The following is a 57,671-nucleotide window of genomic DNA, read 5'->3' as shown; positions in this document are numbered from 1 at the left end:
AATAAGAGGCCGCATCGTTATATCGATATGAAAATAAAAACCTGTGATGCACCAAACCAGGGAATTAAACTTTGCAACAGCCCGGCCCCACCGCCGGAAGTCATCTCCTCTCTTTGAAAGACACATTGCAATGCTGAAGAAAGCCCTTTCCGCACTGGCCATCGCCACCCTGGCGCTGAGCGCTCAGGCCGCTGACGTGGTCCTGAAGGTGGCCGCGTCCTCCGTGCCGCACGCCGAGATCCTGAACTTCGTGAAGCCCCAGCTCAAGGCCGAAGGCATCGACCTGCAGGTGCGTGAATTCAGCGACTACATCCAGCCGAACGCGGCCGTGGAAGACAAGCAGCTCGACGCCAACTACTTCCAGCACCAGCCCTACCTGGACAGCTACAACAAAGACCGCAAGAGCAGCATCGTCGCCGTGCCGAATGGCAAAGTGCACATTGAGCCCTTCGGCGCCTACTCCAAGAGGATCAAGGCCGTGAGCGAGCTCAAGGAGGGCGCTCTCATCGCCATCCCGAACGACCCCTCCAACACCGGCCGCGCATTGCTGCTGCTGCAGTCCCAGGGCCTGATCGAGCTGAAGGATCCCAAGAACATCACAGCCACGCCGATCGACATCGTCAAGAACCCCAGAAACCTGAAGTTCCGCCAGCTCGAAGCCGCCTTGCTGCCCCGTGCGCTGGACGATGTGGACCTGTCCCTCATCAACACCAACTACGCCATCGAAGCCAAGCTGAACCCCTCAAAGGACGCGCTGTTCCTGGAGTCCGGCGATTCGCACTACGCCAACTTCATCGCCGCCCGCAAGGACCGTGCGAACGATGCCAGCATCCAGAAGCTGGTGAAAGCACTGCACACGCCTGAAGTGAAGAAGTTCATCCAGGACAAGTACAAGGGCGCGATCATCCCCGCCTTCTGAGGATCAGGGCAGGTGGCCTTGCGGCCCCTCCTCCCCCCGCAAAAAGCGCTGCCTCGGCAGCGCTTTTTTCTTGGCGGCACATCGCCCACAAACAATCGACCAGCCGCGTCGCCACCGGCATCGCCCACTGCCCCTGCAATGTGACAAGGCCCACGGGCGGCCAACCCACCGCCGACGCCCGCCGCACGGGTGTCGCGGCCACCATGGCCCCCTCACCCCCCACCCGGTGGCACCCGAAATTGCGCGGTGACACGTTGCTCTGCCCGGGCCAAGGCGGCCGCAGCGCGTGCCAGCCAACCCCGCCATGTGGCGCCTGCAGGCCAATGCCTGCGCGGCGCCAGGGCTTGGCCTGAGGAGGGTGCCGACGGCGGGGCCTGTTCGGCGGGATCGGCGGAAGACGTCAAAGGAAGTGGCTTCATGGAGCAGCATGCTCACGCTGCGCAAAACATCTGTAAAGTTGAATTAACTGACAATTCAATTCACAAATACTGATGTCACGCCCATGCGCAACCTGAACCTCGACCAACTGCAAACCCTGATTGCCATTGCCGACCTGGGTACCTTTGCGGCGGCCGCCCAGGCGCTGCACCTGGCGCCACCCACCGTAAGCCTGCACATCAAGGAGCTGGAGTCGCGGCTGGAGGCAGAGCTGGTGGTGCGTGGCCGCCGCCAGGCGGAGTTAACGCCCGCCGGGGAGGTGCTGGTGCAAGAAGGCCGCCAGTTGCTGCAGGCCGCAGACGACCTGGTGGAGCGGGTGCGCCGCCGCGCCTGCGGGCGCGAGGGCGTGGTGCGGGTGGGCGTGTCGGCCGGGGTCAGCACCCGGCTGCTGCCGCGCATGCTCGAAGCCCTGGCCCAACGCAGCCCGGGCGTGGAAATCCGGCTCGAAGCCGTGGGTTCGGCCGAGTCGATGCAGCGGCTCAAGGCGGGCTCGCTCGATATAGGCATCGTTGCCAGCCCGCAGCCCCCCGTGCCCGAGGTGCGCCAGATGCCTTGGCGCACCGACCCCATGGTGGCCCTGCTGCCCGCCGCATGGGACGCCCCCGAGTTCGTCACGCCCGACTGGCTTGCCACGCGCCGATGGGCATCGTTTGCCCCAGCCACGCAGATGCACGGGCTCATTGCCAGCTGGTTTGGCCAGGCGGGGCACCACCCTCGCCCGTTCCTCGCACTGAGCTACCCCGGCGCGCTCAAAAGCCTGGCCGCCGCGAGCCAGTGCGCAGCGCTGTTGCCCATGGAAGAAGTGCAGGACCAGCAAGACGCGCCAGACGTGCACGTGCGCCACCTGCGGCCCCAGCTCATGCGCCCTATGGCCATCGCGCACCGCCACCAGGCATCAGCCGCCGTGCAGAGCGTGTTGGGCTTGCTGGCGGAGTTTTCGGGTTAAGTGCCTCGCGCCACCTCGCGCAAGCACTCCACCAACTGCGTGGTCACCGGCGTCACGCGCTGCCCGCGCAGCGTGATCAGGCCCACGGGCGGCAAATCCACCGGCACGGGCAGCTTGAGCACCGCCACCATGCCCTGCTGCGCAAAGTGCGCCGCCACGCTGCGCGCCATGAAGGCCACGGCGCCACGCTGCTGCAAGAAGGTGATCTGCGACAGAAACGACGCCGACTCGACCACATCTGCCGGGGGCAGCAGGCCGTGGGCAAAAAACTGCTGCTCCAGCTTGACCCGCAGGGACGCCCAGGGCGGCGGCATCACACAAGGCTGTGCGGCAATGTCGGCCCACTGCACCTTGCGTTTGCCCGCCAGGGGGTGGCTGGGGTGCGCCACGGCGGCCATGGGGTCGTCGTACAGCGCCTCGGTCTCCAGGTCGGGCGAGGCGTAGCCGGGCTCCAGGCGGCCCACAAACAGGTCCAGCTCGCCCAGGCGCAGCTTGGGCAGCAGGCGGGTCAGGTCGCCCTCGTCAATCAACACCGTGGTGCGGCTGGAGCGGGCCTTGAGCCGCTCTACCGCCGGCGCCAGCAACACGGGCGTGGCGGCCACCATGGCGCCCACGCTGGTGCGGCCGATGGCGCCGCTGGCTTCGGCCGCAATCTCGTCGCGCGTGCGGTCAAACCCCGCCAGCACCGATCGGGCAAAGCGCACCACACTGGCACCCGCCGCCGTGGGCTCGGTGCCCCGGGTCGATCGCTCAAACAGCGGCAAGCCAAACATGGACTCGATCTCGGCCAGGGTTTTGGAGACCGCAGGCTGCGTGATCGACAGGAATTCGGCCGCCCGGCCCAGGTGCCGGAACTGGTCCAGTGCCACCAGCATTTGCAGGTGGCGCAGCTTGAGGTTGCTGCGCAGTACGCGGTCGATCTGTGCCATGGCGTGACTCCCTTTTTACAGTTTTTTGCCCAGTTTTCTTCATAACCTAAATGCAATGAAGACAGTCTATATTTTCATTAGATTGTTATGCAGCATTTCTCAACAATGGGTACCAACAACATAAAAACCCACGGAGACAAGCATGCAGACCCCACGCATTGCACGGCGGCGCTTCGTGCTCGGCGCCTTGAGCGCCAGCGCACTGGCCACCACATCGGGCAACCTCTTCTCGCAAGCCTGGCCTGAGCGCCCCATCACCTTCATCTGCCCCTGGCCCGCAGGCGGCACGGCCGACCAGTCCATGCGCGCACTGTGCACCGTGGCCGGGCGCATCCTGGGACAAAGCATTGCGGTCGAGAACAAGGTGGGTGCCTCTGGCATGATCGGCTCCAAGGCGCTGGCATCGGCCAAGGGCGATGGCTACACCATCGGGCAAATCCCGATCTCGGTCACGCGCTTCTCGCAGCTGGGCACATTGCAGGCAGACCCCCGCAAAGACTTCACCTACATCGCGCGCACCTCGGGCCAGACCTTCGGCATTGCGGTGCCTGCCAACTCGCCCTTCAAGACACTCAAGGACTTCGTGGCCTACGCCAAGGCCAACCCCGGCAAAGTGAGCTACGCCCACGCGGGCGTGGGCGGCGCCACACATGTGGGCATGGAAGAGTTCGCCAGCGTGGCGGGCATCCAGCTCAACCACGTGCCCTACAAGGGTGGCGCAGAGGCGCTGCAGGGCGTGCTGGGCGGCCATGTGGATGCGCTGGCCGACTCCAGCTCGTGGGCGCCGCATGTCGAAGCGGGCAAGCTGCGCCTGCTGGCCACCTGGGGCGAGCTGCGCACGGCCCGCTTCAAGGACGTGCCCACCCTGCGCGAGCTGGGCTACGACGTGGTGGTGGACGCCCCCAACGGCATTGGCGCCCCCAAGGGCCTGGACCCCGCCATCGTGGCCAAGCTGCGCGATGCCTTCAAGCAAGCGGTGGCCAGCCCCGAGTTCAAGTCGGTGATCGACAAGCTCGATGCGCCGCTGCTCTATCTGGACGGGCCCGACTACGAAAAATACGTCAACACCGTCTACCAAAAAGAGACCGTGTTGATCGACAAGCTGAAGCTGCGCGAGCTGATGAAGAGCTGAGCGCAAGGTGACGCACGAAGCCCCAGCGCCCAACGCGGGGCGCTGCCACGTTCAGGCCCCCATTGATGAAAGCCTCCATGTCCCGCACCGATAGCACCCTGCTGCACCTGCACCCCAACGACAACGTGCTGGTTGCCAAAACCGCCCTGGCCCTGGGCCAGGACATTCCGGAGCTGGGCCTGCGCACCCGCGCCCAGGTGCCCGCCGGGCACAAGATTGCCGCGCGCCGCATTGCGGCAGGCGAGCAAGTCAAGAAGTACGACACGGTGATCGGCGTGGCCACCCGCGACCTGGAGCCCGGCGACTACGTGCACAGCCACAACCTGCAGCTGGTGGACTACTACCGTGACCCCGCCTTCGGGGCCGATGTGCAACCCGTTCAGTATGTGCCCGAGGCCGAACGCGCCACCTTCCAGGGCTTTGTGCGGCCGGGCGGCGGCGTGGGCACACGCAACTTCATCGGCATCCTGTCGTCGGTGAACTGCTCGGCCACCGTCATCAAGCGCATTGCCGCGCACTTCACACCCGAGCGGCTGGCCGCCTACCCCAATGTGGATGGCGTGGCAGCCTTTGCCCAGACCAGCGGCTGCGGCATGTCCTCGCCCAGCGAGCACTTTGATGTGCTGCGCCGCACCCTGGCGGGTTACGCGCGCCACCCCAACCTGGCGGGCGTGCTCATCGTGGGCCTGGGGTGCGAGCGCAACCAGGTCGATTCGCTGGTCGATTCGCAGGGGCTGAAAGAAGGCAAGCTCATGCGCACCATGGTGATGCAGGACGTGGGCGGCACCCGCGTGACCATCGAGACAGGCATCCGCGCCATTGAAGAAATGCTGCCCATCGCCAACGAAGCACGGCGCACCACCGTGAGCGCCAGCCACCTCAAGATTGGGCTGGAGTGCGGCGGCTCGGACGGTTTCTCGGGCATCACCGCCAACCCCGGCCTGGGCGCGGCCATGGACATCCTGGTGCGCCACGGCGGCACCGCCATCCTGAGCGAGACGCCCGAAATCCACGGCGTGGAGTTCATGCTCACCCGCCGCGCCATCACCCCCGAAGTCGGCCAGAAGCTGCTGGACCGCTTGGCCTGGTGGGAGAAGTACACCGCAGGCCAGAACGCCCAGTTCAACGGCGTGGTGGGCCACGGCAACCAAGCGGGCGGCCTGGCCAACATCTTTGAAAAATCGCTGGGCAGCGCGATGAAGGGCGGCACCACTCCGCTGCGCGCCGTGTACGAATACGCCGAGCCCATCACCGAAAACGGCTTTGTGTTCATGGACTCGCCGGGCTATGACCCTGTGGCCTCCACCGGCCAGATCGCCAGCGGTGCGCAGCTCATCTGCTTTACCACCGGCCGTGGCTCCATGTTTGGCAGCAAGCCCGCGCCCACCATCAAGCTGGCCAGCAACACGCCCATGTTCACGCGGCTGGAGGAGGACATGGACATCAACTGCGGCGTGGTGATTGACGGCGAGTGCACCGTGGCCGAGCTGGGCCAGCGCATCTTTGACCAGATCCTGCGCCATGCCAGCGGCGAGGAAACGAAGAGCGAATTGCTGGGTTTGGGTGATCACGAATTTGTGCCGTGGCACATGGGGATTGTCAGCTAACGCCACGCCCATTCACTATCAAAACAATAGCTGCTAGCGCTTATTAGATAAGCGCCAGAGCCCCATTTCACTCAAACCCATGTCCGCCACTCCTTCCCCGTCTCTGCCCCTGGCCTTCACGCGCACCGACCTGATCCGCAGCGCCAACTTCATCGCCGGCCAGTGGACTGCCTTCACTGGCCCCCGCCTGGATGTCACCAACCCCGCCACCGGCGCCGTCATCACCTCCGTGCCCGACTCCGGTGCGCCTGAAGCCCTGGCCGCCCTGAATGCCGCCCATGCTGCCTTTCCCACCTGGCGCAAAGTCCCCGCCAAGCAGCGCGCAGCCATCATCAAGCGCTGGAACGATCTGGTGCTGGCCCACCAGGATGATCTGGGTGCGTTGATTTCGCTGGAGCAAGGTAAGCCTTTGGCCGAAGGCAAGGGCGAGGTGGCCTATGCCGCCAGCTACATCGAGTGGTTTGGTGAAGAAGCCACGCGCATGAATGGCGAGGTCATTCCGGCCCCGGTGCCCGGTCGGCGCATGTTTGCTTTGAAGGAGCCTGTGGGCGTGGTCGCTGCCATCACCCCCTGGAACTTCCCCGCCGCCATGATCGCCCGCAAGATCGCCCCGGCCCTGGCAGCAGGGTGCACGGTGGTGTGCAAGCCTGCCGAGGACACGCCGCTGACGTCTTTGGCTTTGGTGCAGTTGGCCCATGAGGCAGGCGTGCCTGCGGGTGTGCTCAACATCGTTACCGCCTCACGCCAGAACACCCCTGCGGTGGTGGATGTGTGGCTGGACGATAGCCGGGTGCGCAAGATCACCTTCACCGGCTCTACTCCTGTGGGCAAGCACCTGGCCCGGCGCAGTGCCGACACGCTCAAGAAGCTGTCTCTGGAGCTGGGGGGCAATGCACCTTTCATCGTGTTTGACGATGCCGACCTGGATGCGGCCGTGGACGGCCTGATGGCGGCCAAGTTCCGAAACGGTGGCCAGACCTGTGTCTGCCCGAACCGGGTGTTTGTGCACCGCAGCGTGTTTGACACCTTTGCCGCCAAGCTGGCGGCCAAGGTGGCTGCCCTCAAGGTCGGCCCGGCCAGCGACCCGGCTTCGCAGATCGGCCCCATGATCAATGACCGGGCGGTGGAGAAGATCGAGCGGCATGTGCAGGACGCTGTGGCCAAGGGGGCCAAGGTGCTCACCGGGGGCCAACGCCTGGCCCACCTGGGGCCCAACTACTACGCCCCCACGGTGCTCAGCGGAGCGGATGCCAGCATGGCCTGTGCGTGTGAGGAGACCTTTGGGCCGGTGGCGCCGCTCACGGTGTTTGACGATGAGGCCGAAGTGGTGGCCCAGGCCAATGACACACCGTTTGGGCTGGCGGGGTACTTCTACAGCCAGAACGTCAAGCGCATCTGGCGGGTGGCCGAAGCCCTGGAGACGGGCATCGTCGGCATCAACGAAGGGGCGATTGCGGCGGAGGCTGCGCCGTTTGGGGGGGTGAAGGAGTCAGGCTACGGCCGCGAGGGCTCGACCCATGGGCTCGACGATTACCTGCACACCAAGTATGTTTGTCAGGGGCTGCTGGACTGAGACATCGCAGCCCCCAAAACAATCCGTCTGATAACCCACAGGGCAGACGGCAAAAAAGGTCACTAGAACCGTTCACAACCAAAGGAGACAAGACCATGAGCATTCAACAACACGCCAAACACATCACCCGCAGACCCCTGCTGGCCGCCCTGGCAGGCATGGCACTGGCGGGCGCCATGCCCCTGGCGCACGCGCAGCCAGCGGCCTTCCCGAGCAAGCCCATCACCATGGTGGTGCCCTACCCTGCCGGGGGTGCCAACGACATGCTGGGCCGCCTGATCGGGCAGAAGATGGGCGATGCCCTGGGCACGGCGACCGTGGTGGACAACAAGCCCGGCGCGGGGGCCCTGCTGGGCGCCGGCATTGTGGCGCGCGCCCCGGCCGACGGCTACACCCTGCTGGTGGGCGGCCTGGCCACCCACGCGGCCAGCCCCAACTTGCTCAAGGCCGACTACGACCCGCTCAAGGACTTCGAGCCCATCGGCATGATCGGCAGCGCGCCCATCATCGTGATCACCGCCACCGACTCGCCCTACAAGACGCTCAAAGACGTGGTGGATGCCGCCCGCAAAGACCCACAGGCCATCATGTATGGCTCGTCGGGCAATGGCTCGCCCCTGCATTTGGCAGGCGAGCTGTTCCTGTCGATTGCCAAGGTCAACATGACCCACATCCCCTACAAGGGTGGTAACGCACACATCATCGATTTGATCGGTGGCCGCGTGCCGGTGATTTTCGACACCGCCACCAACTCCATGCCCCTGCTGCGCGGCGGCAAGGTGCGTGCGCTGGCCGTGGGCAGTGCCAAGCGCCTGCCCGATCTGCCGGATGTGCCCACCCTGGCCGAGCTGGGCTACCCACAGTTCGAGTTCTCGGCCTGGTACGCCCTGTTTGCGCCCGCCAAGACCCCTGCCGACGTGAGCGCCAAGCTCTCTGCCGCGCTGGCCAAAACCCTCAAGCTGCCTGAAGTGGCCAGCAAGCTGGGCGAGCTGGGTGTGTCGGTGGGCAATGGCAACGCCAACGAGCTGCGCTCCTTCTTGCCCGCGGAATACCAGCGCGTGGGCAACCTGATCAAGACCGCCAAGATCAAGGCCGACTGACGACCACGCCCTCCCGGCCCCTCAACACCGGGAGGGACCGCCTGCGGCAACGCAGGCCATCAAGACACCCCCTTGCCCCTTTGGAGACCCCCATGCCCGACGGCCTGCTGCAACAGCACCCCGATGACGCCACCCGCCAGGTGGCCGACCTGCCCTCTCCCCGCGTTCAGGCCCACGCTGCCAATTTGATGGTGCTGGGCGATGGCGCCCTGGCCTGCGTGTGGTTTGGCGGCTCGATGGAGGGGCGCTCGGACATTTCGGTCTTCATGTCGCGCCTAGCACCCGGCGCCCAGCAATGGTCCGAGCCCGTGCAGCTGTCGCACGACACGGAGCGGTCTGAGCAAAACCCCATCCTCTTCCCAGCGCCCGATGGCACGCTGTGGCTGCTGCACACCGCCCAGCTCTCGGGCCACCAGAACACTGCCGTGGTGCGCGTGCGCCGCTCTGCCGACCACGGCCAGACCTGGTCGGCCACCGAGACCCTGGCCGATGCTCCCGCAGGCACTTTTGTGCGCCAGCCCATCCATGTGCACCACGATGGCAGCTGGCTGCTGCCCGTGTTTTATTGCCGCGCTGAAGCAGGCCAGCCCTGGGATGGCAGCCATGACGACAGCGGCGTGCTGCGCTCCACCGACCAGGGCCGCACCTGGCAGCGCATCAGCGTGCCCGGCAGCCTGGGCTGTGTGCACATGAACATCGTGCCTTCGGCCAATGGCCAAAGCCTGCTGGCGTTCTTTCGTAGCCGCTGGGCCGACCACATCTACCGCACCCAAAGCGACGATGGCGGCCTGACCTGGCAAACGCCCCAGCCCACCGTGCTGCCCAACAACAACTCGTCGGTGCAGGCGCTGCGCCTGGCCGACGGGCGCCTGGTCATGATCTTCAACGCCAGCAGCGCCGCCAACGCCACCGAGCGACGCGAGTCGCTGTACGACGAGCTGGAAGACACCGGCGAAGGCGCCCAGGGTGCCACCGTGGCCGCCCCCGCTGCCCGCAAGGCCTTCTGGGGCGCACCGCGCGCACCCATGACGCTGGCGCTGTCGGCCGACGACGGCCTGACCTGGCCCTGGCAGCGCAACCTGGAAGTGGGCGACGGCTGGTGCATGAGCAACGACTCCGAGCAAGACCGCAACCGCGAGTACTCCTACCCCTCGCTGCGCCAGGACGCCGATGGCACGCTGCACCTGGCCTACACCGTGTTCCGTCAGCACATCCGCCACGTGCGCCTGCAGCCCGACTGGGCTACACAACAACCCTGAAACTGTTGCTTGGGCTTGAACTCACTTGAACCGTTCACGCTGAGCTTGTCGAAGCACTGCGCAAGGCCTCGACAAGCTCAGCCTGAACGGATATTTCAAGCGCAAAGAGGCCGAATCGACAGCATGAACCCAACACCCACCACATGAGCCCAAACCCCTTTCACGTCCTCGTTACCGCCGCGCACTGGGCGGCTGAAGCCCAGGCGCTGGTGCATGCCGCAGGCGGCCAGATCCACTTCATGGCCGAACCCATCACCGAAGACCACCTGATCGCACGGCTGGCCGAGACCGGCGCCCAGGTGCTGTTGGTGCGTGGCATCAAGCCCGTGAGCGAGCGGGTGCTGCAGGCATCCCCCGCCCTGCGCCTGGTGGCCAAGAACGGCGCCGGGGTGGATGGCATTGACCTGGACGCCGCCCGCGCACGCGGCGTGGCCGTGGCCGTGGCCCCTGGTGCCAACGCCCGCGCCGTGGCCGAGCATGCGGTGGCGCTGATGCTGGCCCTGACGCGCCAGCTGCCGCTGCTGGACCGCATGGTGCGCGCGGGCCAGTGGGCCCCCAGCACCTGGCAGGGGCGCGATTTTCGCGATGCCACGGTGGGCATCATTGGCTACGGCGCCATTGGCAAAGGCACGGCGCAACTGGCCGCCGCGCTGGGTGCGCGCGTGCTGGTGCTGCGCCCCCACGGCCAGGCCGATGGCTTTGCAACCGAGCCCGACCTGCACCAGTTTCTGCCCCAGGTGAACATCCTGAGCCTGCACTGCCCGCTGACCGACAGCACACGCAACCTGATAGGCGCTGCAGAGCTTGCATTGCTGCCCGAGGGCAGCATCCTCATCAACACGGCGCGCGGCCCGGTGGTGAACGAAGCCGCGTTGATCAATGCCCTGCAAACCGGCCACCTCGAAGGCGCAGGCCTAGACACGTTCGACACCGAGCCCCTGCCCGCTGGCCACCCGCTGGCCCAATTGCCCAACGCCTTGCTAACGCCGCATGTGGCCGGCGTGACCCAAGGGGCATCGCTGAGGGTGTCCACCATCACCGCCCAAAACATCGTGGACCACCTCACCGGCCCAGGCGCGCCCGCGCAGCACCGGGTGGCGTGACAATCCCAAGAGCAAAGACCCAACCCCTTCCGAGCCACCCGCACTGACTGCACAGGCTCCAAGCCCCTTTCATCCCACGCACCATGCCAGCCCACAACCCCTTCAAAACCGCCCTGGCCGAGCGCCGCCCGCAAATTGGCCTGTGGCTGTCGATGGCCGACCCGTACCTGGCCGAAGCCGCTGCCACCACGGGCTACGACTGGCTGTTGATTGACGGCGAGCACGCCCCCAACGACCTGCGCAGCACCATGGGAGCGCTGCAGGCGGTGGCCTCGCACCCCTCGCACCCCATCGTGCGGCTGGTGGAAGGCAACACCGCGCTCATCAAGCAAATGCTGGACATCGGCGTCAAAACCCTGCTGGTGCCCATGGTGGACACGGCAGAGCAAGCGCGCGGCATTGTGGCCGCCACGCAGTACCCGCCGCTGGGCATTCGCGGCGTGGGTAGTGCGGTGGGGCGCTCGTCGATGTGGAGCAGCCGCAGCGACTACCTCTCGATTGCCGACGACGAAGTCTGCCTGCTGGTGCAGGCCGAAACCGTGACCGCCCTCACCAACCTGCAGGCCATTTGCGCGGTGGACGGGGTGCACGGCGTATTCATCGGCCCGGCCGACCTGGCTGCATCGATGGGCCACCGAGGCAACCCTGGCCACCCCGAGGTGCAGGCCGCCATCGAGGGCGCCATGAAGACCATCATCGCCAGCGGCAAGGCCGCCGGCACCCTCACCTCGGACCCCGTGCTGGCCCAGCGCTACCTGGACCTGGGCTGCACCTTTGTGGCCGTGGGGGTGGATGTGCTGATGTTTGCCAATGCAGCACGCAAGCTGCGCGGGCAGTTTGCTGGGGCCCAGGCTGCGGCAGCACCGGCCAAGCCCAGCGCAGGGTATTGAAGGATTGGCAAGCCCTCAGGCGAGTCATTAGAAGAAAATGGCCTCTAGCGCTTATTCAGCAAGCGCAAGCAGCTATCAAAATATGAGCAATTAGCTGCACACAAGGCACATCGGGCCTCCACAAGCGGCTCACACAAGAAAAAAGGCTCCTGGAACCCAGGAGCCTTTTTACGTGGGGCGTGAACGCCCGTATCAGCTGCCAGCCACCTTCATGCGGTTGACCAGGATGGAGCCCACCGTCTTGGCGCCGTAGTTGTAGGCATCGGCGCCCACGGCTTCAATGCCCTTGAGCATGTCCTTGAGGTTGCCTGCAATGGTGATCTCGTGCACGGGGAAGGCGATCTTGCCGTTTTCCACCCAAAAGCCGCTCGCGCCGCGTGAATAGTCGCCCGTCACGTAGTTGACGCCCTGGCCCATCAGCTCGACCACAAACAGGCCCGTGCCCAGTTTTTGCAGCATGGCGTCAAGGTTGTCGCTGGCTTGCGTGAGGCGCGAGGTCATCAGCAGGTTGTGCGAGCCACCGGCGTTGCCCGTGGTCTTCATGCCCAGCTTGCGGGCCGAATAGCTGGAGAGGAAATAGCCCTCCACCCGCCCGCCCTTGACCACCTTGCGCGGAGCCACGCGCACGCCCTCTTCGTCAAACGGCGAGCTGCCCTTGCCGCCCATCACAAACGGGTCTTCCAGGATGTCGATATGCTTGGGGAAGACCATCTTGCCCAGCGAGTCGAGCAAGAAACTGCTCTTGCGGTACAGCGAGCCACCGCTGACAGCTTGCACAAACCCGCCCAGCAGGCCTGCGGCCAGGGTTGATTCAAACAGCACGGGGCATTGGGTGGTGGGGATCTTGCGGCTGCCCAGGCGGCTCAGGGCGCGCTGCGCGGCGTAGCGGCCCACGGCCTCGGGCGAGGCCAGGTCGGCCGCGTTGCGCATGGAGCTGTACCAGGCATCGCGCTGCATCTCGCCGTTCTTGCCTGGCAGCGATGCGATGGGAGCGACCGAGAAGCTGTGGCGTGAGCTGGCATAGCCACCACGAAAACCGCGCGTGTGGGCGCTGAAGAAATGGCTTTGCTGGGCCGACACGCCCGCGCCTTCGCTGTTGGTGATGCGGCGGTGCGTCTTGAGCGCGGCAGCCTCGCAGGCCTTGGCCATCTCGGCGGCGGCTTCGCTGGTGATGGCCCAAGGGTGGAACAAATCCAGGTCACGATGCGTATCGGGCGGGGCGATGTCTGCCGCATCGGGCAAACCAGCCACAGGGTCTTCGGCCGTGAAGCGGGCGATGTCATAAGCGGCCTGCACGGTCTGCTCGATCGCCTTGGTCGAAAAATCGGAGGTGCTGGCGTTGCCACGGCGGTGGCCGAGGTAGACCGTCACGCCCAGTGACTTGTCGCGGTTGCGCTCCACGTTCTCCAGCTCGCCCTTGCGCACGCTGACCGAGAGGCCGCAGCCTTCAGACGCCTCGGCCCCCGCATCGGTGGCGCCCAGCTTCTTGGCGTGGGCCAGGGCCCGGTCTACCAGCTCTTCAAAAAACGGGCGGCTGTAGCTGAAACCGCTGGCGGGTGCGTGGGAGGAGGCGGAAGCCTTGGCAACGGCCGGGGCGCTTTTCGCGCGGGTAGAAGGTTTATTCATAGCGGCGGCTATGATACTTGCCACTGTGGCGCACTCGCTGCCACCTCTCTCTTTGCCCCCACCCATGTCACGCAAACCCAAAAAAGGCTACTTTGTGCGAGGTCAATTCGTTGCCGAAGGCAGCGAAATGGACATCCAGCTCAAGGCCGAACTCAAAGGCACGCCCGATGCCAGCCGCACCGATCTCAAACGCGAAAGCGACGAACTGCAAGACCTGGGCAAAGAACTGCTGAGCCTGCGCTCGGACCTGTTTGATGCTGTGGGCCTGCCCGACAAGCTGGTGGATGCCCTGGCCGAGGCCAAGCGCATCACCAACTTTGAAGGCAAGCGCCGCCAGATGCAGTACGTGGGCAAGCTCATGCGCAAGCTGGAGCCCGAGGTGGTGCAGGCCGCGCGCACCGCGCTGGAAGAACAGCACAAGGGTTCGGCCTCAGAAAAACTGCAGCTGCACCTGGCCGAGCAGTGGCGCGACCGCCTAATTGTTGACGACGCCACCCTGCCCCTGTGGATGGACGAACACCCCACCACCGACACGCAGCAGCTGCGCGCCCTGATCCGCCAGGCCCGCAAGGATGCACCGCCCGCCGACAAGGCCGCGGTGTCGCAAGGCCTGGCGCCGCGCAAGGGCCGAGCCTACCGCGAGCTGTTCCAGCTGGTGCGCGAGCACCTGGGCGGCACCGGGCTGGAGCGCGAAGATGCGGCCGACACCGGGGCTGACGGCGATGAGTGAAGCAGCGAACCCTGGCCATGACGCCGTAAAAATCGGCATCGTCTCCATCAGCGACCGTGCCAGCACGGGTGTGTATGAAGACAAGGGCCTGCCCACCTTGCAAGACTGGCTGGGGCGCGCACTGCGCAACCCCGTCCACTTCGAGGCCCGCCTTATCCCCGACGAGCAGGACACCATCAGCGCCACGCTGATCGAACTGGTGGATGCCGGCTGCAGCCTGGTGCTGACCACCGGCGGCACGGGCCCTGCGCTGCGCGATGTGACCCCTGAGGCCACCCTGGCCGTGGCCCACAAGGAAATGCCGGGCTTTGGTGAGCAGATGCGCCAGATCAGCCTGAAATTTGTGCCCACGGCCATCCTCTCGCGCCAGGTGGCGGTGGTGCGGGGCCAAAGCCTCATCATCAACCTGCCCGGCCAGCCCAAGGCGATTGCCGAGACACTGGAAGGCCTCAAGGACGCCGACGGCCAACAGATCGTGCCGGGCATCTTTGCCGCCGTTCCGTACTGCATTGACCTGATTGGCGGCCCCTACATGGAAACGCGGGACGAAGTCTGCAAAGCCTTTCGCCCTAAAAACGCCCAACGCCCCCAGACTGCCTGAAGGGCCGCAGCCCGGCGCACTGCAAGCCCGGGCATGCGCCTTGAGTACCTGTTGACCGAATGACCGCCGCCCTCCCCCTTCCCTCGAACGACGAACGCCGCAATCACGAACGGCGCATCCTGCGGGTGCAGGCCGAGTTGCTCATCGCAGGCCGCGCACCCATGGCCGTGCGAACCATGGACATCAGCGAAGGTGGGATCAGCGTGCTCTGCCCCGTCAACCTGCCTGCGCGCACCGAGTGCACGGTGCGGGTGTCGCTGCCCATCCCACCCACAGGCCGCAAACCCGTAGAGTTGCGCGCCGTGGTGCGCTACAGCATATTGAGCAGCAGCGGTGGAGGGTTTCAGCTGGGGATGAGCGTGCCCATGACCGATGAATCCACCCGCGCGGCCATCACGCTGTACATCAAGAACTGAAGCAGCGGCCCTGGCCTGGCACTGCAGGGCCATCCGCTGCGCGGGCACGGGGTAGCACCCCGGCAGCGTTACTTGCCCACCAGCTCGGTAAGCTTGCCCGCCTCAAACTGCTCTTTGAGGGCCGCATCGCAAGGCACGCAGTCTTGCGTCTTCTGCATGGCCGACAGCTTCTCAATCGCCTGCCAAAGCAAGGCGATCTGGTGCTCTTGTGACGACGCGTTGTCGATCAGCCCACGCATGGCCTGCGACAGCGGGTCGTCCTCCTGCGTGATGCCGTAGGCCGTGAACTTGCGCTGCTGCTGAGGTTCGGTCACATCGGCGCTTTGGCCTTCTTTGGACGGGATGATGCGCGCCGGAATACCCACCGCCGTGGCGCCAGCAGGCACGGGCTTGATGACCACGGCGTTGCTGCCGATCTTGGCGCCATCGCCCACCTCAAAGCCACCCAGCACCTTGGCCCCCGCGCTCACCACCACGTCTTTGCCCAGCGTGGGGTGGCGCTTGGCGCCTTTGTACAGCGAGGTACCACCCAGCGTCACACCCTGGTAGATGGTGCAGCCGTCGCCAATCTCGGCCGTCTCACCCACCACCACACCCATGGCATGGTCGAAGAACACGCGCTCGCCAAGCTTGGCGCCGGGGTGGATCTCAATGCCCGTGAACCAGCGCGCAAAGTGCGAGATGAAACGCCCCAGCCACTTGAGCCCGTGCCCCCAGCACCAGTGCGCAGGCCGGTGCAACCACACGGCGTGCAGGCCGGGGTAACAGGTGATGACCTCCCAGGTACTGCGCGCTGCAGGGTCACGGTCAAGGATGCACTGGATGTCGGAGCGCAGGCGGGCAAACATGTTGGGCTTGTTTTTGGAATATGGAAATGCAGTCTAGCGCTTTGCCTGGGCGGCTTCGAGCATGGCTTTGGCGACACCACGCAGGATGTGGATTTCTTCGGGGCTGAGTTGCGCACGGTTGAAAAGCTGGTTCAGGCGGGGCATGAGCTTCTTGGGCGCAGCGGGGTCCAGAAAGCCGATGCCCGTCAGTGCCTGCTCCCAGTGGGCCAGCATGCCCGCCACCTGGGCCGCGTCGGCTTGCACGCGGGCAGGCGTCGCGTCTTGCACCGCAAAGCCGCCCAGCGCCTGGCGCCAATCGTAGGCAATGACCTGGATGGCTGCGCCCAGATTGAGCGAGCCAAAGCCCGGATTGGTGGGGATGGAGAGCGCCGCATGGCAGCGGTACACGTCTTCGTTGGTCATGCCAAAGCGCTCGGAGCCAAACAGGAACGCCACGCCGGTGTGCCCACCCGCTGGCGCCGGGCTGCCGCCGTCGGCCTCACCAGCCACTGCGCTTGAAGCATTTTCAGGCTGCAAGGCTTGTGCATCCAGCGCAAGGCGCTCTTGTTTCAATAGCATCTCAAAGTGCGCACGGGGCTCCACCGTGGGGGGGCCAAAGTCGCGCGGGGTCATGGCGGTGGCGCACAGGTGGCTGATGCCCTCCAGGGCTTCATCCAGCGTCGCCACGATGCGCGCCTTCTCCAGCACATCCAGTGCACCGCTGGCGCGCTGGATGGTTTCTTCCTTGCGCAGCACATTGGGCCAGCGCGGCGCCACCAGCACCAGGTCGTCAAAACCCATGACTTTCATGGCGCGGGCGGCGGCGCCCACATTGCCAGCATGGCTGGTGTTGATCAGGACAAAACGGGTCTTCATGAACGGGCTGCTAGGTAAAAATCCGGCGGTGCAGTTAAAATAGAAGGCTTATTGTCGCTGCCCGCATCGCCCGGCTGCGATCACCGCTCATGATCCGCAAGACATTTGCATCGCGCAACGCGATCCGAAGCCTTGCTCACCACCACAATCTATGTCGTCAAATCTGCACCCCATGCTCAACGTGGCCATCAAGGCTGCACGCGCCGCCGGCGCCATCATCAACCGCGCGGCCCTGGACGTGGAATCCGTGCGTATCTCGCAAAAGCAGATCAACGACTTTGTGACCGAAGTGGATCATGCGTCCGAGAAAATCATCATCGAAACCCTGCTCACGGCCTACCCTGGCCACGGCATCCTGGCCGAAGAGTCGGGCAAAGAGTACGGCGCCAAAGATTCGGACTTCGTCTGGGTGATTGACCCGCTGGACGGCACCACCAACTTCATCCATGGCTTTCCTGTGTACTGCGTGAGCATTGCGCTCACCGTCAAGGGCAAGGTCGAGCAAGCCGTGGTGTACGACCCCACCCGCAACGACCTGTTCACCGCTACCAAGGGCCGTGGCGCCTACCTGAACGAGCGCCGCATCCGCGTGAGCAAGCGCACCCAGCTCAAGGACTGCCTGATCTCCACCGGCTTCCCCTTCCGCCCGGGCGACAACTTCAAGAGCTACATGAACATGATGGCCGACGTGATGCAACGCACGGCTGGCCTGCGTCGCCCCGGCGCTGCCGCGCTCGACCTGGCTTACGTGGCTGCGGGCTTTACCGATGGATTCTTTGAAACCGGCCTGTCGATCTGGGACGTGGCTGCAGGCTCGCTGCTGGTGACCGAAGCCGGTGGCCTGATCGGCAACTTCACGGGCGAAGCCGACTTCATGGAACAGCGCGAATGCATGGCGGGCAACCCACGCATCTACGGCCAGCTCGTTCCCATCCTGGGCAAATACAGCAAGTTTGCAGGCGCAGGCGACAAGGCCGCTGTGCGCCAGGCTGCAGAGGAAGAAACGGCAGACGCGGCAACTCCAGCGAGCGAAACAGCCGCGCCAAGCGATGCATCGGCCACAGGCGACGCACCCTTCTGATCGCCAGCCCAGGCTGCTGCGCGGTTAACTCCGTGCAGCAAGCCCCAAGGCATCGCAAGACTGCACCACACGGGCCCTTCAGGGGCCCGTTGTTCATTCAGGATCGGGGTACTTGAGTGCGATGCTGCGGAAGTCTTCCGCAATGTCCACAAAGGCATCCACCATGTCCGGGTCAAAGTGGGTGCCCTTGCCCTTGAGGATGGTGCTGCAGGCCTGCTCGTGCGAGAAGGCCACCTTGTACACGCGCTTGTTGATGAGCGCGTCGTACACATCGGCCACCGCCATGAGCCGGGCCGACACCGGAATATCCTCGCCCGCCAGCCCCAGCGGGTAGCCGCTGCCGTCCCACTTTTCCTGGTGGCTGTAGGCAATTTCCTTGGACACGCTCAAAAACGCCACCCGCATGCCCAGCCGCCGCTCGGCGTCTTCGATCGCGTTGCGCCCCAGGGTGGTGTGGGTCTTCATGACCTCAAACTCGTCCACCGTGAGCTTGCCAGGCTTGAGCAAGATACTGTCCGGGATGCCGATCTTGCCAATGTCGTGCAGCGGTGCCGATTTGTAGAGCAGCTCGATCATGCGCTCGGTCAGCACCGACTCAAAGCGCGGATGGTTGCGCAAGCGCTCGGCCAACGTTTTCACATACAGCTGGGTGCGGCGGATGTGGTTGCCGGTTTCGTTGTCGCGCGTCTCCGCCAGCGACGTCATGGCCATGATGGTCACGTCCTGGATGGCCTGCACCTCCAGGGTGCGCAAAGCCACTTCGCGCTCCAGGTAGGCGCTTTTGTCGCGCAAAAAATCGGCCGTGGCCTTCAGCGCAAGATGGGTGTTGACGCGGGCCAGCAAAATGGGCGGGCTGATGGGCTTGGTGATGTAGTCCACAGCCCCCAGGGCCAGGCCCATGCGCTCATCGTCGGGGTCTGAGCGGGCGGTCAGAAAAATCACCGGGATGTCTCGGGTGGCCGCATTGGCCTTGAGGCGACGGCACACCTCGTAGCCATCGACCTCGGGCATCATGATGTCCAGCAGCACCAAGTCCGGAGGCGTGCCCGACAGCGCAATCTTGAGGGCCTTCTCGCCGTTGTTGGCCACCTTCACCATGAAGTGATCGCGCAGCAAGGTCCCCATGAGCGTGAGGTTCTCGGGCGTGTCGTCCACCACCAGCACGGTGGCGATGTGCTTGTCCACCAGGGTGGACGAATTCACGACAAAGGGCGCTTGTTCCATGGGCATTCCTGCGAAGTACACCGTTCAGAGATCCTGGCCACCAATGGGGCGATCCTGGGGATCACCCTCCCGCCGCTCGGGCATCTGCTCCAGGGCCAGTTCGAAATCAAAGTTGCGAACCTGCGTCTGCACCACCGCAAAGCTTTCGCCCAGCACGGCTTGAAGCATAGTTGCATTGTGTTGCAAAAACTCGGTGGCCGCCGGGTCATCGCGCTCCAGCAGTTGACGCAACTGCGCCAAGGCGTCTTCGGGCGAGGCCACGGCCACCTCTGGGGTAGGCACTGGCGCCACAGGCACGGGCGAGACCTGCGCCAGCTCAGACTGCCGCACCCATGCTTGCAAGCCTGCCACCAACGGCTCCATGGACGCCGCCAGCGCACCCAGCAGCGGAATCAACTGGGGGGTCGAACGGTCCACCAGCGGGTTGCGCAGAGCCTGCTCCAACGCATGCGCGTGCTCTGAGGCTTCCTGCGCCCCGATGTTGGCCGCCACCGAGCGCAGCGTGTGCGCCAGCCGTTCGGCCAGCGCACGGTCGTCGCCCGCAATGGCCGCATCGATCTGAGACACCACCGACGACTGCGCCTGCACAAAGCGGGTCAGCATGTCGGCATACAGCGCAGGCTTGCCCAGGGCGCGCTGCAACCCCAGGGTGGTGTTGAGCCCCAGCACCACCGGCGGCCACCCCACCAGGCGGGGCACCGGCGCGGCAGGCACCACCAGGGGCTGCGACAGCGCGGGCGCCGGCACAGCCTGCGCCCCAAGGCCGGGGCGCGGACGGATCCAGCGCGACAGCGCGGCCCACAGCGCGGCTGGCTCAATGGGTTTGGCCACATGATCGTTCATGCCCGCAGCAAAGCAACGTTGCCGGTCGGACTCCATGGCGTTGGCCGTCATGGCGATGATGGGCAGATCACGGTAACGCGGGTCCTGGCGCAGTTGCCGGGTGGCGGTTTCCCCGTCCATCACGGGCATCTGCATGTCCATCAGCACGGCGTCGTAGCTGGCTTGCTCCAGTTGGTCCAAGGCCATCTTGCCGTTGTCCGCCACATCCACCACAAAGCCCGCGTCGCGCAGCAACTCCACAGCAACAATCTGGTTGAGTTCGTTGTCCTCCACCAGCAGCACGCGGGCGCCGCGCACAGCCAGGGGCAACACCTCCACCGCCGGTGCCACGGCAGGTACGCGCAGGTGGCTTGCGCCGTCCAGGGGCTGCATCAAGGTGTCAAACAACAGCGAAGCATTGACGGGCTTGATCAACACCGTCTCGATGCCCTCGGCGCGTGCTGCACGCATCACATCCTCGCGGCCATAGGCCGTGACCATGAGCATCTGCGGCACCTGGGGCATGCCCAGGCTGCGGATGTGCCTGGCCAGCTCAACACCGTCCATGCCCGGCATGTGCCAGTCCAGCAGCAGCAGGCCATAGGGGCGCTGCTTGTCCATGGATTCGCGCAGCGTCTGCAAGGCCTCCAGGCCCGAGTACACCTGGTCCACCTCAAAGCCCATGGCCATCAACATGTCAGACAGCACGGTGGCCGCAGTGTGGTTGTCGTCCACCACCAGCACGCGCCGCCCGCGCAGGTCGGCCGGGGGCTGCAGCACCCGTGCAGGCGCACCCCGCTCCAGCGGCAGCGTGATCCAGAAGGTGGAACCCCGCCCAAACTCGCTGCGCACCCCCACCTCGCCCCCCATCAGCTCCGCCAGGCTCTTGCAGATGGCCAGCCCCAGCCCCGTGCCGCCGTAGCGGCGCGTGGTGGAGGTGTCGGCCTGCTGAAAGCTCTGGAACAGGCGCGCAATCTGCTCCGGCGTCAGCCCGATGCCGGTGTCGCGCACCTCAAATCTGAGCATGACGCGCTGGGCACTTTGCTCCAGCAAGCGCACCACAATGCTGATCTCGCCCTTGTCGGTGAACTTGATGGCGTTGTTGGCGTAATTGATGAGGATCTGCCCCAATCTCAACGCATCCCCCACCAGATTGGGCGGCACATCGCTGGCCACATCGCACACCAACTCCAGGCCCTTGACGCCCGCCTTGTAGCCCACCACATCGGCCACGCTCTCGAGCAGGCGATCGAGCACAAAGGGCTGCTTTTCCACCGACAGCTTGCCCGCCTCGATCTTTGAAAAATCCAGGATGTCGTTGATGACCCCCAGCAGGTGTTGGCCGGCCTGCTGGATCTTGCTCACATAGTCGTGCTGGCGCGGGTTCAGGCCCGATTTGAGTGCCAGGTGCGACATGCCGATGATGGCGTTCATCGGGGTGCGGATTTCATGGCTCATGTTGGCCAGAAAATTGGACTTGAGCGCCGTCGACTCCTCGGCCAGGTCTTTGGCGCGCAGCAGGCTTTGCTCTGCCAGCTTGCGCTCGGTGATGTCGACAAACGTCCCGATCGCACCGCCCGCAGACCCGTCCGGTCTCAAAAAGCCGTGCAGCCAGAACAGGGTGTGGTGCATCTGGCCATCGGCATAAGGCAGGTCCACCTCTTTGTGCACCGCCCGCACGCCGTCCAAGGCCTGCGCAGCATCCTGGTCAAACTGCGAGCGCAACTCATCGGGCAAAAAGCCCAGGTCGTAAACGGTTTTGCCGATGAATTCGGCGCGCTGCACACCAAACGCCTGCTCATAGGCGCGGTTGAAGCCGATGTAGCGGCCATCGGCCCCTTTGTAGAACAAGGGCACGGGGATGGCGTCGATCAACGCCTGCTGGAAGTCCAGCTGCGCAGCCACCTGGGCCTCCAACTGCTTTTGGTCGTGGATATCGACATTCACGCCCACCACGCGCACGGCGCGCCCCTGGTCATCGCGGAAGATGCGGGCGGCCTCCAGGAACCAGCGCACCTCCCCGTCGGGCCGCACGATGCGCCAGGAGTCACGCAAATGGTCTTGCGTGCCATGGATGCTGGCATCGAAGTATTCGCGGGCGCGGTCACGGTCCTGCGGGTGCAGGCAGGCCAGCCAATCCTCGCGCGACTGGGGCTGCGAGTCGGGGGCAAAGCCCATCATTACCGCCAGCTTGGAAGACCACAGGATGCGGCCACTGACCAAGTCCACGTCAAAGACACCGATCTTGCCAGCCTCCTGCGCCAGCTCCAGCCGCTCATGGATTTCGCGCAGCGCCACCTCGGCCTGGCGCGCCTCGGTCACGTCCTCGATCACCCACAGCGAGGCATTGGCAAACCCCTCCATCTGCAGCCTACGCCCCGACAGCCGCGCATGGAAGCTGCTGCCATCGGGCCGGTACAACAAGGCCGTCTCACGCACCGCCTCATCGGGCTCCAGCCCCGGCATACCCTTGGCACGGAAGGCCTCATAGGGCGCATCGCCACCAAACAAAAACGCCGCATAGCGACCCAGCAGCTGCGACGAGGTTTCGCCCATGAGGGCCACAAACGCGGGGTTGAACTGGCGCAGCTGCCCATCGCAAATCAGCACGATGGGCGGGGCATTGTCAAAAATGGCGGTTTGCTGCTCCAGCAGCTCATTGAGCAGGCGCTCGCGGCGCTGCAACTCGGCCTGCGAGCGCATGCGCTCCGACACCTCTTCGTGCAGGCCCACGATCGCAATGCGCTTGCCCCGCGCATCGAACACGGGCGACAAGGTCGCCTCGTCGTGGTAGATGCTGCCGTCCCGGCGCTGGTTGACAAAATTGCCTTGCCAGGACTGCCCCGAGAGCAACGTGGCCCACATGGACTGGTAGGTTGCGGCGGGCGTCTGGCCGCTGGCCACGATCGACGGCTTGCCCCCTCGCACCTCCTCCAGCGTGTAGCCGGTGTTGCGCTCGTACTGGGGGTTGACCCATTCAATGCGCCCATCGCCATCGGTGATCACCACCGCCACCGGGCTGCTCTCCAGCGCGGCCCCCAGCACCCTGAAGCGCTCCAGCGCAGCCGCCACCTGCGCGCGGCTGCGCAGCAAATCCAGCAGCAGCCAGCCCAGCAGCGCAAACAGCACAAACGCCACGGCCCCCACCTGCAAGCGCTGCGACCAGGGCATCAAAGCACTCACATCGTCCAGCAGCACCAGTTGCCACTGCCCACCCGGGTCGTGTAGATCGATGCTGCGGTGCCCTATGGCATGGGGCACCCCGTTGAGCACAACCTGCGTTGCCTCGGGGCTGAAGGGCAACGCCGAGGCCACACCCTTGTCAAAATGCCGCCCAAACTGCCGCGACGCGCGGATGCTGTCGATGCGGGCCTGCGTGAGGGGTGGCGCCACGGCAAACAGCCACTCGGGTCGCGTGGACGAAAACGCCACGCCCTGCGGCGACAGCAGCAAAGCGGGCATGCCGATGCGCGCCAGCAGGCTGTCAAACGACTCAAAACCCACCTTGAACATCACCACGCCGATGATGGAGCCCGAGGGCGAGTCCATCTCGTACAGCGGGGCGGCGTAATACAGACCACGCTCTTGCGTGTTGGAGCCAATGGCCGGGTACACGCTCACCCCACCCTGGATGGCTTGCTGGAAGTACGGGCGGTAGGCCAGGTTGATGCCGGTGGAGCGTGGCCCGGCGGTCTCATGGGCCACCACCGTGCCATCGGCGGACATCACATACACCCCGTGCACCAAAAACCGCTCGCGGGCCACGCTCAGGCGGGCGAGAGCTGGTGGATAGTCTGGCGCAAGCACGCCCCGGGCCATGTCCTTGAGCAAAGGCTCGCTCAGTCCCAGCAGCGACACGGCCCCCAACATGCCCGAGCCCATGGCCTGCGTGTTGAGCAAATCGGCAGCCTGCTGCAGTTTTTCCTGGCGGTCTTCGCTGCGGTCTACCCCACGCCAGTAGGCAAACAGATCCACCGTAAGCCAGGCCGCCAGCAACGCGGCCACGGCCACCACGGCCAAACCCCTGAGACCCCGGGCGTTGCGGTCCAAAACCTTGTCCACAAACACCCCCACGCCGCCACCTGCCCGCTTCATGCCCAGCACAACGCAGCACCCCGGCTGCGCACCCCACGGTCTGACCCAAATGACTTATCGCGCATCACTCACTCCCTAAAGACTGAACGCACCCACGCGCTATCGATTGAGATATTTCGCCGCTGAATGGGCCCTGCCAGCGCGCCCGTAGCACCCCGCTTGCGCCAAGTGGCGCTGCCGCCTCACGCGCTCGCCACCACGGCGCTACTGGTGCGGGTACAAAAACGCATCCATCTCTTCAACAGGCACAGGCCTGCCAAACAGATACCCCTGGAACCCCTCGCACCCGTGCAGCCTCAAAAACCCCAGCTGCCCCGCCGTCTCCACCCCCTCGGCCACCACCTCCAGGTCCAGGCTCTTGGCCAGCGCCAGGATCGTCCTCACAATCGCCGCGTCGTTCGGGTCGCTCAGCACGTCCCTCACAAAGCTCTGGTCTATCTTCACCTGGTCCAGCGGCAGCCGCTTGAGGTAGCTCAAGCTCGAGTACCCCGTGCCAAAGTCGTCCAGCGCAAAGCCCACCCCTTCTTTCTTGAGTTGCTCCATGCGCTCTATCGTGTCTTCGATGTCTCCCAGCAGCAGGCTTTCCGTGAGTTCGAGTTTGAGTCGGTGCGGGTCGGCCTGGCAGTCTTTCAGGGTACCCAGCACTTGGGCCACGAAGCCTGCTTGTCTGAATTGCCGGGCGCTGACGTTCACGGACAGGGTCAGGTGCGCTGTGGCCGGGTTTTGCGCCCAGGCGGCCAGTTGGCTGCAGGCGGTGTGCAGTACGGTTTGCCCCAGCGGCAGGATGAGGCCGGTTTGCTCTGCCAGGGGGATGAAGTCTGCCGGGCTGATCATGCCGCGCTGGGGGTGGCGCCAGCGTGCCAGGGCTTCTGCCCCCACGAGTTTGCCGTCGTGGTCCACCACGGGTTGGTAGTGCACCATGAGTTCGCCCCGTGCCAGGCCTTGGCGCAGGTCGGCTTCCAGGTTGGAGCGGGCGTTCACCGCCGCTTGCATGTCGGGGTCAAAGAAGCGTTGGGTGTTGCGTCCTGCGGCTTTGGCCTGGTACATGGCCAGGTCTGCGCGTTTGAGCAGTTCGTCGACCGTCAGGCGTTGTTCTCCGTACAGGGTGATGCCGATGCTGGGGGTGCTGTAGTGTTGGCCTCCGTCCAGCGCGAAGGGTTCGTTCAGGCTGGCCAGGAGTTTGTCGGCGACGATTTCTGCCTGGGTGGCGGCTTCGTGCAGGTCGGCGCTGAGGTTTTCCAGCATGACGACGAATTCGTCGCCCCCGAAGCGTGAGACGGTGTCGGCTTCGCGCACGCTGCCCACCAATCGGGCGGCCACTTGCGACAAAAGCTGGTCGCCCATGTCGTGGCCCAGGGTGTCGTTCAAGTCTTTGAAGTTATCCAGGTCGATGAACAGCAGCGCGCCTTGGGCTTTGGTGCGCTGGCCTGCGGCGATGGAGCGTTGCAGCCGGTCCAGCAGCAGGCGCCGGTTGGGCAGGCCTGTCAGGGCGTCGTAGAACGCCAGGCGCTCTATCTCTTGCTCTGCTCTCTTGCGGTCTGTGATGTCCATGGTGAAGCCATGCGACAGCACCGTGCCATCAGGCTCCTTGTGGGGTACGGCGCTGGTCATGTGCCAGCGCACATCGCCCTCGGGCATGTTGACGCGGTATTCGCACTGCCAGGGCACCATGCGGCGCACCGACACCAGGGCCGAGCGGCGCAGCTGTGGCGCATCCTCAGGCACCACATGCTTGAGCAGCAGGCCATGGTCCCGCGCCACATCGCTGGGGGTGACACCCAGAAACTGGCGCACGGCATCGCTGATGTACTGCACGCTGGCCGTGGAGCCATCGGCATGCAGCCGGTACTGGTAGATGAACCCCGGGATGCGGCTGGCAATGCGCTGGATGAAGAGCAGTTGCTCGCGCAGTTGCTCGGCGGCACGGTGCTCATCCGTCACATCCTGCACCACCCCCATTTGCACCGACATGCCATCGCGCGACAGCGAATGCCGCACGCGCGAACGCATCCAGCGCACCTCGCCATCGGGGCGCTGCCAGCGGTATTCCATGTCCGAGCCATCGCCCAGTCGGCAGGCCTTGTCGTAAATCAGGCGGTCTTCTGCAGGAATGCCACTGACCGCCCGCTCGGTGCTGAGCCACTCCTGGCGCTCAAACCCGGCAATGTCACACAGGCCGGGGGACCACAGCAGCACCGTCTCGCCCGGGTCCTCGATGCGGCGCCAGTGGCCTGCATGGGCCAGGCTTTCCATGGTGTTGAAGACCTCGGTCTGCTCGTGCAGATCACGGCGGGCATCCTCCAGGGCCGCCTCGGCGCTCGCCAGGGCCACGCGCAGGTTTTCGGCCTCAGAGGCGTCGCGCACGCTCACCACAATGCAATGGTCGGCCACGCGCCGGGCCGACAAGTCCCACGCCAGCTGCACCCGCGTGCCCTCGCGCACCACCTGGCGGCAGTCCAGCGGCACGCCCAGGCGCGCCACGGCGCACAGCTGGTCCACCAGCGAGGTGCTGGCGAGCAAATCAAAAACGACCTCGGCCACCACGCCTTCCTCGCGCACCGCGCCCAGGCCGGGCATGCGGCGGGCCGCGGCGTTGGCCGCCCACAGGTAGAGGTGGTCTTCCTCCAGGCGAAACTCCAGCAGCGCCACAGGCACCACATCGAGCAGCGCTTGCAGCCGCCCATGCGCCTGGGGGCCCATCAGGCTGTCGCCCTCTGGGTAGAGAAGATCTGTCAGCAGTTCGGAAGAAATCACGATCGCTCTGGAGTCTCTGAAAAATGAAGGGCCGAACCTGGCGGTGGGTGACGATAGCCGCCGCAATGATGACAGTATGTCAAAAGGTAACAGCAAATCGAAACAAAGCGGCAGAGATTTCTCAAGCTCGCCCCCTTCTGTACCCTGCTACAGTCCACGCCTCATTGCCGCAGCCCCCTGCCAAACCGCCCCTTTCAGCCACTTTTAGCACGCATGTCCGAGACGCTAGAACACCACACCCCCATGATGCAGCAGTACCTCGGCCTCAAAGCCGCGTACCCGGACACCCTGCTGTTCTACCGCATGGGCGACTTTTACGAGGTGTTTTGGCAAGACGCCGAGAAGGCGGCCCGTCTGCTCGACATCACACTGACCCAGCGCGGCCAGTCGGGCGGGCAGCCGGTGGTGATGGCGGGGGTGCCCTTTCACGCGCTTGAAAACTACCTGGCCCGCCTCATCAAGATGGGTGAATCGGTCGCCATTGCCGAGCAGGTGGGTGAAGTGGGTGCCGCCAAGGGCCCGGTAGAGCGCAAGGTGGTGCGCGTGGTCACCCCCGGCACGCTGACAGACACCGAGCTGCTGTCCGACAAAACCGAATCCATGCTGCTGGCCGTGCACCAGGGCCCGCGTGCGCGCTGCGGCCTGGCGTGGCTGAGCGTGACGCAAGGCCGCGTGCACTTGGCCGAATGCACCCAGGACGAGCTGGCCCACTGGCTGGGCCGTGTGGCCCCGAGCGAAGTGATCTACAGCGCGGGCGTGACCGAGCGCTTTGAACAGCAACTGCAGGTGATGCGCCAGGGCGGCGTCTTCACCTGCCCCATGAGCCTGCGGCCCGACTGGCAATTTGACAGCGCCCTGGGCGAGCGCAAGCTGCTGGAGCACCTGGGCGCGGCCAGCCTGCAGGCCTGGGGCGCGCACGAACTGGGCGAGGCCCATGCTGCCGCCGCCGGGCTGCTGCAGTACGCCGAACACACCCAGGGCCGCCAGCTCACGCACGTGCACGCCGTGCAGGTGCAGCGGGGCGACGACCTCATCGACCTGCCTGCCACCACGCGGCGCAACCTGGAGCTGGTCAAAACCCTGCGCGGCGATGACGCCCCCACCCTGTTCTCGCTGCTCGATACCTGCATGACAGGCATGGGCAGCCGCCTGCTCAAAACCTGGCTGCTGGAGCCCCAGCGCGAGCGCACCGAGGCCCGCCGCCGCCTCTCGGCCACCACCGCACTGCGCGGCGCCGGGGGCGCGGGTGGAGGGTCAGGCCCCTGGGTGCAACTGCGCAGCGAGCTCAAGGGCGTGAGCGATGTGGAACGCATCACCGCCCGCATTGCGCTGCGCCAGGTGCGCCCCCGCGAACTGGTGGGCCTGGGCAAAACGCTACAAAAATCAGAGCTGCTAGCGCTTAATGCACAAGCGCCAGAGGCTTATTTGGCTCAAATTTTCAGCCACCTGCAGCCGCCAGAGGGCTGCACCGACCTGCTGCGCCGCGCCATTGCCGAGGAGCCCGCCGCCCTGGTGCGCGACGGCGGCGTAATCGCTGGCGGCTTCGACACCGAGCTGGACGAGCTGCGCGCCATCCAGACCAACTGCGATAGCTTTTTGCTGGAGCTGGAAACCCGCGAGAAGGCACGCACCGGCATCCCCAACCTGCGCGTACAGTTCAACAAGGTGCATGGCTTCTATATTGAAGTGACGGGCAGCTACCTGGACCGCGTGCCCGACGACTACCGCCGCCGCCAGACGCTGAAGAATGCAGAGCGCTTCATCACGCCCGAACTCAAGGCGTTTGAAGACAAGGCGCTGTCGGCCAACGAGCGGGCCCTGGCCCGCGAGAAATGGCTGTACGAGCAGATCCTGGACCAGTTGCAGCCCCATGTGCCCGCCCTCACGCAACTGGCGCAGGCCCTGGCTGCGCTCGATGTGCTGTGCACGCTGGCCGAGCGCTCGCTCACGCTGAACTGGTGCGCGCCCCAGTTTGCGCCCGAGCCCTGCATCGACATCGAAGGCGGTCGCCACCCGGTGGTGGAGGCACGGCTGGCCGAGACATCCAACGCCAGCTTCATCGCCAACCACACGCGGCTGACCGCCAACACCCGCATGCAGATCATCACCGGCCCCAACATGGGCGGTAAGTCGACCTACATGCGGCAGGTGGCACTGATCACGCTGCTGGCCTGCATGGGCAGCCACGTGCCCGCCACCAGCTGCCGCATTGGCCCTATCGACGCCATCCACACCCGCATTGGCGCGGCGGACGACCTGGCCAACGCGCAGTCCACCTTCATGCTGGAGATGACCGAAGCCGCGCAGATATTGCACGCCGCCACGCCCCACAGCCTGGTGCTGATGGACGAAATTGGCCGGGGCACCAGCACCTTTGACGGCCTGGCCCTGGCCAGCGGCATTGCCACACACCTGCACGACAAGACCCGCGCCTTCACGCTGTTTGCCACGCACTACTTTGAATTGACGGAGCTGCCCACCAAGGCGCGGCACGCCGTCAACATGCACGTGAGCGCGGCCGAGGCGGGCAGCGACATCGTCTTCCTGCACGAAATCCAGCCCGGGCCAGCCAGCCGCAGCTACGGCATCCAGGTGGCCAAGCTGGCGGGCATGCCCTCGCCCGTGCTGCACCACGCAAGGCATGCGCTGGCGGCGCTGGAAGAGCGGGCGGGCGAAGATGAATTGCAGGTGGACCTGTTCGCTGCGCCCGAGGTGCCTGAGAGCGCGGGCGCCAGCCCGCTGGAAGCTGCGCTGGCAGGCATCAACCCCGATGCGCTGAGCCCGCGCGAGGCGCTGGATGCGCTGTACCAGCTCAAGAAAATGGCGGGGGCTTGAGGCAACTTTGCAGCCTTCCCGTCCCACCTGCACCTCAGCGGACTCACCACCCTATTCCATGACCCCTCAAGACTTCATCGCCAAATGGGGCGCGCCCGGTGGCGTGCCCGGCCCGGCCTATGCACTTAACGAAGAGCAAGGCGCGCAAAGCCACTTTCTGGACCTGTGCGAACTGCTTGGTGTGCCCAAGCCCGGCAGTTCCGAGGGCTACCGGTTTGAAGAAAAGAGTACCGTCATCGGCGGCAAGACGGGTTATGCCGACGTTTTCATGCGCGGCGTGTTTGCGTGGGAGAACAAGGCTCCGGGCAAAAACCTCGACACCGCGCTCAAGCAGCTGCTCACCTACAGCCTGGCGCTCTCCAACCCGCCCATTCTGGTGGTGTCTGACCGGCTCACGATTCGCATACACACCCAGTTCACCGGCCACCCCAGTGCCACGCACGAGGTGCGCATTGCTGAGATGGACCAGCCAGCCAACCTGGCCCTGCTGCGCCGCATATGGACCGCGCCCGAGAGCTTCAAACCCCAGCAAACCAACCGCGACATCACCGAAGCCGCAGCCCAAAGCTTTGCCGCCCTGGCAGAAGGTTTGCGCCAGCGCGGCGCCACGCCCGGTGAAAGCATCGCCAGCCAGCAACAGCGCGCCAACCAAGTGGCGCACTTTCTCACGCAGTGCCTGTTCTGCTTTTTTGCGGAAGACGTGGGCCTGCTGCCTGGTCGCATGTTCGAGCGTCTGGTGAACAACAAACAAGCCACGCCCGAACGGCTGACGCAGGGCCTCACGCAGCTTTTTGGCACCATGCAAAGCGGTGGCCTGTATGGCGTGGACGACATTCCGTGGTTCAACGGAGGGCTGTTTCAGACCATTGCCGTGCCGCCCCTCTCCGCGCCCGACCTGACCGAGCTGCGCCGTGCCGCCGACCTGAACTGGAGCGCCATCGACGTCTCCATCTTCGGCACGCTGTTTGAGCGTGGGCTCGACCCCGCCAAACGCAGCCAACTGGGCGCGCACTACACCGACCCGGCCACCATCGAGCGCCTGATCGACCCTGTCATCCGCCGCCCATTGCTACAAAAATGGGAGCTTATAGCGCAGCAGATACAAGCGCTGGCGGCCAAAATCGCCAAAAAAGGTGACAGGCACTACCGCGCAGCCCACGCGCTGTTCATCACCTGGCTCGATGAGCTGAAAAACTACCGCGCCCTTGACCCGGCCTGCGGCAGCGGCAACTTTCTGTACCTCGCGCTCAAGTGCCTAAAGGATGTGGAACACCACAGCCACCTGCAGGCCGCCGAACTGGGCCTGGACCGCGAGGCCGACCTGGTGACCGGGCCGCACAACGTGCTGGGCATCGAGCTGAACGAATACGCCGCCGAACTGGCCCGCGTGACCGTGTGGATTGGCGAACTGCAATGGCGCCTGGCGCACGGCTACGAGTTCAAGACCAACCCCGTGCTCGACACGCTGGAGCACATTGAGTGCCGCGATGCGCTGTTGGTCAATATCTTCACCCCCCCCCGCACCAATCCGGTGCATCGCACGCAATGCCAGAGGCAGCTTGGCCGCGCGCCGATGTGGTCATCGGCAACCCGCCGTTTCTGGGCGACCGCAAAATGATCCGCGAGTTGGGTGAGGAGTACACCACCCTGCTGCGTAAAACCTACGAAGGCCGCGTGCCCGGCGGCGCCGACCTGGTGTGCTACTGGTTCGACAAGGCCCGAGCGCAGATGGCGGCGGGTCAGTTGGAGCGTGCAGGGCTGGTCACCACCAACTCCATTCGCGGTGGCGCCAACCGCAGGGTGCTTGATGCCATCTGCGCACAAATGCGCATCTTCGAGGCTTGGAGCAACGAGCCATGGGTGAACGATGGCGCGGCAGTGCATGTGTCGCTGGTGGCCTTTGGGCACGCACATCAGGCAACGTGCCTTGATGGTGTTGCAGTTAACACCATAGCAGCCGACCTAACGCCCCACGCTGACACCCAGACCAGCGACCTGACACGAGCCCAGCGGTTGCGCACCAACGCAAATACGTCCTTCATTGGCACTCAGAAGAACGGCCCCTTTGACATCGACCACGACACCGCCGCTGACTGGCTGCAACTACCCAACCCGCATGGCCGCTCCAACGCCGAAATCCTGCGCCCGTGGGCCAATGGCTTGAGTGTCGTTCGAAGAGATGAACACACTTGGGTAATCGACTTTGACAAGATGAGCGAAAACGATGCGAGTCTTTTTGAAATACCGTTTGGGCACGTCAAGCAATACGTAAAACCGACACGAGACAATTTACGTCGTGACTGGCATCGTTTGCATTGGTGGTGCCATGGTGACCCGCGCCCCGCACTCAAGGCTTCGCTTGAAGCAATTACCCGCCAAATCATCACCCCGCGTGTAGCCAAGCACAGAGTTTTTGCGTGGTTTTCGTCCGCGGTTCTTCCCGATAGTGCTGTCGTCAGCATCGCCCGCGCCGACGACACCACCTTCGGCATCCTGCACAGCCGCTTCCACGAACTCTGGGCGCTGCGCATGGGCACCTCGCTGGAAGACCGGCCCCGCTACACCCCCACCACCTGTTTCGAAACCTTCCCCTTCCCCGCAGGCCTCACCCCGGCAGACACCGCACACCAGCGCACCGAAGCACTGGAGGGCGGCGCGCTCATCCCGGCCGACCTGCCCGACACTTTGCCTCTGGCCTTGCCCGCCGAGCATTCAGAGCAAAATAAGGCTCCAGCGCCCGTCCATCAAGCGCAAGCAGCTATCACATCAATAGCACTGCGACCCGCCGCCATGGCCATTGCCCAAGCCGCCCGGCGCCTGAACACCCTGCGCCAAGCCTGGCTGAACCCGCCCGAGTGGACGCACACCGTGCCCGAGGTGGTGCCGCTGGGTCTGAGCGCATCGCCCTACCCCAACCGCATCGTGCCCAAGCCGGGGTTCGAAAAAGAGCTGGCCAAACGCACGCTGACCAACCTCTATAACCTGCGGCCCGCCTGGCTGGCCGCTGCGCACGCGCAACTGGACGCAGCCGTGGCAGCGGCCTACGGCTGGGCCGACTACACGGCGAACATGCCCGATGATGAAATCCTGCGCCGCCTCCTGGCGCTGAACCTGCAACGCAGCACATCTGAAGGAGCCTGACGTGCACCCCATCCCTGCGATACCCGAGGAAGTGGGAGACGGCGAGGACCGGCTGGTGGATGTTCACAGCCCCGAGGTGCCGCACTCCATCCGCACCCAGGTGCTGGCTATGGCCCAGCCCGGCGACCAGCTGTGGCGCTGCCCCCGCCTGTCGGCACCACGCGGGGTGCTGGGCATTCTGGGTGTGGGCCAGCGGGATGTGGTGATCGAGTGGTGGCTGCTGGACGCGCAGGGTGAACTGATCGAGGCGTTCTGGGAGGTTTGACCAGAGCGGTGACTGGATTTACAAATCCTGCGCCACCGGCGCCAGCTGCCCCAGCATGAAGGTGATGAACGGCGGCACACAGGGCAGGTGCCCGGCCACCGGTTGTGCGCGGCATTCAGTCAGGCTGACCAGATCGCCAGCGCCACGGCTGTGCATGGCGCGCAACGTGCTGACCGAGCTGGCGTAGGGCACGGTGCGGTCATCGCGGCCGTGGTACAGGCGCACAGGTACGTTCGGTTTGTAGTCGTAGACGCTGCTGACTTCTTCGAGATAGCGCACATCGTCGGCCAGAAAGCGGTCGATAAACCGGGTGTCGTAGACCACGTCCGCATCGTCCGGGATCAGCGCGCGCAGCAGCAGCCGGCGCACCTCACGCTGCACGCTGCCGCCCAGGTAGCGCAGGAAGCCCGGGTTGATGAGCGCGCCAATCACCGGCTGTTCTTGCCGCACCAGGTCCACCAGGCCATCCATGGTGGTCTGCACGTTGTAAGGCCCTGCGCCCGGCACCACCATGCGCAGTTGTTGCAGGTGGGGCGAGGCGCTTGCTTGCAGCGCGCGGTGTGTGGCCATGGTGACGTAGCCGCCTTCGGAGTAGCCGGTCAGAAAGAGCTGCCCGTTGTCCGCCACGTTGGCCTGGCCGCGCCAGGTGCGGGTGGCGGTCAGAAAATCCACCGTGGCGGCTGCGGACGGCGCCGCCAGCAGGTAGGGGTGGGGCGTGCCCTTGGAAGCGCCAAAGCCCACGTAGTCGGGCGCCAGCACGATATAGCCCAGCGATGCGAGCACCACCGCCACCTCGGACGCCACCGCGTTGTTGCTGGGCGCCTCGGCATCGCGAAAGAGGGTGCCATGCTGGTAGCTGAGCACCGGGCTTTTGGCACCCGCTGGCTTTTGCGGCACGCTGACCAGCCCCGAGGCGCGCACCTCTTTGCCGTCGGCATCGGTGGTGAGGTACTCGATCCGGTAAGAAGTGACGCTGTAGCGCGGCACCACGTCCTGGGCCAGCGACTCCTTGGCGGCCAGCGCTGCAGCGATATCAGCGGCCGGCACGGTGCCAAGCAAGGCGGTGGATTCAAGCTGGCCGGAACGCGCCGGTGCGGGAGGTGGCTCCGGAGGGTTGCCGCCATCGCCGGGGTCTTGCGCGCTGCCCCCGCCACAAGCCGCCAGCAATGCCACCAAGGCCAGCGCGCAGGCGCGGCGGGTTCCAGACAAAATCAGTGGGTTCAACACGGCAAGGCCCCTCCAAGTGAAGCGGCGGATGATAGGAGCGACGGGCACATACTGCCTGGCCCGTAAGCAATAGCCCTTTACCCCCGGGGCGGCAGTTGCTTTGGCTGTCGCCGGAACTTCGGGTGAACGCAAAAGGTTGGGACCTGCCAATTCTTTAGTAAAAATGCCTGATTAGCGACTTGCCTCAGACGCCTTCTCTTCCCCACCCGTTCGGGCTGAGCCTGTCGAAGCCTTGCACGCACGCAGCAAGCCCTGGCTTCGACGGGCTCAGCCCGAATGGATGCCGGGGTATCTGAGGCAAGTAGCTAACCAGGTAAAAATGGCCTCCAGCGCTTGTCCACCAAGCGTTGGTTGCTATCAATACAGGACACCAGCTACGGCACACGCAATTACTGGCCCGCACTCTGCCCAAGGGTGCCTTCCCACGCCGGACTAAACTCACGGGTTCCTCTCTTACAACGACCCCACTTCTTCCATGACGTATTGCGTCGCCATCAAACTCAATGCCGGGCTGGTGTTCCTGTCCGACTCCCGCACCAATGCGGGCCTGGACCAGATCAGCTCCTTTCGCAAGATGATGATCTACGAGAAGACGGGTGACCGGTTCATGGTGCTGCTGTCGGCGGGTAACCTGAGCATCTCGCAGTCGGTGCGCGAAATTCTGCAAACCACACAGATCAAGGACCGCGACGACGCCGAAGGCATCACCATCTGGAACGCCAAGAGCATGTTCGACGCCGCCCGCGTGCTGGGCGCCGCCGTGCGCCATGTGCATGACCGCGATGGCGCAGCCCTCAAGCGCTCGGGCGTCGATTTCAACGTATCGCTGGTGTTTGGCGGCCAGATCAAGGGCGAGGGAATGCGCCTGTTCCAGGTCTACTCCGCAGGCAACTTCATCGAAGCGACTTCGGAGACGCCCTACTTCCAGGTGGGCGAATCGAAATACGGCAAGCCCGTGCTCGACCGCGTGCTCACACCCGACACCCCGCTGGACGAGGCCGCCAAGTGCGCTCTGGTGTCCATGGACAGCACGCTCAAATCCAACCTCTCGGTGGGCCTGCCGCTGGACTTGGTGGTGTACGAGGCCGATCGCTTCGCCACCGACAAGGTGGTGTGCATTGACGAGAACAACCCCTACTTCCGCATGCTGCACAACAGCTGGGGCCAAAAGCTGCGCGAGGTGTTCGACAGCATTGAAGACCCGGCCTGGAACGGCGGCAGCACCCAGGCGCCCATCCTGACCAACACCACGCGCGCCAAGCCGCTGCGCAAAATCACCACACCGCAGGACAAGCTGATCTGAGAACCTGCGCTGAGCCCAGCCCCACCATGCCACGCACACCCACCCAGCCTCCGCTGCCCATCGTTTTCTCGCACGCCAACAGCTTTCCAGCCGGCACCTACCGGCTGCTGTTCAAGCACCTGCGCGAGCGGAACATGGACGTGAGCGCCGTGGAGCGCTTTGGCCACGAGCCGCAGTACCCGGTCAGCAACAACTGGCCCCACCTGGTCCAGCAGCTGGCCGACTTTGCCCAGACGCAGGTGCAGCGCATTGGGGGGCCGGTGTACCTGGTGGGGCATTCACTGGGCGGCTTTTTGAGCGTGATGGCCGCCGCCCGCCACCCCACTCTGGTGCGCGGCGTGGTGCTGATCGACTCGCCCCTGATTGGCGGCTGGCGCGCCAATGCGCTGGGTGTGGCCAAAAGCACGCAGGTGGTGGGCTCCATCTCGCCCGGCAAGGTGAGCAGCCGCCGCCGTGAAAGCTGGGCCAGCAACGAAGAGGCGCTGGAGCACTTTCGCAAAAAGAAGGCCTTTGCCCAATGGCACCCCGAGGTGCTGCAGGACTACATTGCGCACGGCCTGCAAGACCACGCGGGCAAGCGCGTGCTGGGGTTTGACCGGGCGGTGGAGACCGCCATCTACAACACCCTGCCCCACAACCTGGGCCGCCTGCTGAGCAGCTACCCGCTGCAGTGCCCCGCCGCATTCATCGGCGGGCGCGACTCGGAAGAAATGCGCCAGGTGGGCATGGCCATGACCCAGCGCGTGACCCAGGGCCGCACCATGATGCTGGACGGCAGCCACCTCTTTCCCATGGAACAGCCCCTGGCCACGGCCGCTGCCATCGAGGCATCGGTGCTGAACCTGCAAGCCGTGGGCGCCGCCGCACACCCGCAGCGCTGATCACGGCGCCGGTCGGCGGGCGGGGCAACACCGCCGTATCGTTACCGATTTGTGAAATACCCAAACCCGGTTGCACAAAAAACGTGAGGGGTTTTGGCTGGCTTTCCCCTACACTGCTCAATTGTTACAGTGTGATACACAGCCATGCCAATCTCCGCTGCGCGTCTTTCTGCGTTGGTTTACCTGCTCTTTGCCGGCTTTTTGGTAGCCACGGCCGTGGGCAGCCACAACAGCACCACGGTGGCCATCATGGTGGCTTCGGTGCTGATGTTTGCCAGTTGCTGGGCCAGCGCTATCCACCTGCTGGGCGGCAAGGCGGCGTTGCGCTTTGTGCTGATCGCTGTGTGCCTGGGCTGGTTTGCCGAGCAGATGGGAGCCTCGCGCGGCTGGTTTTTTGGCAGCTACCACTACACCCAGGTGCTGGGGCTGCAGCTGGGCGATGTGCCCGTGGTCATTCCGCTGATGTGGTTTTCGCTCACCTACGCGGGCTACGTCATCGCCAACCTGATCGTCTGGCAAACCCCGGTCTACCGCGCCCCCAGCCTAGGCCAGGCAGGGCTGATGTCCCTCATCGCCGCCCTGGTGGTCACGGCGTTTGACCTGGGCGCAGACCCCTACCTGATCCGCGTGGTGGGCGCCTGGACGATGGAAAAAACCGACGGCCACTGGTTTGGCGAGACGCTGCAGGGCTTTGTGGGCTGGGTGTTCGTGAGTTTTTGCATCGTCAGCGCATTCCGCCTGGCCACCCGGCACGTTCCGCTGGTGCCCACCAGTGGGTTCAAGCGCCGCGATGCGCTGGTGCCCCTGGCCATCTACGGCACCGGCATGGTGTTCCAGATGGCGCTGGGCGACCCGCCAGAGACCCGCGCCATCGCCCCCTTTGCCATGGGCATCCCGCTGCTGTGCGCACTGGCAGGCCTGCAACGCTGGACACCCGCCCACCAAGGAGCCCCCGCATGAACCCGCGCCTGCGCGCCGCCAACGAGGCCGAGCTGAACGCCATGCAGTTGGACACCGACCCACTGGCCGACGACACCATCGCCCGCATTCTGGGCCCCTGGCCCGCAGGCATGCCCGCCCCCGATGCCAGCCAGTGGCAGGCCATTGGCACCGTCAACCGCTTGTTTGCGCAGTGGAGCAGCAACGCTGCGCTGCACCAATGGCGGCCCGAGGGGGAAGGCATTGCCCCCGCCCTGGCCCAGGCACTGCAAGACTATGTGGCTGCAGGCCAGGTGCTGCCGAGCTGGGCAGACCACCGCAAGATCGAGCGGGCCGAGCAACTGTTCATGGAGCATGGCGCGCTGTCGTGCATCTTGCTGTTCTGCGCCAGCCTGCCCGAGTGCTATGTGATCCCCGACCTCTCCAGCGTGCTGCACACCGCAGGCCAGCTGGAGCAGCACACCGAGCACCGCATCCGCTCCACCGCAGCGATGATTTTCCCGGTCATGCTGCACGGCGGGCTCACGCAGCCTGGGGGCACGGGCATTGCCCAGGTGCTCAAGGTGCGGCTGATCCACGCCACCATCCGCAACCTGATTTTGCGGGGCAACCCGCAGGACGCCCGCCACCGCATTCGCGGCGATGGCCTGCTGCCCGCGCTGCCGCTGGCAGCAGCCGCCCCACCCACCATGCACCAGGCGCTGTATGCCCGGGGCTGGAACCTGCTGGAGCAAGGCGCCCCCTGCAACCAGGAAGAGCTGGCCTACACCCTGCTCACCTTTGGCTACGTGTTCTTGCGCAGCATGCGCCGCCTGGGCATTGGCCTGCCCCCGGCCGATGAAGAGGCCTACCTGCACGCCTGGAACGTGGTGGGCCATGTGCTGGGCATCGACTCGGCCCTGATGGTGCACAACATGCACCAGGGCGAATCGCTGATGGAGCAAATGCAGACGCGCGGCCGCGCACGCCCGGTGGCACCAGACCCCCGCCCTGCCCTGGGCACGGCGTTGATGCAAACCATGGCCCACGCCATCCCCTGGAAGCTGGCCAAGCCCTTCCCTCCGCTGATGACCCGCTACCTGTGCGGCCCCCAGACGGCGCAAGACCTCGCTCTGCAGCAGCAGCCTGTGCCCTGGCTCTCGCGCGCCGTGTTCTGGGGCGTGCTGATGACCGCCCGCGTGATCGATGCCACCGTGCGCGTGGTGTTGCCGGAGTTCTCTATCGTGCGGGCGCTGACGCGGGTGCTGGGCTACCACTTCATGAGCCGCGTGCTCATGGGCCAGACGCGCCCCCTGCAGTTGCCCGACCAGTTGCTCGGCCAGATGGACGACGCCATGGCCCGCTGGAGCGATGACCCCCGCGCCCCGGGCTGGCTCAATCGGCTCGAAGACCGCCTGACCACCCCTGGGTGCTGGAAGCTGGGCCGCAGGACCGTATCCCCGGCCAATGCCTGACACAAGAGCCCGCAAAGCCGCTCGCTTTCTATACTGTGCGCGTGAAAGCCCCCTCTGCGCTCCTCACTCGGCCGATGGCCTGGCGCCGCAGCACGCCTCCCGCCCCCTGGGGGCCGTGGTGCGTTGCCAGCGCGTGGCTGCTGGTCGTATGGCTGGGGTGGCTGGGCATGGGCACCGCCCATGCAGCCCAGCCCCTGGAGCTGCACGATGCCCAAGGCAGCGTTGAAGCCTGGCCCGCAGTGAGGCTGCTGATAGACCCGACAGGTGGCCAAAGCGCCGAGACCGTGCTGCAACAGCGCGACCAATTCAACAGCCCCAACAAGAGCGCCACACTGGGCGTGCGCAGCGATGCGGTGTGGCTGCTGATTCCCATGCAGGTTGATCCGGCGTCGGAGGGACGCTGGATTCTGGACATCAACCACCCAGACCTCAACCGCATTGACGTGTTGCTGCTGCAGGACGGCCAGGTGCTCCAGCGCAGCGTGCTGGGCACCGACATCCCGCGCGCCGAGCGCCCCCTGCAAGGCCGCACCCCCGCGCAAAGCCTGCACCTGCAACCAGGCCAGCGCTACGAGTTGCTGCTGCGGGTGCAAACGCGCGGCGCCATGATCCTGCCCATCACCCTCAACACACCATCGGCCATGCTCAGCCGCACCGTGAATGAGCAAATGCTGCAAGGCGTGCTGACGGGCCTGGCGGTGTGCCTGATTTTTTACAGCCTGGCCCAATGGTTCAGCCTGCGCGAGCCCTTGTTCATCCAATACGCCTTGCTCACCACCGGCAGCCTGCTGTACTCGCTGCATTTTTTTGGGGTGGGGCAACAGTACCTGTGGGGCCACAGCCCGTGGCTGACCGGCCACGCCGTGGGACTGGCATCGCTCATGGCCATCACCGGCAGCTTCTTGTTCATGAGCCAGGCATTGGCGGGGCATAACCCACAGAGCCGCTTTTTGCGCACCATGCGCTGCGGCGCCGTCTTCACGGTGGCATTGGCGGTGGTGTATGCGCTGGACTTCATCACGCTCAAGGGCTTGTCCATCATCGTGAGCGTGATGGGGCCACTGCCCGCGATGATGAGCATCCCCGGCGCATGGCGCCGCGCCCGCAGTGGCGACAGCGTGGGCACCACGCTGCTGGTGGCGTGGTTCATCTACGGGCTGGGCTCGGCCGCCATCATCGGTGTGATCAATGGCGGCATCCCCGTCAACTTCTGGAGCCTGCACTCCTTCCAGATCTCGGCCACCATCGACATGCTGCTGTTCATGCGGGTACTGGGCCTGCGCACCAAGGCATTGCATACCAAGGCCCTGCACTTCAGCCAAGAGCTGGACGCCATGCACTCGCTGGCCCACACCGACCCCCTCACGGGCTTGCCCAACCGGCGCGGGCTGCAGATTGCCCTGTCATCGGCCTTGTCGCGCGTGGGGCCGGAGAGCCTGCTGGCCGTCTACATGATGGACCTGGACGGCTTCAAACCCGTGAACGACCAACACGGCCACGATGTGGGCGACGAACTGCTGGTGGCCGTGACCAAGCGGCTGCAAGGCCACCTGCGCCAGACCGACGTGATCGCCCGCCTGGGCGGCGATGAATTTGTGGTGATGACCGGCCAGCTGCAAAACCCGGTGCAGGCGCACGACCTGGGCCTGAAGCTGCTGGACGCCTTCCACGCGCCGTTTTCGCTGGGGAGCATCCAGGTTCAGGTCGGCCTGACCATTGGCTACGCCATTGCCCCCAACGACAGCCAGGACGCCGCGGGGCTGCTCAAGCTGGCAGACGCCGCCATGTACAGCGGCAAGCAAGGTGGCAAGTTCTGCGTGCGGCGCAACACCGGAGATTTGGCGCTGTCATCGGTTTGAGGGCTGGCCTCCGCTCACCAAACTCAGCGCAGCGGTTGTGCCTAGGCGCTGCGTCGCAGGCAGTGCGAGCAATGCGACGAGACGCAGTAAAAACTGCCAGAAGGGTTTTGTGAACCGCTCTTACCGGCAGCAGCGATAGGCCAGCCCCACCGATGCCGAATACCCCACCGGCTGCACCGTGAGCGGGCTGCGCCGCGCATCCCCCTGCAACTGCGACACCCGCACGCCGCCCAGCGCAACCCAGTGGCGGCTCAGGGCCACCATCACGTCCACACCCGCATCCACGCTGTACAGACCCGCGTGGGGGTCAAACGCAGGCAGCGGGCTGGTAGAGCCCGCCGCAGAGGTTGGCACCCCAAAGTGGCTGCGCAGGTATTGCCGGTCGGCAAAGCTGGCCCCCACGCCGAACGACACGCGGGTTTGCTCGGAATAGGGAAAGCTGTACCCCAGGTTGGTCGACAGCAGCATGCCGCCATCGCGCCCCAAAATATCTTGCGACACCCCGGCTCCCACCGACCAGCGCGGGGTGAGCGCATAGCCCGCGCTCAGGCGCGCACGCAGGGTGGAGCGCACCTCGGGCAAGCCACGGCGCATGGGCGAATCCGATCCATCGTCCCCCTGGTCAATGCGCAGCGATGCGTTCAGGGCAAAGCGGTCGCTTTGGGCCAGCGTGGCACTGGCGCCTGAATCAGACCACCCCGCCAGCCCGTGCCCCATGAGGGCGCTGCCACGCGAGGTGCTCAGGCGAAACCGCCCGTATTCCAGCGCCCAAGCCGGGCGCAGGCTGTAAGAGCGGCCCGCGCCCCCGGCATAGTCGGGGCTGGAGCCTACGATGCCCCCCAGGACATAGTTCAACGTGGGCTTGGAAGCAGCAGACGCCGGAGCGGGCGCGGCCTCTTGGGGGGCCGTGGTTGTCACAGTTGCCGAACTTGCCGCGCCGGGCACCTCAGCGGCAGCGCCCGCCGCCTGAGCCAGCGCCGCCGCACTCGCACCGCAGCACACCCAGGCCAGCACTGACCTCAGGCGGGGGCGCAGGTGATGGCTCACTCGGCCCATTGCACCCACCCCAGCCACGCGGTGGCCAGCACCACCACGCCAAACACAATGCGGTAGTAGGCAAACGCCACAAAGCTGTGCGTGCTGATGTAGCGCAGCAGCCAGCGCACACACAGCCAGGCGCTGATGAACGAGAAGACTAGGCCGGTCAGGAACATCGGCGCATCGGCCAGCGACAGCAGCGCACGCTCCTTGTACAGGCTGTACACGCCCGCGCCAATCAGCGTGGGGATGGCTAAAAAGAACGAGAAGTCCGTCGCCGCCTTGCGCGACAGCCCCAGCAGCATGCCGCCAATGATGGTGGAGCCGCTGCGGCTGGTGCCCGGCACCATGGCCAGGCACTGCACCAGGCCCACCTTCAGGGCGTCCAGCGGGGTCATGTCGTCCACCGCCTCAATGCGCGTGGCCACGGGCGCACGGCGCTCTGCCCACAGGATGATGAAGCCGCCCACGATGAACGTGGTGGCCACCACCACAGGCGTAAACAGGTGCGCCTTGATGGCCTTGCCAAACAGCAGCCCCAGCACCACGGCAGGCAAAAAGCCGATGAACACATTGAGCGCAAACCGCTGCGCCTGCCGCTCGGTGGGCAGCGCCACCAGCGTGGCGCGGATTTTTTGCCAATACACCAGGATCACGGCAAAGATGGCGCCGGTCTGGATAGCGATGTCAAACACCTTGGCCTTGGCGTCGTCAAAACCGAGCAGCGAGCCCGCAAGAATCAGGTGGCCGGTGGACGAGATGGGGAGAAACTCGGTCAACCCCTCTACCACCCCCATGACGGCGGCCTTGGCCAGCAAAACGATATCCACGCGCAATTCCTTCAGGCCCCACGGGCCAGCTAAAGCGCAAATTATCGTCTGACCCAACGGGGCCTGTTGCCGCACCTCGCACGGCACCGCAAGCATTTCGCGCCGCCCAACCGCACTTTGCGCCGCCCCTGCGCACTTCGTCGCAAAGCCCTGGCCCCTACCCGATGCGCCCGGCACAGTCACGCCATCCCAAGACGCTCTGCCCACAGCAAACAACCAACGCCCACCGCACTGCAGCGACACCCGCGAGACACCAGCCATGACCACGCTCTCCACCCTGCCTCCCGCCGTTGCCATCCACCTCACCGCCGCCGTGCTGGCAACCGCACTGGGCCCCGTGGCCCTGTGGGCCCGCCGCAGCCGGGCACAGCGCCCACGCCTGCACCGCGCTGCAGGCTATGCCTGGGTCACGCTCATGGTGCTCACCGCGCTGTCGGCCCTGTTCATCAGCGGCAGCCGGGGGCCGCGCCTGGCGGGCTTTGGCCCCATCCACCTGCTGGTGCCCTTTGCACTGGGGATGATCGTGCTGTCGTTCCGCTACCTGCTGCAGGGCAACCTCAGCGGCCACCGGCGCACCATGCAGGGCGTGTACATCGGAGGCTGCGTGGTGGCGGGGTCGTTCACCCTGCAGCCGCAGCGCCTGCTGGGCCAATGGCTGTGGGGCAGCCTGGGGCTGATCTAACCCCAAACCGCCCGATTCCCTCTCACGCTGTTTCCGCTTCCGCTTCCGCTTCCGTTTCCGTTTTCTTTCACCTTTCATCGTCCACCAAGGAGCCACCATGCATCCCTCAGAACCACTGCACGCATCGCACCCCGCCAACCATGCTGAGCCAACCGACGCGCTGGACCGCCTCGCCCGCAAGCGCGCGGGCGCCAAGCTCGGCTGGTACCTGCACGCCACCCTCTACGTGCTCGTCAATGTGGTGCTGGCCCTGCTGTCATCGGCCCACGGCAAGCACTGGGCCATCTTCCCGGCCATGGGCTGGGCCATCGGGTTGGCGGCGCATGGCCTGGCGGTGTTTGTGCTGGGCAGCGGCAGCAGCCTGCGCGAGCGCATGGTGCACACCGAGCGAGAACGCCTGAAGGCAACGCACCGCCCCCGCTGAGAGCGACAACGCTGGGCGCATTTCGGCGCCCGGCTACAGTGGCCAACGTGGCTCCTAGAATCACCCCACCATGCCCATGCCGCAGCCCAACCCGCCCCCCACACCGCATCGGCCACCCGCCCACACACTGGCGCCAGAGGCTGCCACAGGCGGGGCCGCGCTGGCTGTGGGCGTGGTGCGCCACGCCCTCATCGTGGCCACCTTTTGCTGCAGCATTGCACTGGCGCTGACGCTGGGCGGCAAGGGGCCATGGGACCAGAACCTTGTGTACTCCCTGGCCATCGGCATGGTGTCCTGGGCTGTCATCGAGGCCGGTCGCATCACGCTGGCACGCCATGAGGCAGGCATGTGGCCCCGGGGCTGGCGGGGCATTGCCCTGGTGGCCGCAGGCACGGTCACCGGCTTTGGCGCGGGCACCGCGCTGGGCGATCTGTGGTGCCAGTGCTCCACCTGGGCACGCTGGCAGGCCACCCCCGGTGCGCTGGCCACAGTGTTGGTCATCACCACGCTGGCCACGGTGGCAGCATCGTTCTTCTTCTACAGCCGGGGCACGGCCCGCGCCCTGCAGGCACGCATCGCGCTGACAGAGCGCGACGCCGCCGAGGCCCGCTTGAAGCTGCTCGAAACCCAGCTAGAGCCGCACATGCTCTTCAACACCCTGGCCAACCTGCGCGTGCTGATTGCACTAGACCCCGCGCGCGCCCAGGCCATGCTGGACCACCTGATTGCCTACCTGCGCGCCACCTTGACCGCATCGCGCGCCACCCATCACCCCCTGGCCGACGAGTTTGACCGCCTGCGCGACTACCTGGAGCTGATGGCCGTGCGCATGGGTCCGCGCCTGCACTACACGCTGGATTTGCCCGAGGCCCTGCGCCAGGTGCCCGTGCCCCCGCTGCTGCTGCAGCCGCTGGTAGAAAACGCCATCCGCCATGGGCTGGAGCCGCAGGTCGCGGGTGGGCACATCAGCGTGCGGGCCAGCGTGCAGCCCAGTGCCCCTTCCACACCGTCAGCACCAGCCACGCAATACCTGGTGCTGGAGGTGACCGACACCGGCGTGGGCCTGGGCCATAGCGCCCACCCCACGCCCGGCACCGCCCCCACCGCCAGCACCCACTTTGGCCTGGCCCAGGTGCGCGAGCGGCTGGCCACCCTGCATGGCAATGCAGGCACTCTTGATTTGATAGCTGCCAGCGCTGGTGGTACCAGCGCTAGCGTGCGTTTTCCTTTAAAAATCCAGCACCCATGACACCCGCAGCCCCGCGCGCCCTCATCGCCGAAGACGAGCCCCTGTTGGCCGCCGCGCTACAGCACGAGCTGCGCACCGCCTGGCCCGAACTGCAGATTGCCGCCACCGTGGGCGACGGCCTCTCGGCCGTGCAGCAAGCGCTGGCGCTGCAGCCCGATGTGCTGTTCTTCGACATTCGCATGCCCGGCCAGACGGGGCTGGACGCTGCCGTGGCGCTGGCCGACGCCTGGCCCGCCCACCGGCCTTTTCCGGCGCTGGTGTTTGTCACCGCCTACGACCAGTACGCCGTGCAGGCCTTTGAGGCCCAGGCCGTGGACTACCTGCTCAAGCCCGTGCAAAGCGCCCGGCTGCAAAAAACAGTGCAAAAACTGCGTCTAGCGCTGATTCATAAAGCGCAAGCAGCTACAAATTCAATAGCAAACCAAAGCACTGCGGCCCTGGCCCCAGCACACACTGAGGCGCAGGCGCACGCGCTGGAGCCCAGCCTGCAACGCACCGTAGACCAGTTGCGCCAACTGCTGGCCCAGCCAGGCCTGTGGCCCGGGGCAACATCCAGCGCAACCAGCGCCCCCCTCGCCCCCACGCCACTGGCAGCGCAGCAGCAGGCCCCGCGCCTCACCGTCATCCAGGCGAGCCACGGCAGCCAGATCCACATGGTGCCCGTGGGCGACGTGCTGTACTTTGAGGCGGCAGACAAGTACGTGCGCGTGCTCACGGCCGGTGCCGAATACCTCATCCGCACCCCTCTCAAAGAGCTGTCGGACCAGCTCGACCCGCAGGAATTCTGGCAAGTGCACCGCAGCACCCTGGTGCGTGCCAGCGCCATCGCCACCGTGGTTCGCGACAAATCCGGCAAGCTGCACCTGAACCTGCGCGGGCGCCCCGAGCGCCTGGCCGTGAGCCGCCTCTACGCCCACCTGTTCAAGGCGATGTAGCAGCGACCGTACGCCAGGGGCGCACTTCTCCTACGCAGTTGCGCAAGGGCCAGCCGTTAAAATACGCGTTGGGTGTCTGCGCAAATCGGCGCAACAGGTACAGCGATGGTCGGGCCGCCTCGCGGCTTTTCTACGACTGCTTGCCTGCATGAACACCCCTCTCATCCAATGGATCGCCGCCGCCCTGTTTGGCCTGGCGCTGCTGCACACCTTCTCCGTCAAATGCTTCGAGCGGCTATCGCACCGCTACCGGCGCCACGCCGGGCTGTTTCACCTGCTCGGTGAGGTCGAGGTGGTCTTCGGCTTCTGGGCCATGGTGCTCATCGTGGCCATGGCTCTGGCCGCAGGCGGCCCGCAGGCCCTGCAGTACGCCGAATCGCGCAACTACACCGAGCCCCTGTTCGTCTTCGTCGTCATGGTCATCGCCGCATCGCGCCCCGTGCTGCGCACCGTGATGGCGGCCGTGGACACCCTGGCGCGCGTCACGCCGCTGCCCACCCCGCTCGTCACCGCCTGGCTGGGCCTGGCCGCCGTGCCGCTGCTCGGCTCGCTCATCACCGAGCCCGCCGCCATGACGATTGCCGCCCTCATGCTGGCCCCGCAAATCTTCCGCCCCGCCATGCCCGAGCGGCTTAAGTACCTGGCGCTGGGCGTGCTGTTCGTCAACGTGTCCATCGGCGGCACGCTCACCTCGTATGCCGCGCCACCCGTGCTGATGGTGGCCGCCACCTGGGGCTGGGACAGCGCCTTCATGCTCACCACCTTTGGCTGGAAGGCCGCCGTGGCCGTGCTGGTCAACGCCACCGCGTGCGCCCTGGTGCTGCGCCGCCACCTGCCCACCGCCGCCGCCCTGCAGGCCGGGCAAGAGGCCGCAGACCAACGCCCCGTGCCCGCATCCGTCGCCGCCGTGCACATCGCCCTGCTGGCAGGCGTGGTGCTGTTTGCGCACCACCCGGTCGTGTTCCTGGGGCTGTTCCTGATGTTCCTGGGCTACACCCAGGCGTACGCACGCCACCAAAGCCCGCTCATCCTCAAAGAAGCACTGCTGGTGGGCTTCTTCCTGGCCGGACTGGTCGTGCTGGGCGGCATGCAGCAATGGTGGCTGCAGCCCATCGTCTCAGGCCTGGAGCCCCTGGCCCTGTTCGCGGGCGCTGTGGGCCTTACCGCCATCACCGACAACGCCGCCCTCACCTACCTGGGCTCGCTCATCGAAGGTATCTCACCCGCCGCCCAATACGCGCTGGTGGCCGGCGCCGTGGCAGGCGGTGGCCTCACCGTCATCGCCAACGCCCCCAACCCAGCCGGGGTCGCGCTGCTGAAAAACGGCTTTGCCGACCAGACGATTGGGGCAGGCGGGCTGCTGCTGGGGGCGCTGGGGCCTACAGCGGTGGCGGCTGGGGCATTTTTGGTGTTGTAACAAAAGGGATGGAGGCCCAGCAGAGCCGCTGAAGCAGACATCCGGGCGACGGGCACCGTTTCAGCAACAACAGACCTGCAAAAGATGCATCCCATCACAGGGAGATGGAGCGAGAGCGGTGATGAAGCGAGCGGCTTCATGTACAGGGTTGCACCCCCATTCATTGACAGGGGCGTGGGGTTAGTATTTGCGCCATGCAAATTGCTGTCCATCCAATCCGCCAGCGTTTGGCGTGGGTTCACACGCTCAAGTTCCAGATCGTCGCTATCGCCGTGACGGCCGCAGCGGCAGCTGCCATCATCACCGCCCATTTCGCATTCATCGCTACGGAAGCCAACATGCAGCAGTTGCTGGTGCAAGCCGAAAGCGACGATGCTGAACGCACAGCAATGCTGCTTGGTACCAAGGTTGACATGCTGCGTGACGCGCTGAAGGCGACCACACGGCAAACTCCGGTGGAGCTCTGGAGCACCCCCGGCGCAATGCGGGCACATCTGCAGGCAAACCCGGCTCTGGGCTCACTGTTTGAAGGCGTGATCGCGGCCAGGCCCAATGGCGAATTGCTGGGACGAATCTCCCAGGGGAAACTAGCAACCGATCTGCCCAATATCGGGGACCGAGCTTACTTTCAACAAGCACTGCTCACCGATCAGCCGGTCATCTCCGACCCGCTGACGGCCAAGCTCGTCCATACGCCAGTGGTAGTCATGGCAATTTCTGCCCGAGGGCCTGGTGGTGAAGTGCTGGGCGTTCTTGCAGGCGTGCTGACACTGAACTCGAACAACCTGTTTACCGATGGGATACGTGCAAATCGGGATGAGGGGTCACGCGTGCTCGTCATGAACCGCCAAGGCGTACTCATGGCGCACACAAACCAAGCACGCATTCTGGGCAACGCAGCCAACGAGCCCGAACTTGCCGACGCCTTTGAACAATGGCATGACTTGGGCAGCCCGATAGACACCGTCGGCAAAACCACCCAAAGCCAAGGACATCTGGTTGCAATGGCCGGTATTCCGGACACAGATTGGACGTTGACTCGCATTGTCCCTTTGTCCGAGGCACTTGCGCCCGTGGCGACCGCTCGCAAGACAGCCGGAACCTCAGCCGCATGGGTAGCGCTGGTCGTAGCGGCGCTTTCGGGGGCACTGGCGTGGCTCATTACGCGCCCCATTTCCCGGCTTCACGCACGCGCCAATTTGCTGTTAGCACAAGACGATTTGTCTGCAGATGAATGGCCCCGCGGTCATGGTGAGGTGGGGCAATTGGGGCAAGCATTCGCTCAAGTGATGGAGCTGCGACGCCAGAAGCAAGGGGAAACTGACGCACTTCTGTCCAAAATTGAAGCGGTGCTTGACCATGCAGATATCGGCATTGCGCTGACACGCGACGGTCGATTCGAGATGGTGAGTCGAGAGTTTTGCAACGTGCTTGGATTCCAACGAACCGACATCCTGGGCCAATTGGCCTCCATCATCTATCCCGACCAGCAAGCATATGACGCACTGTCTGCAAGGGCCCTGCCTGCCTTCATGCGCGACGGTGTGTTCAACGGAGAGGTGGAGCTGAAGCGCAGTGGTGGCGAAGTCTTTTGGGCACGACTGCGTGGAAGGGCTGTCACACCGGGAGATAGCTCCAAGGGCACCATATGGACCGTCGAGGACATCACCGCATCGCGAGCACACCGCGAGCGCCTTGTGTGGACGTCCAGCCACGACTCTTTGACGGGGCTGGTCAATCGCGCCGCGTTCGAAGAAATGCTGAAAGAGTCGACTTCGCAGGCGGCCGACAAGCCGCTCTGCGTCATGTTCATAGACCTGGATCGCTTCAAGCAGGTCAACGATACAGGGGGGCACTCAGCGGGGGACACGCTCCTGCGCGACATCGCGCACGCCCTGTCAGGGCAAGTACGCCAAACGGACACCGTGGCACGCCTGGGCGGCGATGAATTTGCCGTTTTGTTGCATGGGTGTCCTCTCCCACGGGCCACAGAGGTCGCAGAAAAGCTGCGAAGCGCCGTGGCCTCCTACCGCCTCCCCTGGGAAGGGCACTCTTTCAGCGTAGGAGCGAGCATCGGATTGGTGGTTGTCGATGCATCTTTCATAGACGCAGCGGCTGTCATGGTCGCTGCCGATTCAGCATGCTATGCAGCCAAGGCACAAGGTCGCAACGCTGTGGTGGTCTATTCTGCAAATACCTGAAGCTCGGTATCTGCACCGCCAGGCCCCGTGAAGTTCGGATTCACCTTTGGCCAATACGCGAAGGTCACCGCCCCTCCACCTCCCACCGCCCCGCCACGTTCTTCAGCAGCGTGTTCACCGCTGCCAGCCTGCGGCTGCGCACGTCAATCAAACTGCGCTGCGCCGATAGCACCGAGGCCTGGGCGGTGATGACATTGAGGTACCCCACGGTGCCCGCGCGGTACTGGTTGCTCACCACATCCAGCGCACGCTGGGCGGCGGCCAGGGCTTCGGTTTGCAGTTGCTGCTCTTGCGCCAGGGCGGTGGCGGCGGTCAGGTTGTCTTCCACTTCTTGCAGGGCCGTGAGCACCGTTTGGCGGTAGGTGGCGGCGGCTTGTTCGTTGGCGGCGCGGGCAGATTCCACTGCAGCCGTGCGGGCACCGCCATCGAACAGCGACAGTGCCAGCTGCGGCCCCAGCGACCAGAACAGGTTGGGGGCGTTGAACAGGTTGGACAGCTCCGAGCCCCGGTACCCCGCCGTGCCCGACAGCGTGAGCGCCGGGAAGAATGCGGCCTGGGCCACGCCGATTTGCGCGTTGGCGGCGGCCACACGGCGCTCGGCAGCGGCGATGTCGGGGCGGCGCTCCAGCAGTTGCGATGGCAACTGGGCGGGCACCACGGGGGGCTGTGGCAGCGTGCCCGTGGCGGGCAGGCTGAAGCTGGCGGGGGCCTGGCCCAGCAAAGCGGCCAGGGCGTGCTCTAGCTGGGTGCGGCTGCTTTCAGATTCGAGCAGTTGCACCTGGGTGGATTTGTATTGCGACTCGGCCTGCGCCACATCGGCCACCGAGGCCACGCCCGCTTGCTGGCGGTTGCGTGTCAGCTCCCAGCTGCGGTCATAGGCCTGCAGTGTTTCGCGCAGGATCTGTGCGTTGGCCTCTGCAGCGCGCAACGAAAAATAGGTTTGCGCCACGCTGGCCTGCACCGACAGGCGGGCGGCTGCCAGGTCGTCGGCACTGGCCTGGGCGCTGGCGCGGGCGGCGTCCACGGTGCCTGCGATGCGGCCCCACAGGTCCAGCTCCCAGCTGGCATTGAGGCCGATGGAATGGCTGGTGCTGATGCGGGCGGTGCTGCTGCCATCGGCCGCCTGGCTGCCGCTGCGCGCACGCGATGTGCTGGCGCTGGTTCCCAGCGTGGGGCCCTGGCTGGCGCGGCTGCTGGCCACGGCGGCCTGGGCGGCGCGCAGGCGGGCCAGCGACAAGGCAATGTTCTGGTTGCCGCTGGCGGCCTGCTCTTGCAGAGTGTTGAGTGTGGTGTCGCCATACAGCGTCCACCACGCGGCGGGCACTTCTGCGCCCTGCTGCCCAGCTTGCCCGGCTTGCGCGGGCTGCCAGATGCCGCCTGCGGTGGCGGCCAAGGCTTCCTTGTAGTGGGCGGGCACGGTTTGCGTGGGGCGCTCGTACCCCGGCTGGGTGCTGCAGGCGGCCAGCACGGCCAGCGCAGATACCGCCAGCAGCGTGGGCACGCAGCGCAGGGCGGCGGGTATTGCAGAGGAAGGCGGCCGGTTGGGTGGCGTCATAGAGGGTGTGCCGAATGGAATGGGGGTGGCAGGCATCAATCGTTTCCTTCAAGCGCCGGGGTCGCTGGGGTCGGTGCGATGGGCGCGTTGAACGCCGTGGGGGCCTGGGGCAAGCCGCCCCGCAGGCGGCGCACGGTGCGCAGCACGCGCTGGCGCAAGCGGTCCAGCGCCACGTAGACCACCGGCGTGGTGTAGAGCGTGAGCAGCTGGCTCACCAGCAGCCCACCCACCACGGCAATGCCCAGCGGCTGGCGCAGCTCGGCCCCGTCGGCGCGGTTGATGGCCAGGGGCAGCGCGCCAAAAATGGCGGCCATGGTGGTCATGAGGATGGGGCGCAGCCGCAGGCTGCAGGCGCGGTAGATGGACTGCGCAGCCGTGACATTGCCTGCACGCTGCCGCACCAGCGCAAAGTCAATCATCATGATCGCATTCTTCTTGACGATGCCGATCAGCAAGATGACGCCGATGAGCGCGATGAGCGAGAACTCGGTCTTGAACCACATCAGCGCCAGCAGCGCCCCCACCCCGGCCGAGGGCAGGGTGGAGAGGATGGTGATGGGGTGCACCAGGTTTTCATACAAGATGCCCAGCACCAGGTAGATGGTGATGATGGCCGCCAGAATGAGCAGCGGCTGCCCCGCCAGGGCCGACTGGAACGCCCCCGCCGTGCCACTGAAGCTGCCGCGAATGCCCACGGGCACGCCCAGCTCGGCCACGGCGTTGTTCACCACATCGGCCGCCTGCGACAGCGACACGCCCGGCGCCAGGCTGAAGCTGATGGTGCTGGCAGGCGTGCCGCGTTCGTGGTTCACAGACAGCGGCGTGTTGGTGGTGGTGATGCGCGCAAACGCGGTGAGCGGTACCTGCTGGCCTGCGCTGTTCACGAAGAAGAAGCCGCGCAGTGTCTCGGGGCTTTGCAGGTATTGCGGCGCGGCCTCCATCACCACGCGGTATTGGTTGAGGGGGTTGTAGATGACGCCCACCTGCCGCTGGCCAAAGGCATCGTTCAGGGTGGCATCGATCTGCGCCATGGTCAGCCCCGCACGGGTGGCGGCGTCGCGGTCGATCACCAGCGTGGTTTGCAGGCCGTAGTCCGACACGTCGCTGTTCACGTCCTCCAGTTCGGGCAGTTGCGACAGGGCCTGGCGGATGCGCGGCTCCCAGGTGCGCAGCTCGGCAATGTCGTCGGCCTGCAGCGTGTAGTCAAACGACGCGCTGCTTTGCCGCCCGCCAATGCGGATGTCGCGCTGCGGCGACATGAACAGGCGTGCGCCGGGCTCGTTCTTGAGCTGCTCGCGCAGCCGCGCAATCACCGTGTCAGAGGATTCTTGCCCCGGACCGCGCTTGAGCGTCATGAACATCTGCGCCGCATTGCGCTGCCAGCCGCCGGTGGAGCCAGTGACGTATTCCACCGCCGGGTCGGCCTGCACGATGGCCAAAAAGCGCTGCAGCCGCTGCTCCATGGCCTGGTACGAGGTGGCCTGGTCGGCCCGGATGAAGCCGGAGATGCGGCCCGTGTCCTGCTCGGGCATGAAGCCCTTGTCGATGGCGGTATAGAGGTAGACGTTGAGCCCCACCACCCCCGCCAGCACCAGCAGCAGCACCGGCTGGTGGCGCAGGCACCAGGCCAGGCTTTTACGGTAGCCGCGCAGGCCACGGGCCTGCAAGCCATCGACCCACCGCGAGAAACGCGCCCACGCACCTTGGCGTGGCGAGGCCGGTATGGGCTTGGGGTGCTTGAGCAAGGCCGCACACATCATGGGCGTGGTGGTGAGCGACACCAGCAGCGACACCAGAATGGCCGCCGACATGACGATGGCGAATTCGCGAAAGAAGCGGCCCACGATGCCGCCCATGAACAGGATGGGCACGAACACGGCGATGAGCGAGATGCTCATGGACACGACGGTGAAGCCGATCTCGCGCGCGCCATCGAGCGAGGCCTTCAGCGCTGACTTGCCCCGCTCCATGTGGCGCATGATGTTTTCAAGCACTACGATGGCGTCGTCCACCACAAAGCCGGTGGCAATGGTCAGCGCCATGAGCGAGAGGTTGTCGAGCGTGTAGCCCGCCAGGTACATCACCCCAAACGTGCCCGCCAGCGACACCGGCACGGCCACCGCAGGGATGAGCGTGGCGCGCCCGTTGCGCAAGAACAGAAACACCACCAGGATCACCAGCGCCACGGCGATGAGCAGCGCGTGCTCCACCTCTTTGACCGAGGCACGCAGCGTGGGCGTGCGGTCGGAGACGATCTCAATGTCGATGGCCGCCGGGATGGACGCCTTCAACTGCGGCAGCATGGCGCGCACGCGGTCTACGGCTTCGAGGATGTTGGCGCCGGGCTGCTTGAACACCTGCAGCAAGATGGCAGGCTTGCCGTTGGCCACGCCAAAGTTGCGCACGTCCTGCACCGAGTCGGTCACATCGGCCACGTCCGACAGGCGAATGGCGTTGCCGTCTTTCCAGCGCAGCACCAGCGGGGCGTAGTCGGCCGCCACGCGGGCCTGGTCGTTGGCGGCAATCTGCCAGTAGTGGTCTTCACGCTCCACCGCGCCCAGGGGGCGGTTTGCGTTGGTGGTGCTGATGGCGCTGCGCACCTGCTCCAACGACACGCCGTTGGCCGCCAGCCGCACCGGGTCGAGCGACACACGCACCGCAGGCAGTGCCCCGCCGCTGACGGAGGCCTGCCCTACCCCTTCGACCTGCGAGAGCTTTTGCGCCAGCACCGTGGAAGCCGCATCGTACATCTGCCCGCGTGTGAGCGAGCCGGACGTGAGCGCCAGGATCATGATGGGCGAATCGGCCGGGTTGACCTTGCGGTAGGTCGGGTTGCTGGGCATGCCTGTGGGCAGCAGCGTGCGGGCCGCGTTGATGGCCGCCTGCACGTCGCGCGCGGCGCTGTCCACGTCGCGGCTCAAATCAAACTGCAGGGTGATGCTGGTGCTGCCCAGGATGGAGCGCGAGGTGATTTCGTTGACCCCGGCGATGGAGCCCAGCGCCCGCTCTAGCGGCGTGGCGACGGTGGCGGCCACAGTGTCGGGGCTGGCGCCGGGCAGGCTGGCGCTGACGGAGATGGTGGGGTAGTCGACCTGGGGCAGCGGGGCGACGGGCAGGAGGAAGTACGACACCGCGCCCACCAGGGCCAGGCCCAGGGTGAGGAGCATGGTGGCGATGGGGCGGTGGATGAAGGGGGTGGAGAGGCTCATGGGGCGGGCCTCTGGGTTTTAGAATGTTTTTTGGCTCTAGCGCTTATGGAGTATGCGCAGGGAGCTATGAAATTGATAGTATTTGCATGCAATGCCACCGCCCGTTTGGGCTGAGCTTGTCGAAGCCTAGGCGCTACCTCCACCCGCTCGGGCTGAGCTTGTCGAAGCCGGGGCTTGCTCGCTGATCTTGCGGCGTGCCTGATTTGAGGGCGGGTGCCGGGATGTGCCCCCGGCGGGGCACCTTCTTTTCTTGCGTCGCCAAGAAAAGAAGGCAAAAGAAGGCGACCCCACTGTCTGCGTCCCCAGCGCTGCGCACTGGGGCAACCTGCGGTGCTCGCGTCCAGCGGGGTCTCGCTCAAACTCGCTGCGCTCAAACAGTCGCGATCCCTGATCCGCTGGCCGCTGCGCTCCTCGGCGCATACAGAGGGGATGGGGAACCAACATCCACACGGGCCATCGCGTTGCTCGGCCCTACTTCGCGGGCGCAAGCGCCTCGCGCTGGGCGCAGCGCTGACCGGGTCGAGCGCAGCGACGACCCGTGTGGCTGTTGGGATGTTCGGCTGCTTGGCTATCCACCCCCTGTGGCTGCGCCTGCGGCGGGGCGGTTGCGGGGTGGCATGGGCGTCGAAGCGCCCATGCTTCGTCATCTGACTCGCTGCGGCTGTTTGAACGGAGCGCCCCAGGCGCGCAGTGAGTTCCGCAGCGCACCCCGCAACCGCACCGACGCAGGTTTGCCCCGAAGCGCAGCGCAGGGGTCGCAGACTTGGGGTCGCCTTTTCTTTGGTGACTTTCTTTTGGCGAAGCAAAAGAAAGTTACTGCGCCGCCGGGCGCACTTCCCGGCTCCCGCCCAATGCAAAGGCATGAAGAAAAAACGACCTCCAGCACCTACCAATAAAGCGCCACCAGCTACAAAAACAGGAGCATCCATCACACAGTCCCCCGCCGAGCCCGCCACCGCTCAGCCCACCCCTCAAACGTCAAATAAATCACCGGCGTAGTGAACAGCGTGAGCAACTGGCTCACGATCAGCCCACCCACCATCGTCACCCCCAGCGGATGCCGCAACTCACTGCCCACACCCGTGCCCAACATCAACGGCAACGCCCCAAGCAAAGCAGCCAACGTCGTCATCAAAATCGGCCGAAACCTCAACAAACAAGCCTGATAAATCGCTTCCCGAGCAGGCAGCCCCTGGTCGCGCTGCGCCTCCAGCGCAAAGTCGATCATCATGATCGCGTTCTTCTTGACGATGCCGATCAAGAGCACGATGCCGATCACCGCCACGATGTCCACATCCAGCCCCGCCATCCACAACGCCAGCAACGCCCCCACACCCGCCGATGGCAGCGTAGAGAGGATGGTCACCGGATGGATCGTGCTTTCGTACAGCACGCCCAGCACGATGTACATGGTGACCACTGCGGCCAGGATGAGCAGCAGCGTGTTCGATAACGACGCCTGAAACGCCAGCGCCGCGCCCTGGAAGTTCGTGTCCACCGACAGCGGCAGCAAGCCCGCCGCACGCGCCGCTGCTTGCTCGGCCTGGATGGCTTTGACCGCATCGCCCAGCGCCACGCCCGGCGCGGTGTTGAACGAGATGGTGGCCGCAGGCAACTGGCCCACGTGGTTAACCGCCAGAGGCATGGGGCGCTCTTCAATGCGGGCTACAGACGACAAGGCCACAGGCTTGCCTGCGCTTGATGTGACGTAGATGCTGCTGAGCGCCTCCGGCCCCAGCTTGAACTGGGGCGCCACCTCCAGCACCACGCGGTACTGGTTGGACTGGGTGAAGATGGTGGAAATGAGCCGCTGGCCAAAGGCGTTGTACAGCGCGGTGTCGATGCCCGCCACCGTCACGCCCAGGCGGCTGGCCTGGGCGCGGTCGATCTGCACAAAGGCCTGCAGGCCCTGGTTTTGCAGGTCACTGGCCACATCGGCCAGTTGCGGCAGGGCGCGCATGCGCTGCACCAGATCGGCGGTGCTGGTCTGCAGCTGGGCCATGTCGGGCGAGGAGATCAGCAACTGGTACTGCGTGCGCGCCACGCGGTCTTCGATGGTGAGGTCTTGCACCGGCTGCGCATACAGGCGAATGCCTGCCAGATCGCGGGTGTCATCGGCCAGGCGCCGCAGCACCACGGGGGCGCGGTCGCGCCGGGCGTGGGGCTTGAGGTCAATGAGCAGGCGGCCGGTGTTGAGCGTGGTGTTGGCACCGTCTACGCCAATGAAGGACGACACGCTTTTCACGGCCGGGTCTTGCAGGATGCGCTCGGCCAGTTGCTGCTGGCGCTCGGCCATGGCGGCGAACGAGATGGACTGGTCGGCCTCGGTAGTGGCCTGCAGCGTGCCGGTGTCTTGCACCGGAAAGAAGCCTTTGGGCACCACCAAGTACAGCACCACCGTCAGCACCAGCGTGGCGCCAAAGGCCAGCCAGGTCAGGCCCCGGCGGTTCAGCACCCACTGCAGCGCACGGCCATACAGGGCGATGGTGCGGTCAAAAAACCGGCCGGTGGCCTGGTACAGGCGGCCGTGGCTCTCTTCGGGCGTGTGGCGCAGCAGGCGGGCGCACAGCATGGGCGTGAGCGTGAGCGACACCACCGCCGACAGCAAAATGGCCACCGCCATGGTGATGGCGAATTCATGGAACAAGCGCCCCACCACATCGCCCATGAACAGCAGCGGAATCAGCACCGCAATGAGCGAGATGGTGAGCGAGATGATGGTGAAGCCGATCTGCTTGGCGCCCTTGAGTGCGGCCTGCAGCGGTGGCTCGCCCTCTTCCACATAGCGGGCAATGTTCTCGATCATGACGATAGCGTCGTCCACCACAAAGCCGGTGGAAATCGTCAGCGCCATCAGCGTGAGGTTGTTGATGGAAAAGCCCGCCAGGTACATCACACCAAACGTGCCCACCAGCGACAGCGGCACCGCAAAGCTGGGGATGAGCGTGGCCGAGGCACTGCGCAAGAACACAAAGATCACCGCCACCACCAGGCCAATGGCCAGGGCCAGCTCGACCTGCATGTCTTTGACCGAAGCGCGGATGGTGGTGGTGCGGTCGGTGAGCACCTGCACGTCCAGCGACGCGGGCAGCGTGGCCTGCAACTGGGGCAACAGGGCCTTGATGCGATCGACCGTGTCGATCACGTTGGCGCCAGGCTGGCGGCGGATGTTGAGGATGACGCCGGACTTGGAACCCGTCTCGGGCGTGCCCGCCCAGGCGGCCAGGCGCGTGTTTTCGGCATCGTCCACGGTTTGCGCCACATCGCGCAGACGGATGG

The 57,671-nt window shown here is 65.4% G+C and carries 41 protein-coding genes (1 of these 41 only partly in view); 28 read left to right on the top strand and 13 right to left on the bottom strand.

Annotated features, from left to right (window positions below; all coding sequences use genetic code 11):
• The first annotated feature begins 130 nt into the window (after nucleotides 1-130).
• Complete coding sequence (locus CLU88_RS01415; RefSeq protein ID WP_099655068.1) at nucleotides 131-919, top strand: MetQ/NlpA family ABC transporter substrate-binding protein; 789 nt, start codon at nucleotides 131-133, stop codon at nucleotides 917-919.
• A 502-nt stretch (nucleotides 920-1,421) separates the two neighbouring features.
• A complete protein-coding gene (locus CLU88_RS01410) occupies nucleotides 1,422-2,303 on the top strand; it encodes a LysR family transcriptional regulator (RefSeq protein WP_099655067.1) in 882 nt (293 codons plus the stop codon).
• Here CLU88_RS01410 and CLU88_RS01405 read toward each other — a convergent pair.
• Complete coding sequence (locus CLU88_RS01405) at nucleotides 2,300-3,232, bottom strand: LysR substrate-binding domain-containing protein (protein WP_099655066.1); 933 nt, start codon at nucleotides 3,230-3,232, stop codon at nucleotides 2,300-2,302. The two genes, CLU88_RS01410 and CLU88_RS01405, sit on opposite strands and share 4 nt — an antisense overlap.
• A gap of 142 nt (nucleotides 3,233-3,374) precedes the next feature.
• On the opposite strand from CLU88_RS01405, the gene CLU88_RS01400 reads away from it, so the two are divergent.
• The 7 genes from CLU88_RS01400 (at nucleotide 3,375) to CLU88_RS01370 (ending at nucleotide 11,896) form a co-directional block, all read left to right on the top strand.
• Nucleotides 3,375-4,364 (top strand): tripartite tricarboxylate transporter substrate binding protein, encoded by a 990-nt coding sequence (locus tag CLU88_RS01400; protein WP_099655065.1) that lies wholly within the window; start codon nucleotides 3,375-3,377, stop codon nucleotides 4,362-4,364.
• A gap of 77 nt (nucleotides 4,365-4,441) precedes the next feature.
• Nucleotides 4,442-5,971 carry a UxaA family hydrolase gene (locus tag CLU88_RS01395; RefSeq protein WP_099655064.1) on the top strand — a complete coding sequence of 510 codons (1,530 nt, stop codon included), beginning with the start codon at nucleotides 4,442-4,444 and terminating at the stop codon, nucleotides 5,969-5,971.
• Between the two features lie 103 nt (nucleotides 5,972-6,074).
• A complete protein-coding gene (locus CLU88_RS01390) occupies nucleotides 6,075-7,544 on the top strand; it encodes an NAD-dependent succinate-semialdehyde dehydrogenase (RefSeq protein WP_099658555.1) in 1,470 nt (489 codons plus the stop codon).
• Between the two features lie 95 nt (nucleotides 7,545-7,639).
• Nucleotides 7,640-8,644: a tripartite tricarboxylate transporter substrate binding protein gene (locus tag CLU88_RS01385; protein ID WP_099655063.1), complete on the top strand. Its 1,005-nt coding sequence runs from the start codon at nucleotides 7,640-7,642 to the stop codon at nucleotides 8,642-8,644.
• 92 nt (nucleotides 8,645-8,736) lie between these two features.
• Nucleotides 8,737-9,903: an exo-alpha-sialidase gene (locus tag CLU88_RS01380; RefSeq protein ID WP_099655062.1), complete on the top strand. Its 1,167-nt coding sequence runs from the start codon at nucleotides 8,737-8,739 to the stop codon at nucleotides 9,901-9,903.
• 143 nt (nucleotides 9,904-10,046) lie between these two features.
• Nucleotides 10,047-11,006, top strand: a complete 960-nt coding sequence (locus CLU88_RS01375) for a D-isomer specific 2-hydroxyacid dehydrogenase family protein (RefSeq protein ID WP_099655061.1) — start codon at nucleotides 10,047-10,049, stop codon at nucleotides 11,004-11,006.
• 83 nt (nucleotides 11,007-11,089) lie between these two features.
• Nucleotides 11,090-11,896, top strand: coding sequence for an aldolase/citrate lyase family protein (locus CLU88_RS01370; protein ID WP_099655060.1), 807 nt, complete (start codon nucleotides 11,090-11,092; stop codon nucleotides 11,894-11,896).
• Between the two features lie 192 nt (nucleotides 11,897-12,088).
• On the opposite strand, the gene pmbA is transcribed toward CLU88_RS01370, so the two are convergent.
• Nucleotides 12,089-13,522, bottom strand: a complete 1,434-nt coding sequence (gene pmbA, locus CLU88_RS01365; RefSeq protein WP_099655059.1) for a metalloprotease PmbA — start codon at nucleotides 13,520-13,522, stop codon at nucleotides 12,089-12,091.
• Between the two features lie 64 nt (nucleotides 13,523-13,586).
• On the opposite strand from pmbA, the gene yjgA reads away from it, so the two are divergent.
• Genes yjgA through CLU88_RS01350 form a run of 3 tightly spaced genes read left to right on the top strand, consistent with a single transcriptional unit; the run spans nucleotide 13,587 to nucleotide 15,269 of the window.
• The gene (gene yjgA, locus CLU88_RS01360) at nucleotides 13,587-14,252 is read left to right on the top strand and encodes a ribosome biogenesis factor YjgA (protein WP_099655058.1); all 666 of its coding nucleotides are present in this window, start codon (nucleotides 13,587-13,589) and stop codon (nucleotides 14,250-14,252) included.
• A complete protein-coding gene (gene mog / locus CLU88_RS01355; protein ID WP_099655057.1) occupies nucleotides 14,245-14,853 on the top strand; it encodes a molybdopterin adenylyltransferase in 609 nt (202 codons plus the stop codon). The genes yjgA and mog overlap by 8 nt, the downstream gene beginning before the upstream one ends.
• A gap of 59 nt (nucleotides 14,854-14,912) precedes the next feature.
• A complete protein-coding gene (locus tag CLU88_RS01350; protein ID WP_099655056.1) occupies nucleotides 14,913-15,269 on the top strand; it encodes a PilZ domain-containing protein in 357 nt (118 codons plus the stop codon).
• Nucleotides 15,270-15,337: 68 nt separating this feature from the next.
• On the opposite strand, the gene cysE is transcribed toward CLU88_RS01350, so the two are convergent.
• Both cysE and CLU88_RS01340 read right to left on the bottom strand, forming a co-directional pair.
• Nucleotides 15,338-16,117, bottom strand: coding sequence for a serine O-acetyltransferase (gene cysE / locus CLU88_RS01345; RefSeq protein WP_099655055.1), 780 nt, complete (start codon nucleotides 16,115-16,117; stop codon nucleotides 15,338-15,340).
• Nucleotides 16,118-16,150: 33 nt separating this feature from the next.
• A complete protein-coding gene (locus CLU88_RS01340) occupies nucleotides 16,151-16,972 on the bottom strand; it encodes an RNA methyltransferase (RefSeq protein WP_099655054.1) in 822 nt (273 codons plus the stop codon).
• Nucleotides 16,973-17,123: 151 nt separating this feature from the next.
• On the opposite strand from CLU88_RS01340, the gene CLU88_RS01335 reads away from it, so the two are divergent.
• Complete coding sequence (locus CLU88_RS01335) at nucleotides 17,124-18,053, top strand: inositol monophosphatase family protein (protein WP_099655053.1); 930 nt, start codon at nucleotides 17,124-17,126, stop codon at nucleotides 18,051-18,053.
• A 93-nt stretch (nucleotides 18,054-18,146) separates the two neighbouring features.
• Here the strand turns inward: CLU88_RS01335 and CLU88_RS01330 are convergent, their stop codons facing one another.
• From CLU88_RS01330 to CLU88_RS01320, 3 genes are all read right to left on the bottom strand, one after another.
• On the bottom strand, nucleotides 18,147-19,277 hold the full coding sequence (locus CLU88_RS01330; RefSeq protein WP_099658554.1) for a two-component system response regulator: 1,131 nt from the start codon (nucleotides 19,275-19,277) through the stop codon (nucleotides 18,147-18,149).
• A gap of 24 nt (nucleotides 19,278-19,301) precedes the next feature.
• Entirely contained in the window at nucleotides 19,302-24,194 is a 4,893-nt protein-coding gene (locus tag CLU88_RS01325; RefSeq protein ID WP_099655052.1) for a PAS domain S-box protein, read from the bottom strand.
• A gap of 204 nt (nucleotides 24,195-24,398) precedes the next feature.
• Nucleotides 24,399-26,894 carry a bifunctional diguanylate cyclase/phosphodiesterase gene (locus tag CLU88_RS01320; protein ID WP_099658553.1) on the bottom strand — a complete coding sequence of 832 codons (2,496 nt, stop codon included), beginning with the start codon at nucleotides 26,892-26,894 and terminating at the stop codon, nucleotides 24,399-24,401.
• A gap of 267 nt (nucleotides 26,895-27,161) precedes the next feature.
• Between CLU88_RS01320 and mutS the strand changes: the two genes are divergently transcribed.
• From mutS to CLU88_RS01300, 4 genes are read left to right on the top strand one after another with little or no spacing between them, the layout of a single operon-like run.
• Nucleotides 27,162-29,783, top strand: coding sequence for a DNA mismatch repair protein MutS (gene mutS / locus CLU88_RS01315; protein ID WP_099655051.1), 2,622 nt, complete (start codon nucleotides 27,162-27,164; stop codon nucleotides 29,781-29,783).
• 58 nt (nucleotides 29,784-29,841) lie between these two features.
• Nucleotides 29,842-31,401 (top strand): DNA methyltransferase, encoded by a 1,560-nt coding sequence (locus tag CLU88_RS01310; RefSeq protein WP_099655050.1) that lies wholly within the window; start codon nucleotides 29,842-29,844, stop codon nucleotides 31,399-31,401.
• Nucleotides 31,329-32,924 (top strand): DNA methyltransferase, encoded by a 1,596-nt coding sequence (locus tag CLU88_RS23040; protein ID WP_233205339.1) that lies wholly within the window; start codon nucleotides 31,329-31,331, stop codon nucleotides 32,922-32,924. The genes CLU88_RS01310 and CLU88_RS23040 overlap by 73 nt, the downstream gene beginning before the upstream one ends.
• 1 nt (nucleotide 32,925) lies before the next feature.
• Nucleotides 32,926-33,189, top strand: a complete 264-nt coding sequence (locus CLU88_RS01300) for a hypothetical protein (protein ID WP_099655049.1) — start codon at nucleotides 32,926-32,928, stop codon at nucleotides 33,187-33,189.
• Between the two features lie 18 nt (nucleotides 33,190-33,207).
• Here CLU88_RS01300 and CLU88_RS01295 read toward each other — a convergent pair whose 3' ends face one another.
• Nucleotides 33,208-34,416 carry a S9 family peptidase gene (locus tag CLU88_RS01295; RefSeq protein WP_233205338.1) on the bottom strand — a complete coding sequence of 403 codons (1,209 nt, stop codon included), beginning with the start codon at nucleotides 34,414-34,416 and terminating at the stop codon, nucleotides 33,208-33,210.
• Between the two features lie 475 nt (nucleotides 34,417-34,891).
• Here CLU88_RS01295 and CLU88_RS01290 point away from each other — a divergent pair, with 475 nt between their 5' ends.
• From CLU88_RS01290 to CLU88_RS01270, 5 genes are all read left to right on the top strand, one after another.
• Nucleotides 34,892-35,719, top strand: coding sequence for a proteasome-type protease (locus CLU88_RS01290; RefSeq protein WP_099655047.1), 828 nt, complete (start codon nucleotides 34,892-34,894; stop codon nucleotides 35,717-35,719).
• 26 nt (nucleotides 35,720-35,745) lie between these two features.
• Nucleotides 35,746-36,600 (top strand): alpha/beta fold hydrolase, encoded by an 855-nt coding sequence (locus CLU88_RS01285; RefSeq protein ID WP_099655046.1) that lies wholly within the window; start codon nucleotides 35,746-35,748, stop codon nucleotides 36,598-36,600.
• A gap of 144 nt (nucleotides 36,601-36,744) precedes the next feature.
• Nucleotides 36,745-37,560 carry a carotenoid biosynthesis protein gene (locus CLU88_RS01280; RefSeq protein WP_099655045.1) on the top strand — a complete coding sequence of 272 codons (816 nt, stop codon included), beginning with the start codon at nucleotides 36,745-36,747 and terminating at the stop codon, nucleotides 37,558-37,560.
• Nucleotides 37,557-38,993, top strand: coding sequence for an oxygenase MpaB family protein (locus tag CLU88_RS01275; protein WP_099655044.1), 1,437 nt, complete (start codon nucleotides 37,557-37,559; stop codon nucleotides 38,991-38,993). Before CLU88_RS01280 ends, CLU88_RS01275 begins: the two co-directional genes overlap by 4 nt.
• 74 nt (nucleotides 38,994-39,067) lie before the next feature.
• Complete coding sequence (locus tag CLU88_RS01270) at nucleotides 39,068-40,852, top strand: diguanylate cyclase (protein ID WP_099655043.1); 1,785 nt, start codon at nucleotides 39,068-39,070, stop codon at nucleotides 40,850-40,852.
• Between the two features lie 120 nt (nucleotides 40,853-40,972).
• Here the strand turns inward: CLU88_RS01270 and CLU88_RS01265 are convergent, their stop codons facing one another.
• Both CLU88_RS01265 and CLU88_RS01260 read right to left on the bottom strand, forming a co-directional pair.
• Entirely contained in the window at nucleotides 40,973-41,908 is a 936-nt protein-coding gene (locus CLU88_RS01265; protein WP_099658552.1) for a MipA/OmpV family protein, read from the bottom strand.
• On the bottom strand, nucleotides 41,896-42,720 hold the full coding sequence (locus CLU88_RS01260; protein ID WP_099658551.1) for an undecaprenyl-diphosphate phosphatase: 825 nt from the start codon (nucleotides 42,718-42,720) through the stop codon (nucleotides 41,896-41,898). Before CLU88_RS01260 ends, CLU88_RS01265 begins: the two co-directional genes overlap by 13 nt.
• A 259-nt stretch (nucleotides 42,721-42,979) precedes the next feature.
• On the opposite strand from CLU88_RS01260, the gene CLU88_RS01255 reads away from it, so the two are divergent.
• The 6 genes from CLU88_RS01255 to CLU88_RS01230 all read left to right on the top strand — a co-directional run bounded on the left by CLU88_RS01255 (nucleotide 42,980) and on the right by CLU88_RS01230 (nucleotide 49,628).
• On the top strand, nucleotides 42,980-43,402 hold the full coding sequence (locus tag CLU88_RS01255) for a DUF2306 domain-containing protein (protein ID WP_099655042.1): 423 nt from the start codon (nucleotides 42,980-42,982) through the stop codon (nucleotides 43,400-43,402).
• Between the two features lie 97 nt (nucleotides 43,403-43,499).
• The gene (locus tag CLU88_RS01250; RefSeq protein ID WP_099655041.1) at nucleotides 43,500-43,826 is read left to right on the top strand and encodes a 2TM domain-containing protein; all 327 of its coding nucleotides are present in this window, start codon (nucleotides 43,500-43,502) and stop codon (nucleotides 43,824-43,826) included.
• 70 nt (nucleotides 43,827-43,896) lie between these two features.
• Nucleotides 43,897-45,075 carry a sensor histidine kinase gene (locus CLU88_RS01245; RefSeq protein ID WP_233205336.1) on the top strand — a complete coding sequence of 393 codons (1,179 nt, stop codon included), beginning with the start codon at nucleotides 43,897-43,899 and terminating at the stop codon, nucleotides 45,073-45,075.
• Complete coding sequence (locus tag CLU88_RS01240) at nucleotides 45,072-46,010, top strand: LytTR family DNA-binding domain-containing protein (protein WP_099655039.1); 939 nt, start codon at nucleotides 45,072-45,074, stop codon at nucleotides 46,008-46,010. The genes CLU88_RS01245 and CLU88_RS01240 overlap by 4 nt, the downstream gene beginning before the upstream one ends.
• 148 nt (nucleotides 46,011-46,158) lie before the next feature.
• Nucleotides 46,159-47,427 carry a putative Na+/H+ antiporter gene (locus CLU88_RS01235; RefSeq protein ID WP_099655038.1) on the top strand — a complete coding sequence of 423 codons (1,269 nt, stop codon included), beginning with the start codon at nucleotides 46,159-46,161 and terminating at the stop codon, nucleotides 47,425-47,427.
• Nucleotides 47,428-47,621: 194 nt separating this feature from the next.
• A complete protein-coding gene (locus tag CLU88_RS01230; RefSeq protein ID WP_099655037.1) occupies nucleotides 47,622-49,628 on the top strand; it encodes a diguanylate cyclase domain-containing protein in 2,007 nt (668 codons plus the stop codon).
• A 64-nt stretch (nucleotides 49,629-49,692) separates the two neighbouring features.
• On the opposite strand, the gene CLU88_RS01225 is transcribed toward CLU88_RS01230, so the two are convergent.
• From CLU88_RS01225 to CLU88_RS01210, 3 genes are all read right to left on the bottom strand, one after another.
• Complete coding sequence (locus CLU88_RS01225; protein ID WP_099655036.1) at nucleotides 49,693-51,183, bottom strand: efflux transporter outer membrane subunit; 1,491 nt, start codon at nucleotides 51,181-51,183, stop codon at nucleotides 49,693-49,695.
• Nucleotides 51,184-51,218: 35 nt separating this feature from the next.
• A complete protein-coding gene (locus CLU88_RS01220; protein ID WP_233205335.1) occupies nucleotides 51,219-54,392 on the bottom strand; it encodes an efflux RND transporter permease subunit in 3,174 nt (1,057 codons plus the stop codon).
• Between the two features lie 928 nt (nucleotides 54,393-55,320).
• Nucleotides 55,321-57,671, bottom strand: the 3' portion of a protein-coding gene (locus tag CLU88_RS01210; protein ID WP_099655034.1) for an MdtB/MuxB family multidrug efflux RND transporter permease subunit. Its footprint extends 757 nt past the window's final position; the window shows 2,351 of its 3,108 coding nt (coding positions 758-3,108); its start codon lies beyond the right edge, outside the window — the gene reads right to left on this strand; the stop codon is at nucleotides 55,321-55,323.

Source organism: Acidovorax sp. 56, assembly GCF_002749705.1.
In the GTDB taxonomy this organism is placed as follows: domain Bacteria; phylum Pseudomonadota; class Gammaproteobacteria; order Burkholderiales; family Burkholderiaceae_C; genus Acidovorax.
Note: the sequence above shows the minus strand (reverse complement) of the source record. Positions and strands in the feature narration are given on the sequence as shown.

Bases quoted from the DNA above. Each gene is read 5' to 3' on its own strand.
- CLU88_RS01415 (WP_099655068.1), top strand. From the start codon at position 131: ATGCTGAAGAAAGCCCTTTCCGCACTGGCCATCGCCACCCTGGCGCTG.
- CLU88_RS01410 (WP_099655067.1), top strand. From the start codon at position 1,422: ATGCGCAACCTGAACCTCGACCAACTGCAAACCCTGATTGCCATTGCC.
- CLU88_RS01405 (WP_099655066.1), bottom strand. From the start codon at position 3,232: ATGGCACAGATCGACCGCGTACTGCGCAGCAACCTCAAGCTGCGCCAC.
- CLU88_RS01400 (WP_099655065.1), top strand. From the start codon at position 3,375: ATGCAGACCCCACGCATTGCACGGCGGCGCTTCGTGCTCGGCGCCTTG.
- CLU88_RS01395 (WP_099655064.1), top strand. From the start codon at position 4,442: ATGTCCCGCACCGATAGCACCCTGCTGCACCTGCACCCCAACGACAAC.
- CLU88_RS01385 (WP_099655063.1), top strand. From the start codon at position 7,640: ATGAGCATTCAACAACACGCCAAACACATCACCCGCAGACCCCTGCTG.
- CLU88_RS01380 (WP_099655062.1), top strand. From the start codon at position 8,737: ATGCCCGACGGCCTGCTGCAACAGCACCCCGATGACGCCACCCGCCAG.
- CLU88_RS01375 (WP_099655061.1), top strand. From the start codon at position 10,047: ATGAGCCCAAACCCCTTTCACGTCCTCGTTACCGCCGCGCACTGGGCG.
- CLU88_RS01370 (WP_099655060.1), top strand. From the start codon at position 11,090: ATGCCAGCCCACAACCCCTTCAAAACCGCCCTGGCCGAGCGCCGCCCG.
- pmbA (WP_099655059.1), bottom strand. From the start codon at position 13,522: ATGAATAAACCTTCTACCCGCGCGAAAAGCGCCCCGGCCGTTGCCAAG.
- yjgA (WP_099655058.1), top strand. From the start codon at position 13,587: ATGTCACGCAAACCCAAAAAAGGCTACTTTGTGCGAGGTCAATTCGTT.
- mog (WP_099655057.1), top strand. From the start codon at position 14,245: ATGAGTGAAGCAGCGAACCCTGGCCATGACGCCGTAAAAATCGGCATC.
- CLU88_RS01350 (WP_099655056.1), top strand. From the start codon at position 14,913: ATGACCGCCGCCCTCCCCCTTCCCTCGAACGACGAACGCCGCAATCAC.
- cysE (WP_099655055.1), bottom strand. From the start codon at position 16,117: ATGTTTGCCCGCCTGCGCTCCGACATCCAGTGCATCCTTGACCGTGAC.
- CLU88_RS01340 (WP_099655054.1), bottom strand. From the start codon at position 16,972: ATGAAGACCCGTTTTGTCCTGATCAACACCAGCCATGCTGGCAATGTG.
- CLU88_RS01335 (WP_099655053.1), top strand. From the start codon at position 17,124: ATGTCGTCAAATCTGCACCCCATGCTCAACGTGGCCATCAAGGCTGCA.
- CLU88_RS01330 (WP_099658554.1), bottom strand. From the start codon at position 19,277: ATGGAACAAGCGCCCTTTGTCGTGAATTCGTCCACCCTGGTGGACAAG.
- CLU88_RS01325 (WP_099655052.1), bottom strand. From the start codon at position 24,194: ATGAAGCGGGCAGGTGGCGGCGTGGGGGTGTTTGTGGACAAGGTTTTG.
- CLU88_RS01320 (WP_099658553.1), bottom strand. From the start codon at position 26,894: ATGGGCCCCCAGGCGCATGGGCGGCTGCAAGCGCTGCTCGATGTGGTG.
- mutS (WP_099655051.1), top strand. From the start codon at position 27,162: ATGTCCGAGACGCTAGAACACCACACCCCCATGATGCAGCAGTACCTC.
- CLU88_RS01310 (WP_099655050.1), top strand. From the start codon at position 29,842: ATGACCCCTCAAGACTTCATCGCCAAATGGGGCGCGCCCGGTGGCGTG.
- CLU88_RS23040 (WP_233205339.1), top strand. From the start codon at position 31,329: ATGCCAGAGGCAGCTTGGCCGCGCGCCGATGTGGTCATCGGCAACCCG.
- CLU88_RS01290 (WP_099655047.1), top strand. From the start codon at position 34,892: ATGACGTATTGCGTCGCCATCAAACTCAATGCCGGGCTGGTGTTCCTG.
- CLU88_RS01285 (WP_099655046.1), top strand. From the start codon at position 35,746: ATGCCACGCACACCCACCCAGCCTCCGCTGCCCATCGTTTTCTCGCAC.
- CLU88_RS01280 (WP_099655045.1), top strand. From the start codon at position 36,745: ATGCCAATCTCCGCTGCGCGTCTTTCTGCGTTGGTTTACCTGCTCTTT.
- CLU88_RS01275 (WP_099655044.1), top strand. From the start codon at position 37,557: ATGAACCCGCGCCTGCGCGCCGCCAACGAGGCCGAGCTGAACGCCATG.
- CLU88_RS01270 (WP_099655043.1), top strand. From the start codon at position 39,068: ATGGCCTGGCGCCGCAGCACGCCTCCCGCCCCCTGGGGGCCGTGGTGC.
- CLU88_RS01265 (WP_099658552.1), bottom strand. From the start codon at position 41,908: ATGGGCCGAGTGAGCCATCACCTGCGCCCCCGCCTGAGGTCAGTGCTG.
- CLU88_RS01255 (WP_099655042.1), top strand. From the start codon at position 42,980: ATGACCACGCTCTCCACCCTGCCTCCCGCCGTTGCCATCCACCTCACC.
- CLU88_RS01250 (WP_099655041.1), top strand. From the start codon at position 43,500: ATGCATCCCTCAGAACCACTGCACGCATCGCACCCCGCCAACCATGCT.
- CLU88_RS01245 (WP_233205336.1), top strand. From the start codon at position 43,897: ATGCCCATGCCGCAGCCCAACCCGCCCCCCACACCGCATCGGCCACCC.
- CLU88_RS01240 (WP_099655039.1), top strand. From the start codon at position 45,072: ATGACACCCGCAGCCCCGCGCGCCCTCATCGCCGAAGACGAGCCCCTG.
- CLU88_RS01235 (WP_099655038.1), top strand. From the start codon at position 46,159: ATGAACACCCCTCTCATCCAATGGATCGCCGCCGCCCTGTTTGGCCTG.
- CLU88_RS01230 (WP_099655037.1), top strand. From the start codon at position 47,622: ATGCAAATTGCTGTCCATCCAATCCGCCAGCGTTTGGCGTGGGTTCAC.
- CLU88_RS01225 (WP_099655036.1), bottom strand. From the start codon at position 51,183: ATGACGCCACCCAACCGGCCGCCTTCCTCTGCAATACCCGCCGCCCTG.
- CLU88_RS01220 (WP_233205335.1), bottom strand. From the start codon at position 54,392: ATGAGCCTCTCCACCCCCTTCATCCACCGCCCCATCGCCACCATGCTC.